Source organism: Arthrobacter sp. 05N425 (assembly GCF_056397125.1).
This window is the reverse complement of sequence record NZ_JBFTMU010000001.1, coordinates 111,291-168,961: the sequence shown is the minus strand read 5'-3', so window position 1 is coordinate 168,961 and position 57,671 is coordinate 111,291. Positions and strand designations below refer to the sequence as shown.

The 57,671-nt window shown below is 68.0% G+C and carries 47 protein-coding genes (1 of these 47 only partly in view); 14 read left to right on the top strand and 33 right to left on the bottom strand.

The features are described 5' to 3' along the window. The 5 genes in view from tal to pgl are tightly spaced (at most 15 nt apart) and all read left to right on the top strand, a layout consistent with a single transcriptional unit that may run on beyond the window. On the top strand, window positions 1-953 hold the 3' portion of the coding sequence (gene tal / locus AC1DGE_RS00815; RefSeq protein WP_441418691.1) for a transaldolase. The gene continues 178 nt to the left of window position 1, outside the view; only the last 953 of its 1,131 coding nucleotides appear in the window; its start codon lies off the left edge, out of view; the stop codon is at window positions 951-953. Between the two features lie 6 nt (window positions 954-959). Beyond that, a complete protein-coding gene (locus tag AC1DGE_RS00810; RefSeq protein ID WP_476916707.1) occupies window positions 960-2,609 on the top strand; it encodes a glucose-6-phosphate isomerase in 1,650 nt (549 codons plus the stop codon). Window positions 2,610-2,624: 15 nt separating this feature from the next. Continuing rightward, the gene (zwf, locus tag AC1DGE_RS00805; RefSeq protein ID WP_441418689.1) at window positions 2,625-4,187 is read left to right on the top strand and encodes a glucose-6-phosphate dehydrogenase; all 1,563 of its coding nucleotides are present in this window, start codon (window positions 2,625-2,627) and stop codon (window positions 4,185-4,187) included. Further along, the gene (locus tag AC1DGE_RS00800; RefSeq protein WP_476916706.1) at window positions 4,184-5,125 is read left to right on the top strand and encodes a glucose-6-phosphate dehydrogenase assembly protein OpcA; all 942 of its coding nucleotides are present in this window, start codon (window positions 4,184-4,186) and stop codon (window positions 5,123-5,125) included. The genes zwf and AC1DGE_RS00800 overlap by 4 nt, the downstream gene beginning before the upstream one ends. Beyond that, window positions 5,115-5,933: a 6-phosphogluconolactonase gene (pgl, locus tag AC1DGE_RS00795; RefSeq protein ID WP_476916705.1), complete on the top strand. Its 819-nt coding sequence runs from the start codon at window positions 5,115-5,117 to the stop codon at window positions 5,931-5,933. The genes AC1DGE_RS00800 and pgl overlap by 11 nt, the downstream gene beginning before the upstream one ends. Here the strand turns inward: pgl and AC1DGE_RS00790 are convergent. The 17 genes from AC1DGE_RS00790 to AC1DGE_RS00710 all read right to left on the bottom strand — a co-directional run bounded on the left by AC1DGE_RS00790 (window position 5,886) and on the right by AC1DGE_RS00710 (window position 25,345). After that, window positions 5,886-6,278, bottom strand: a complete 393-nt coding sequence (locus AC1DGE_RS00790; protein ID WP_476916704.1) for an RNA polymerase-binding protein RbpA — start codon at window positions 6,276-6,278, stop codon at window positions 5,886-5,888. The genes pgl and AC1DGE_RS00790 overlap by 48 nt on opposite strands. Before the next feature lie 114 nt (window positions 6,279-6,392). Further along, a complete protein-coding gene (gene secG / locus AC1DGE_RS00785) occupies window positions 6,393-6,650 on the bottom strand; it encodes a preprotein translocase subunit SecG (protein ID WP_175323316.1) in 258 nt (85 codons plus the stop codon). 49 nt (window positions 6,651-6,699) lie between these two features. Continuing rightward, entirely contained in the window at window positions 6,700-7,515 is an 816-nt protein-coding gene (gene tpiA / locus AC1DGE_RS00780; RefSeq protein WP_441418685.1) for a triose-phosphate isomerase, read from the bottom strand. A gap of 82 nt (window positions 7,516-7,597) precedes the next feature. Beyond that, on the bottom strand, window positions 7,598-8,824 hold the full coding sequence (locus tag AC1DGE_RS00775; RefSeq protein WP_476916703.1) for a phosphoglycerate kinase: 1,227 nt from the start codon (window positions 8,822-8,824) through the stop codon (window positions 7,598-7,600). A 10-nt stretch (window positions 8,825-8,834) separates the two neighbouring features. Further along, window positions 8,835-9,845 carry a type I glyceraldehyde-3-phosphate dehydrogenase gene (gene gap, locus AC1DGE_RS00770; protein ID WP_441418683.1) on the bottom strand — a complete coding sequence of 337 codons (1,011 nt, stop codon included), beginning with the start codon at window positions 9,843-9,845 and terminating at the stop codon, window positions 8,835-8,837. A gap of 276 nt (window positions 9,846-10,121) precedes the next feature. After that, the gene (locus AC1DGE_RS00765) at window positions 10,122-10,745 is read right to left on the bottom strand and encodes a superoxide dismutase (protein WP_175323312.1); all 624 of its coding nucleotides are present in this window, start codon (window positions 10,743-10,745) and stop codon (window positions 10,122-10,124) included. A gap of 175 nt (window positions 10,746-10,920) precedes the next feature. Continuing rightward, complete coding sequence (whiA, locus tag AC1DGE_RS00760; protein ID WP_066438143.1) at window positions 10,921-11,901, bottom strand: DNA-binding protein WhiA; 981 nt, start codon at window positions 11,899-11,901, stop codon at window positions 10,921-10,923. 10 nt (window positions 11,902-11,911) lie between these two features. After that, window positions 11,912-12,931 carry a gluconeogenesis factor YvcK family protein gene (locus AC1DGE_RS00755; RefSeq protein ID WP_476892588.1) on the bottom strand — a complete coding sequence of 340 codons (1,020 nt, stop codon included), beginning with the start codon at window positions 12,929-12,931 and terminating at the stop codon, window positions 11,912-11,914. After that, window positions 12,931-13,854: an RNase adapter RapZ gene (rapZ, locus tag AC1DGE_RS00750; protein ID WP_175323310.1), complete on the bottom strand. Its 924-nt coding sequence runs from the start codon at window positions 13,852-13,854 to the stop codon at window positions 12,931-12,933. Before rapZ ends, AC1DGE_RS00755 begins: the two co-directional genes overlap by 1 nt. 116 nt (window positions 13,855-13,970) lie before the next feature. Further along, window positions 13,971-15,974: an excinuclease ABC subunit UvrC gene (gene uvrC, locus AC1DGE_RS00745; RefSeq protein ID WP_441418681.1), complete on the bottom strand. Its 2,004-nt coding sequence runs from the start codon at window positions 15,972-15,974 to the stop codon at window positions 13,971-13,973. Window positions 15,975-16,075: 101 nt separating this feature from the next. Continuing rightward, the gene (locus AC1DGE_RS00740) at window positions 16,076-16,744 is read right to left on the bottom strand and encodes a lysophospholipid acyltransferase family protein (protein ID WP_175323308.1); all 669 of its coding nucleotides are present in this window, start codon (window positions 16,742-16,744) and stop codon (window positions 16,076-16,078) included. After that, window positions 16,731-17,135, bottom strand: a complete 405-nt coding sequence (locus tag AC1DGE_RS00735; RefSeq protein ID WP_476892589.1) for an HAD hydrolase-like protein — start codon at window positions 17,133-17,135, stop codon at window positions 16,731-16,733. The genes AC1DGE_RS00740 and AC1DGE_RS00735 overlap by 14 nt, the downstream gene beginning before the upstream one ends. A 178-nt stretch (window positions 17,136-17,313) precedes the next feature. After that, on the bottom strand, window positions 17,314-20,175 hold the full coding sequence (gene uvrA / locus AC1DGE_RS00730; protein ID WP_476916885.1) for an excinuclease ABC subunit UvrA: 2,862 nt from the start codon (window positions 20,173-20,175) through the stop codon (window positions 17,314-17,316). Window positions 20,176-20,340: 165 nt separating this feature from the next. Then, window positions 20,341-20,733, bottom strand: a complete 393-nt coding sequence (locus AC1DGE_RS00725) for a GntR family transcriptional regulator (RefSeq protein ID WP_476916702.1) — start codon at window positions 20,731-20,733, stop codon at window positions 20,341-20,343. Then, window positions 20,730-22,505 carry an ABC transporter ATP-binding protein gene (locus AC1DGE_RS00720; protein WP_476916884.1) on the bottom strand — a complete coding sequence of 592 codons (1,776 nt, stop codon included), beginning with the start codon at window positions 22,503-22,505 and terminating at the stop codon, window positions 20,730-20,732. The genes AC1DGE_RS00725 and AC1DGE_RS00720 overlap by 4 nt, the downstream gene beginning before the upstream one ends. Before the next feature lie 92 nt (window positions 22,506-22,597). After that, window positions 22,598-24,376, bottom strand: coding sequence for an ABC transporter ATP-binding protein (locus tag AC1DGE_RS00715; protein WP_476916701.1), 1,779 nt, complete (start codon window positions 24,374-24,376; stop codon window positions 22,598-22,600). Between the two features lie 189 nt (window positions 24,377-24,565). Continuing rightward, on the bottom strand, window positions 24,566-25,345 hold the full coding sequence (locus tag AC1DGE_RS00710) for a trans-aconitate 2-methyltransferase (RefSeq protein ID WP_476916700.1): 780 nt from the start codon (window positions 25,343-25,345) through the stop codon (window positions 24,566-24,568). A gap of 177 nt (window positions 25,346-25,522) precedes the next feature. Here AC1DGE_RS00710 and AC1DGE_RS00705 point away from each other — a divergent pair, with 177 nt between their 5' ends. The 3 genes from AC1DGE_RS00705 to AC1DGE_RS00695 all read left to right on the top strand — a co-directional run bounded on the left by AC1DGE_RS00705 (window position 25,523) and on the right by AC1DGE_RS00695 (window position 29,920). Further along, window positions 25,523-28,069, top strand: coding sequence for a DEAD/DEAH box helicase (locus AC1DGE_RS00705; RefSeq protein ID WP_476916699.1), 2,547 nt, complete (start codon window positions 25,523-25,525; stop codon window positions 28,067-28,069). 20 nt (window positions 28,070-28,089) lie between these two features. After that, window positions 28,090-28,590 carry an N-acetyltransferase family protein gene (locus AC1DGE_RS00700; protein WP_476916698.1) on the top strand — a complete coding sequence of 167 codons (501 nt, stop codon included), beginning with the start codon at window positions 28,090-28,092 and terminating at the stop codon, window positions 28,588-28,590. Between the two features lie 64 nt (window positions 28,591-28,654). Then, window positions 28,655-29,920: an alpha/beta fold hydrolase gene (locus AC1DGE_RS00695; RefSeq protein WP_476916883.1), complete on the top strand. Its 1,266-nt coding sequence runs from the start codon at window positions 28,655-28,657 to the stop codon at window positions 29,918-29,920. A gap of 28 nt (window positions 29,921-29,948) precedes the next feature. On the opposite strand, the gene AC1DGE_RS00690 is transcribed toward AC1DGE_RS00695, so the two are convergent. From AC1DGE_RS00690 to coaE, 4 genes are all read right to left on the bottom strand, one after another. After that, on the bottom strand, window positions 29,949-31,232 hold the full coding sequence (locus AC1DGE_RS00690) for an MFS transporter (RefSeq protein WP_476916882.1): 1,284 nt from the start codon (window positions 31,230-31,232) through the stop codon (window positions 29,949-29,951). 111 nt (window positions 31,233-31,343) lie between these two features. Then, entirely contained in the window at window positions 31,344-32,372 is a 1,029-nt protein-coding gene (locus AC1DGE_RS00685) for a TerC family protein (RefSeq protein WP_346958166.1), read from the bottom strand. Window positions 32,373-32,551: 179 nt separating this feature from the next. Then, window positions 32,552-34,633 (bottom strand): excinuclease ABC subunit UvrB, encoded by a 2,082-nt coding sequence (gene uvrB, locus AC1DGE_RS00680; RefSeq protein WP_441418675.1) that lies wholly within the window; start codon window positions 34,631-34,633, stop codon window positions 32,552-32,554. Window positions 34,634-34,697: 64 nt separating this feature from the next. Continuing rightward, window positions 34,698-35,915 carry a dephospho-CoA kinase gene (gene coaE / locus AC1DGE_RS00675; protein ID WP_476916697.1) on the bottom strand — a complete coding sequence of 406 codons (1,218 nt, stop codon included), beginning with the start codon at window positions 35,913-35,915 and terminating at the stop codon, window positions 34,698-34,700. Window positions 35,916-35,937: 22 nt separating this feature from the next. Here coaE and AC1DGE_RS00670 point away from each other — a divergent pair, with 22 nt between their 5' ends. From AC1DGE_RS00670 to AC1DGE_RS00660, 3 genes are all read left to right on the top strand, one after another. Further along, window positions 35,938-36,639, top strand: coding sequence for an IMPACT family protein (locus AC1DGE_RS00670; protein WP_476892591.1), 702 nt, complete (start codon window positions 35,938-35,940; stop codon window positions 36,637-36,639). Beyond that, window positions 36,623-37,159, top strand: a complete 537-nt coding sequence (locus AC1DGE_RS00665; RefSeq protein ID WP_441418672.1) for a GNAT family N-acetyltransferase — start codon at window positions 36,623-36,625, stop codon at window positions 37,157-37,159. The genes AC1DGE_RS00670 and AC1DGE_RS00665 overlap by 17 nt, the downstream gene beginning before the upstream one ends. A gap of 305 nt (window positions 37,160-37,464) precedes the next feature. Continuing rightward, the gene (locus tag AC1DGE_RS00660) at window positions 37,465-37,902 is read left to right on the top strand and encodes a DUF1810 domain-containing protein (RefSeq protein ID WP_476916696.1); all 438 of its coding nucleotides are present in this window, start codon (window positions 37,465-37,467) and stop codon (window positions 37,900-37,902) included. A 343-nt stretch (window positions 37,903-38,245) separates the two neighbouring features. Here AC1DGE_RS00660 and rpsA read toward each other — a convergent pair whose 3' ends face one another. The 3 genes from rpsA to polA all read right to left on the bottom strand — a co-directional run bounded on the left by rpsA (window position 38,246) and on the right by polA (window position 44,191). Beyond that, the gene (rpsA, locus tag AC1DGE_RS00655) at window positions 38,246-39,721 is read right to left on the bottom strand and encodes a 30S ribosomal protein S1 (RefSeq protein ID WP_175323298.1); all 1,476 of its coding nucleotides are present in this window, start codon (window positions 39,719-39,721) and stop codon (window positions 38,246-38,248) included. Between the two features lie 211 nt (window positions 39,722-39,932). Next, on the bottom strand, window positions 39,933-41,219 hold the full coding sequence (locus tag AC1DGE_RS00650) for a GNAT family N-acetyltransferase (RefSeq protein ID WP_476916695.1): 1,287 nt from the start codon (window positions 41,217-41,219) through the stop codon (window positions 39,933-39,935). A 65-nt stretch (window positions 41,220-41,284) separates the two neighbouring features. Further along, entirely contained in the window at window positions 41,285-44,191 is a 2,907-nt protein-coding gene (gene polA / locus AC1DGE_RS00645) for a DNA polymerase I (protein ID WP_476916694.1), read from the bottom strand. On the opposite strand from polA, the gene AC1DGE_RS00640 reads away from it, so the two are divergent. Continuing rightward, window positions 44,190-44,654 carry a hotdog fold thioesterase gene (locus AC1DGE_RS00640; protein WP_441418668.1) on the top strand — a complete coding sequence of 155 codons (465 nt, stop codon included), beginning with the start codon at window positions 44,190-44,192 and terminating at the stop codon, window positions 44,652-44,654. The genes polA and AC1DGE_RS00640 overlap by 2 nt on opposite strands. A gap of 33 nt (window positions 44,655-44,687) precedes the next feature. On the opposite strand, the gene AC1DGE_RS00635 is transcribed toward AC1DGE_RS00640, so the two are convergent. The 7 genes from AC1DGE_RS00635 to AC1DGE_RS00605 form a co-directional block, all read right to left on the bottom strand. Next, window positions 44,688-45,236 (bottom strand): dihydrofolate reductase family protein, encoded by a 549-nt coding sequence (locus AC1DGE_RS00635; protein ID WP_476916693.1) that lies wholly within the window; start codon window positions 45,234-45,236, stop codon window positions 44,688-44,690. Between the two features lie 99 nt (window positions 45,237-45,335). Continuing rightward, the gene (locus AC1DGE_RS00630) at window positions 45,336-45,557 is read right to left on the bottom strand and encodes a hypothetical protein (RefSeq protein WP_441418666.1); all 222 of its coding nucleotides are present in this window, start codon (window positions 45,555-45,557) and stop codon (window positions 45,336-45,338) included. After that, window positions 45,557-46,765, bottom strand: coding sequence for an inorganic phosphate transporter (locus tag AC1DGE_RS00625; RefSeq protein WP_476916692.1), 1,209 nt, complete (start codon window positions 46,763-46,765; stop codon window positions 45,557-45,559). Before AC1DGE_RS00625 ends, AC1DGE_RS00630 begins: the two co-directional genes overlap by 1 nt. Before the next feature lie 190 nt (window positions 46,766-46,955). Then, on the bottom strand, window positions 46,956-47,639 hold the full coding sequence (locus tag AC1DGE_RS00620) for a hypothetical protein (RefSeq protein ID WP_476892596.1): 684 nt from the start codon (window positions 47,637-47,639) through the stop codon (window positions 46,956-46,958). 84 nt (window positions 47,640-47,723) lie between these two features. Next, window positions 47,724-48,593, bottom strand: coding sequence for a universal stress protein (locus AC1DGE_RS00615; protein ID WP_441418663.1), 870 nt, complete (start codon window positions 48,591-48,593; stop codon window positions 47,724-47,726). Between the two features lie 220 nt (window positions 48,594-48,813). Further along, complete coding sequence (locus AC1DGE_RS00610; RefSeq protein WP_476892597.1) at window positions 48,814-50,130, bottom strand: erythromycin esterase family protein; 1,317 nt, start codon at window positions 50,128-50,130, stop codon at window positions 48,814-48,816. Further along, entirely contained in the window at window positions 50,127-51,509 is a 1,383-nt protein-coding gene (locus tag AC1DGE_RS00605) for an MBL fold metallo-hydrolase (protein WP_476892598.1), read from the bottom strand. Before AC1DGE_RS00605 ends, AC1DGE_RS00610 begins: the two co-directional genes overlap by 4 nt. A gap of 213 nt (window positions 51,510-51,722) precedes the next feature. Between AC1DGE_RS00605 and AC1DGE_RS00600 the strand changes: the two genes are divergently transcribed. Together AC1DGE_RS00600 and AC1DGE_RS00595 are read left to right on the top strand one after the other, a co-directional pair. Continuing rightward, the gene (locus tag AC1DGE_RS00600; RefSeq protein ID WP_476892599.1) at window positions 51,723-53,480 is read left to right on the top strand and encodes a long-chain-fatty-acid--CoA ligase; all 1,758 of its coding nucleotides are present in this window, start codon (window positions 51,723-51,725) and stop codon (window positions 53,478-53,480) included. 326 nt (window positions 53,481-53,806) lie between these two features. Then, complete coding sequence (locus AC1DGE_RS00595; RefSeq protein ID WP_476916691.1) at window positions 53,807-56,164, top strand: FdhF/YdeP family oxidoreductase; 2,358 nt, start codon at window positions 53,807-53,809, stop codon at window positions 56,162-56,164. A gap of 84 nt (window positions 56,165-56,248) precedes the next feature. Here AC1DGE_RS00595 and AC1DGE_RS00590 read toward each other — a convergent pair whose 3' ends face one another. Both AC1DGE_RS00590 and AC1DGE_RS00585 read right to left on the bottom strand, forming a co-directional pair. After that, a complete protein-coding gene (locus AC1DGE_RS00590; protein WP_441418658.1) occupies window positions 56,249-56,566 on the bottom strand; it encodes a DUF6457 domain-containing protein in 318 nt (105 codons plus the stop codon). 123 nt (window positions 56,567-56,689) lie between these two features. After that, window positions 56,690-57,670 (bottom strand): LysR family transcriptional regulator, encoded by a 981-nt coding sequence (locus tag AC1DGE_RS00585; RefSeq protein ID WP_441418749.1) that lies wholly within the window; start codon window positions 57,668-57,670, stop codon window positions 56,690-56,692. Window position 57,671 lies beyond the last annotated feature (1 nt).

The window sequence follows — 57,671 nt, the reverse complement described above, 5'->3', positions numbered from 1 at the left end:
CCGGCACCGACTACGACGCCAAAATCAAGGAAATGGCAGCCGCCGGCGCCAGCGTCGAGGAGACCGTCTTCGCGATCACCACCACCGACGTCGCCGACGCCTGCGATCTGTTCGCCCCCGTGGCCGCCGCGACGAACGGCGTCGACGGCCGCGTCTCGATCGAGGTGGACCCGCGCCTCGCCTGGGACACCGCCGGCACCATCACCGAGGCCAAGGAACTCTACGGCCAGGTCAACAAGGACAACGTCCTGATCAAGATCCCCGCCACGATTGAAGGCCTCGAGGCCATCACCGCCACCCTGGCAAGCGGCATCAGCGTCAACGTGACCCTGATCTTCTCGCTCGAGCGCTACCGCGCCGTGATCAACGCGTTCCAGAGCGGGCTCGAACAGGCCAAGGAAAACGGCCACGACCTGTCCAAGATTCACTCCGTCGCGTCGTTCTTCGTCTCCCGCGTGGACTCCGAAATCGACAAGCGCCTCGACGCGATCGGCACGGACGAAGCCAAAGCCCTCAAGGGCAAGGCCGGCCTGGCCAACGCCCGCCTGGCCTACCAGGTCTACGAGGAGCTCTTCTCCACCGAGCGCTGGGCCCTGCTCGCCGAAGCCGGCGCCCGTCCGCAGCGCCCGCTGTGGGCCTCGACCGGCGTCAAGGACCCGGCCTACCCGGACACCCTGTACGTGACCGAGCTCGTCGCCCCCGGCGTTGTTAACACCATGCCGGAAAAGACCCTCGACGCCACCTACGACCACGGCGCCATCACCGGCGACACGGTCACCCGCGGCTACGACGACGCGAACGCGACCCTCAACGCGCTCGACGCCCTGGGCATTTCCTACAACGAAGTCGTCGCCGTGCTCGAGTCCGAAGGCCTCGACAAGTTTGTGGCAAGCTGGAAGGAACTGCTGGCCGACGTCGAGGTCGCCCTCGCCGCTGCACGGAAGGACGCATAGTCCCCCATGACCACTCTCAGCTACGACGCCACGGGCGCCGCCCGCCAGGCGCATGAACAGCACCTGCCCGCCCTGCTGGAGGACCGGGTCGCCACCCGGATCTTCGCCAAGGACGCCACCCTGTGGGGTCCCGACGCCGAAGCCGAGGCCGCGGTCCGGCTCGGCTGGGTGGAGGCCGCCACCGTCTCCCAGCCGCTCGTGGCGGACATCCTGGCCCTCCGCGACGCGCTCCGCGCCGAAGGCGTGACCCGGATTGTCCTGTGCGGCATGGGCGGTTCCTCGCTGGCCCCCGAGGTCATCGCCGGAACCGCCGGCGTCGAGCTGACGGTGCTGGACAGCACCGATCCCGAGCAGGTTGGCGCCGCCCTGGCAGACCGGCTCGAGCAGACCGCCATCGTGGTCTCCTCGAAGTCCGGCTCCACGCTGGAGACCGACTCGCAGCGCCGCGTCTTCGAGCACGCCTTCACCGAGGCCGGGCTCGACGCGAAGAGCCGGATCGTCATCGTCACGGACCCGGGATCGCCGCTGGACAAGGCCTCACGCGAAGCCGGCTACCGCGCCGTCTTCAACGCCGACCCCAACGTCGGCGGCCGGTACTCGGCACTGACTGCCTTCGGGCTGGTGCCGTGCGGACTGGCCGGCGTGGACATCCAGGCCTTCCTGGACGAAGCCGAAGAGACCGCCGAGATCCTCAATGACGACAGCGAGGAGAACATCGGCCTCGCCCTCGGCGCCGCGCTGGGCGGCACTAACCCGCTGCGCGATAAGATCGTGATCGCCGAGGACGGCTCCGGGATCGTAGGGTTCGCCGACTGGGCCGAACAGCTCATCGCCGAGTCCACCGGCAAGCTCGGCACCGGCGTGTTGCCGGTCGTCGCCGGTCCGGACTCGCCGGAGGTCACGGGCGGCGCCGCGGACGTGCTGGTGATCCGGCTGGTGGCAGCCGACGCCGACGTCGAACTGGGCGACAACGAGTCGGCCATCGCCGGCGGCCTCGCCGCGCAGATGATGACGTGGGAGTTCGCCACCGCCGTCGCGGGACGGCTGCTGGGCATCAACCCCTTCGACCAGCCCGACGTCGAGGCCGCCAAGGTCGCAGCACGCGGCCTGCTGGATGCGCAGCCCGAACCGACGCCGGCCAACTTCACCGACGGCGCGATCGAGGTCCGCGGCGGCACCTGGCTGGGCGACGCCGGCACCGCGGCCGAAGCGGTCAGCGCGTTGTTGGGCCAGCTCGGTGCGGACGGCTACCTCAGCGTCCAGGCCTACTTCGACCGGCTCAACTACGCACCACTCGAAGGCATCCGGGACGAACTGGCCGCCCTCAGCGGCCGCCCCGTCACCTTCGGCTGGGGACCGAGGTTCCTGCACTCCACCGGGCAGTTCCACAAGGGCGGCCCGGCGATCGGCGTGTTCCTGCAGGTCACCGCGGCCTCCGCGACGGACCTGGCCATCCCGGAACGCCCGTTCAGCTTTGGAGAGCTGATCTCCGCCCAGGCCGCCGGCGATGCGCAGGTCCTCAGCGAACACGGCCGGCCCGTGCTCCGGCTCCACCTCACGGACCGTGCCTCCGGCGTCCGCCAGTTGCAGCAGCTTGTCTCCTCGCTGGCCGGCACTTCATTTGCTGGCCGCCCAGCGTCCTCCACCGAAAGCTAAGGCACCACAGCAACCATGCCACTCTCGCAAAACGGCAGCCCTAAGTCCGCGGGCCGGGGGCGCAATCCGCTCCGGGACCCGCGGGACCGCCGGCTGAACCGCATCGCCGGCCCCTCCTCCCTGGTTCTCTTCGGCGTTACCGGTGACCTCGCCCGCAAGAAACTCATGCCGGCCGTCTACGACCTCGCCAACCGCGGGCTCCTGCCCCCGAGCTTCGCCCTCGTCGGGTTTGCCCGGCGGCAGTGGGAGAACGAGGACTTCGCCGCCGAGGTGAAGGAATCGGTCAAAAACTACGCCCGCACACCCTTCGACGAAACGGTGTGGAAGCAGCTCTCCGAGGGCATCCGCTTCGTGCAGGGCGAGTTCGACGATGACGACGCCTTCGAGCGGCTTAGCGAAACCATCGACGAACTCGACGAGCAGCGTGGCACCCGCGGCAACCACGCCTTCTACCTCTCCATCCCGCCGAAGGCCTTCGAACTCGTTTGCCGGCAGCTCTCCAAGCACGGCCTCGCCCAGGCCGAGGGCGACAAGTGGCGCCGCGTCGTGATCGAGAAGCCGTTCGGGCACGACCTCGAGTCGGCCCGGCAGCTCAACGACATCGTGGAATCGGTGTTCCCGCCCGATGCGGTCTTCCGGATCGACCACTACCTCGGCAAAGAGACGGTCCAGAACATCCTGGCCCTGCGCTTCGCCAACCAGCTGTTCGAACCGTTGTGGAACGCCAACTACGTGGACCACGTCCAGATCACCATGGCGGAGGACATCGGCACGGGCGGCCGCGCCGGGTATTACGACGGCGTGGGCGCTGCCCGCGACGTTATCCAGAACCACCTGCTGCAGCTGCTTGCCCTGACCGCCATGGAGGAACCGATCTCCTTCAACGCGGACGACCTCCGCGCCGAGAAGGAAAAGGTCCTGGCCGCGGTCCGGCTGCCGGAGGACCTCTCCACGCACTCGGCGCGCGGACAGTTCGCCGGCGGCTGGCAGGGCGGTGAGCAGGTCCAGGGCTACTTGGAGGAGGAAGGCATCCCCGCCGACTCCACGACCGAGACGTTCGCCGCGATCCGGGTGGACATCAACACCCGGCGCTGGAGCGGCGTGCCGTTCTACCTGAGGGCCGGCAAGCGGCTGGGGCGGCGGGTGACGGAGATCGCCGTCGTGTTCAAGCGCGCGCCCAACCTGCTCTTCCGTGACCACGGCGAGGACGACTTCGGCCAGAACGCCGTCGTCATCCGGGTGCAGCCCGATGAGGGCGCCACTATCCGCTTTGGCTCCAAGGTCCCCGGCACCCAGATGGAAGTCCGCGATGTCACGATGGACTTCGGCTACGGCCATTCCTTCACCGAGTCCAGTCCCGAAGCCTACGAACGGCTCATCCTGGACGTGCTCCTTGGCGAGCCGCCGCTGTTCCCGCGGCACCAGGAGGTGGAGCTGTCCTGGAAGATCCTGGACCCGTTCGAGGACTACTGGGCCAGCCTGAACGAACAGCCGGAGCCCTACGCCCCCGGAAGCTGGGGTCCCGCCTCCGCCGATGAACTGCTCGCCCGCGACGGACGGACCTGGAGAAGGCCATGATCGTAGATCTTCCCGACACAACAACCTCCAAGATCTCCAAGAAGATCATGGCGCTGCGCGAACAGGGCGGCGTGATCGCCCTGGGCCGCGTGCTGACCCTCGTGGTGGTGACCAAGTCCGGCCTCGAAGAGGAAGCCATCGAGGCCGCCAACGAAGCCAGCCGGGAACACCCCTGCCGGATCATCGTCCTCGCCGACGCCGGCGCCTCGGCGCCCACCCGGCTGGACGCGCAGATCCGGGTGGGCGGCGACGCCGGCGCCTCCGAGGTCATCCTGCTCCGCGGCTACGGCGAACTCGCGGAGGAAAGCGAATCCCTCGTGGCCGCGCTGCTCCTTCCGGATGCCCCGATCGTGGCCTGGTGGCCGCACGGTGCGCCCCGGAATGCCTGCGAGACGTCGATCGGCCGGATCGCGCACCGCCGCATCACCGACTCCGCAAATGAGCCGGACCCGCTGGCGGCGCTGGACAATCTCCGCAGCACCTACAAGGCCGGCGACACCGACCTGGCCTGGACCCGCCTGACCAACTGGCGGATCCAGCTGGCGGCAGTCCTGGACCAAGTGGACTCCYCGCCGGTCACCGCCGTCGCTGTCGAAGGCGCCTCGGACTCCCCCAGCACCCTGCTGCTCGCGGCATGGCTCACGCTGGCGCTGGACGCCCCGGTGACCATCGTCGCCGATCCGGCCGGCACCGGGATCCGGCGCGTGCGGCTGACCCGCACCGGCGGCGACGTGCAGCTGTTCCGGCCCGGACTCACCGTGGCGGAATTGACCCAGCCGGGCCAGCCTGCCCAGCGCATCTCCTTGCCGCGCCGCAGCCTCAAGGACTGCCTGGCTGAGGAGCTCCGGCGCCTGGACCCGGACGAAGTCTTCGGTGAAGTGATTACTATTGGACTGCCACGTACCAACCTAAGGAGTGTCCGTCCCAGTGAGCGCTGACCCCAGAGTAAGCATCCATCCTGACTCGACCGTCCTGATGGCGGCGATCGCGGCACGCCTGATCACCAAGCTTGTGGACATCCAGGACAAGCACGGCGAGGCAACGGTGGTGCTTACCGGCGGCACGATGGGGATCGGCTCGCTCAAGGCGGTCGCCGAGTCGCCGGCCGCACCGGCGGTGGACTGGTCCAAGGTCAACTTCTGGTGGGGCGACGAACGCTTCGTCGGCTCGGACGACGCCGACCGCAACGCCCGCCAGGCGCACGAGGCACTGCTCTCGCACATCAACGTGGACCCCTCGCGCGTCCATGTCCCGGGCTCGACGGACGACTTCGGAACCCCCGAAGAAGCAGCGGCGGACTACGCGCGGCGGCTTGCCGAGGCGGCCGCGGCCGAGCACGCCGCCGATATGTCCGATGACCGTCCGGAGGAGCCCGGCGCCTTGCCGCGGCTGGACATCGTGCTGCTGGGCGTCGGCCCGGACGCGCACGTGGCGTCCTTGTTCCCGGAGCAGGCCGGCATCCGGGAGAAGGAGTTGACCGTCGTCGGGGTCCGCAACTCCCCCAAGCCGCCGCCGGCCCGGCTCTCCCTCACGCTGCCGACGATCAACACCGCGAACGAGGTGTGGATGGTGGTGGCCGGCGATGACAAGGCCGGCGCCGTGGGCTTGGCCCTGGCCGGAGCCAACCCGGTGCAGGTGCCGGCGGCAGGGCCCCGTGGCCGGTTCCAGACGCTGTGGCTGATCGACGAGGACGCAGCCTCACGCGTCCCCGAGCAGCTCGTCCGGAAGGGCGCGTCGGGCGCGTAGCCGTTCAAGCGCTCCAGCCAGCACGTCTTCGGCGTCCTGGCTGGAGCGCCTTTCTTTAACGTATTCGAGGTGGCTCTTGAAACCCTCGACGGGTTCGTCCTCCAGCGCGAAGCGGGACTCGTCCCGGGTGGCTGCTCCGCCGCAGCGGCGGCAGTCCCACACCCCGGGGATTTGCTCCTCAGGGAGCTTGGCGAACACGAGGGCTGTCTCGTGGCCTTTCGCGCACCGGTAGGTGACGCAGATCCGGGGTTGCGCCGCGCCCCCGTCGAGGGGCTCATGGCGGGCCGGGGCTCCGGCGATGGCACCTACGCGGATGCCCCTGAATCCGGAAGCAGAATGCAGCATCGGGAACTCCTGGCTACTCGGCTGGTGGATTGGCTTGCCAGCGACAGTGTAGTTCGGAGTTCCCGACGCGGGGAGGGCCGCAAGGCCCATATGAAGTTTTAGAAAACGGGGGTACTAGGAGTCGGCGCCGGTGCTGAAGCGCATCAGCAGGCCGAGGGCGATGATGACGACGCCCCAGGTGACTCCGAGGATGACCGTGAAGCGGTTGAGGTTCCGCTCGGCTACGCCCGAGGAGCTGAGCCCGGAACTCATGCCGCCGCCGAACATGTCGGACAGACCGCCGCCGCGCCCCTTGTGAAGCAGGATGAGCAAGGTCAGCAGGAGGCTGGTGATGCCCAGCAGCACCTGGAGAATGACATGAAGAACGTCCACGACGGCCTTTCAGAAGATGGGGATTGCGGGGGCCAAAGCTGTGTCCGGACTAATCCGTCAGCAGGTGACTCTCGAACCTGACAATATTAGCAAACTCGGCGGCGTCCAGGCTGGCACCGCCGACCAGCAATCCGTCCACGTCGCGTTCCTTGAGGATCGAGGCGGCGTTATTTGCCTTCACCGAGCCGCCGTAGAGCAGGCGCGTCTTGGCGGCGACCGAGGCGTCGAAGAGGGTGGCGAGTTCGGCGCGGATCGCGGCGCACATCTCCTGGGCATCCTGCGGCCCGGCGACTTCGCCGGTGCCGATGGCCCAGACGGGCTCGTACGCGACCACCAGTTCGGCCGCCTGCTCCGCGGTGAGGCCTTCGACGCCGGCCCGCAGCTGGGCAAGCGTGTGGTCCACGTGCGTGCCGGCCTGGCGGACTTCGAGCCCCTCGCCGACGCACAGCACGGGGGTCATGCCGTGGCGGAAGGCCGCCTTGGTCTTGGCGTTGAGGACCTCGTCGGACTCGTTGTGAATGGTGCGGCGTTCGCTGTGGCCCACCAGGACGTAGCGGCAGCCGAGCTTCGCGAGGAACTGTCCGGAAATGTCCCCGGTGTAGGCGCCGGAGTCGAACTGCGAGAGGTCCTGGCCGCCGTAGACGACGTCCAGCTCGTCGCCCTGGACGAGGGTCTGCACGCCGCGGAGATCGGTGAACGGCGGGAACACGGCGACCTCCACCCGGCTGTAGTCGTGTTTGGCGTCGGACAGGGTCCAGGCCAGCTTCTGCAGGAGGGTGATGCCCTGGACGTGGTCCATGTTCATCTTCCAGTTGCCCGCGATGAAGGGCTTGCGGTCGAACTTGCCGTGGGTTGACGTTGTCACGTGATCTCCAAAAGATTCGTAGCAGTGAAAGAGCCGGCAGGGTGCCCGCCTTGCGGGCCGGGCACCCTGCCGGCTGGAGGTTCTAGCGGTCCAGCACGCTCAGGCCGGGAAGTTCCTTGCCTTCAAGGTATTCCAGGCTCGCGCCGCCGCCGGTCGAGATGTGCCCGAACTGGTCATCGGCGAAGCCCAGGGTCCGCACCGCGGCGGYGGAGTCCCCGCCGCCCACGACTGTAAATGCCGCGGTTTCCGTGAGGGCCTTGGCAACGGCCCGCGTGCCGCCGGCGAAGGCCGGGAACTCGAAGACGCCCATGGGCCCGTTCCAGAAGACCGTCTTGGCTCCGTTGATCCGCTCTGCGAAGGCGGCTGCCGAATCCGGGCCGATGTCCAGGCCGATGCCGGAGGCGCCAAAGCTGCTGGACTCGATGGCGTCGGCTGACACCGTTTCGTGGTCGGCGTCGGCGGCGAACTTGCTGGCCACCACGACGTCGGTGGGGACAACGAACTCGGTGCCGGCGTCGGCGGCGCGCTTGAGGTAATCCTGGACGACCGGGATCTGGTCCTCTTCGAGCAGGCTGCCGGCGACCTTGTGGCCGGCGGCGGCAAGGAAGGTGAACAGCATGCCGCCGCCCACCAGGATGGTGTCCGCCTTGCCGATCAGGTTGGCAATCACGGCGAGCTTGTCCGAGACCTTCGAACCGCCCAGCACGACGACGTAGGGCCGCTGGGTGTCGGTGGTCAGCTTGCGCAGCACCTCCACCTCGGTGCGGACCAGGTCGCCCTGGTAGGACGGCAGCCGGGTGGCGACGTCGTACACGCTGGCGTGCTTGCGGTGCACGGCACCGAAGGCATCGTCAACGAAGGCGCCGTTGTCACCGGTGAGGGCGACCAGCTCGTCCGCGAAGGCGCCGCGTTCGGCGTCGTCCTTGGACGTCTCGCGGGCGTCGAAGCGGACGTTTTCGAGCACGAGGGCTTCGCCGTCCTGCAGTGCGGCGGCGGCCGCCTTGGCGGATTCACCGACCGTGTCGTCAGCGAGCGAGACCTTGAAGGACGCCAGCTCTGCCAGGCGCGCCACGGCGGGCTTGAGCGAGTACTTCTCCTCCGGGGCGCCCTTGGGGCGGCCGAGGTGTGCCGTGACCAGCACGCGGGCACCGGCGTCCGTTAGCTTCGACAGCACTGGCAGGGAGGCCTTGATCCGGCCGTCGTCAGTGACTGCAGAGCCGTCGAGCGGCACGTTCAGGTCACTTCTGACCAGAACGTACCGCCCGCGGACACCATCAGCGATCAGTTCGTCGAGGGTGTGGAATGTCATGGGTCTTACCCTAGCCCAGCTTCGACGCGACGAGCTCCGTAAGGTCGACGAGGCGGTTGGAGTAGCCCCACTCGTTGTCATACCAGGAAACAACCTTGACCTGGTTGCCGATCACCTTGGTCAGGCCGGAGTCGAAGATGGACGACGCCGGGTCCCCGACGATGTCCGAGGAGACGATCGGCTCATCGGTGTAGGTCAGCAGGCCCTTGAGCTCTTCGGTCTCGGACGCGGCCTTGAGTGCGGCGTTGACTTCCTCGACGGTGGTCTCGCGGGAGACGGTCACGGTGAGGTCGGTGGCGGAGCCGGTGGGGACCGGGACGCGGATGGCGTAGCCGTCCAGCTTGCCCTTGAGCTCCGGCAGCACCAGGCCGATCGCCTTGGCTGCGCCGGTGGAGGTGGGAACCATGTTGATGGCGGCGGCGCGGGCGCGGCGGAGGTCCTTGTGCGGGCCGTCCTGCAGGTTCTGGTCAGCGGTGTAGGCGTGGATGGTGGTCATCAGGCCGCGCTCGATGCCGAAGGAGTCGTTGATGACCTTGGCCAGCGGGCCGAGGCAGTTGGTGGTGCAGGAGGCGTTGGAGATGATGTTGTGCGCGGCGGGGTCGTAGAGGCCGTCGTTCACGCCCATCACGATCGTGATGTCCTCGTCCGAGGCGGGGGCGGAGATCAGGACCTTCTTGGCGCCGGCGTCGATGTGCTTCTGCGCATCGGCGGCCTTGGTGAAGAAGCCGGTGGACTCGATCACGATGTCCACGCCCAGCTCGCCCCAGGGGAGCTTGGCCGGGTCACGCTCGGCAAGGACCTTCACGGTCTTGCCGTCGACGACGATGTTGCCGTCCTTGACCTCGATGGTTTCGGCCAGGCGGCCGCCGACGGAGTCGTACTTGAAGAGGTGTGCGAGGGCTTCCGGGCTGGTGAGGTCGTTGACTGCAACGATCTCGAGGTCTGCTCCCTGGGCCAGGGCGGCGCGGAAGTAGTTGCGGCCGATGCGGCCGAAGCCGTTGATACCAATACGTGTCGTCACGTTTTCAGTCTCCTTGGTGCTCTATCAAGCACGATTAGTTGAGTAGGCGTTCAAGCCAACTAACAGATCCCGCACGCCATTGGGCAGAGATGATTACCAGATCGGAGGGCGACCAGCCACGTTGCTGAAGGCTAACCGCCTTCCGTGATCCATCTTACGTTTAAGTGGACCCGCCCCCGCAAGTGCGGGGGCGGGCAGTCCACGTTTCGGGCCGAACGGCTCGAAATGTGAGCTTTGTTACAGCCTGGTTTCGGCTAAGCGCCGGTTTGCACTGTCCTAGAGGGTGATCAGGCCGGTGGCGTTCTTCCGGGCGGCGTCGAAACGCTTGGCGACGTCGGCCCAGTTCACGATGTTCCAGAAGGCCTTGACGTAGTCGGCCTTGACGTTGACGTAGTCCAGGTAGAAGGCGTGCTCCCACATGTCCAGCATCAGCAGCGGCGTGGTGCCCAGCGCGACGTTGCCCTGCTGGTCGTAGAGCTGCTCGATGACAAGGTTGCCGCCGATCGGCTCGTAGGCGAGGAAGCCCCAGCCGGAGCCCTGCAGGCCCAGCGCCGCGGCGCTGAACTGGGCGCGGAAGGCGTCGAAGGAGCCGAAGGCGTCGTCAATCGCGGCCGCGAGCTCGCCCTCGGGCTTGTCGCCGCCGTCCGGGGAAAGGTTCTTCCAGAACACGGAGTGGTTGATGTGGCCGCCGGTGTGGAACGCGAGGTCCTTGGAGAGGCGGTTGATGTTGGCGAAGTCGCCCTTTTCGCGTGCCTCGGCCAGCTGGGCCAGCGCGTTGTTGGCGCCGGCCACGTAGGTGGCGTGGTGCTTGCTGTGGTGCAGCTCCATGATCTTCGCAGAGATGTGGGGCTCCAGCGCGGCGTAATCGTAGTCAAGTTCGGGCAGTACGTACTCGGTCACAAAATCCTCCAATGTCGTGGACGTGTTCGTCCGGTTTTGCTAACTCTCGGATTGTGCATCCGGATGGTTGGACACCCGGAAGTCTATGGATGTGGATCCAGTGGGCATAGCCTCCGGTCCTGCTGAGGTATTCCCGGCCGTCGGATCCGATTCTGTCGCTGAATCCCCGCAGTGGCTACTCGTCGAGCATTTCCGGCGTCACGTTCGCCTCGGTGCCGGGAATGCCCAGGTCCTGCGCCCGTTTGTCCGCCATCGCCAGGAGCCGTCGGATCCGGCCGGCGATGGCGTCCTTCGTCATCACCGGGTCGGCGAGCCGGCCCAGTTCGTCCAGGCTGGCCTGCTTGTGGGCCACACGCAGTTCGCCGGCGTATTTCAGGTGGTCCGGGACGTCGTCGCCGAGGATCTCCAGTGCCCGGTCCACGCGGGCCCCCGCGGCGACGGCCGCCTGCGCCGAGCGGCGCAGGTTGGCGTCGTCGAAGTTGGCCAGCCGGTTGGCGGTGGCGCGGACTTCCTTGCGCATCCGCCGCTCCTCCCAGACCATCAGCGCGTCGTGGGCGCCCATCCGGGTCAGCAGCGCCGCGATGGTGTCGCCGTCGCGGATCACGACGCGGTCCACTCCCCTGACCTCCCGTGCCTTGGCCTGGATGCCGAGCCGGCGGGCGGCGCCAACGAGGGCGAGGGCCGATTCCGGCCCGGGGCAGGTGACCTCCATGGCGGAGGAGCGGCCGGGCTCGGTGAGCGAGCCGTGGGCCAGGAACGCGCCGCGCCAGACCGCCTCGGCGTCGGCGGCGGAGCCGTTCACCACCACGGAGGGCAGGCCGCGGACGGGCCGGCCGCGGGCATCCAGCAGGCCGGTCTGGCGGGCGAGGGCCTCGCCGTCGCGCACCACCCGCACCACGTAGCGGCTGCCGCGGCGCAGGCCGCCGCCGGAGACGACGATGATTTCGCTCTGGTGCCCGTAAACCTCGGCAATCGCGGCACGGAGCCGGCGGGCGGTCGAGGCCAAGTCCACCTCGGCCTCAATCACAATCCGGCCGGAGATGATGTGCAGGCCCCCGGCGAAGCGGAGCATGGCGGACACTTCAGCCTTGCGGACCGAGGACTTCTTGATGTCCAGCCGGGAAAGTTCTTCCTTGACTGATGCTGTCAGTGCCATGGCACCTTTCCTACCTGTTCCCGAAAATGTCGTGGTACGCCGTTGCCAGGCGCAGCGGGTCGTGGATCGGCCGGCGGCTCGACGCCCCTACTTTACCCAAGACCACCTCTGCTCCGAGCATCCCGGCCGCCCGCTCGAACTCCGGGAGGTCCGGCACCGACGCGGGGTCCGCCAGCACGACGTCGACACTGAAGTCCGGTGCGTAGTCGCGCAGCACGCGCAGGTGGTCCGCTGCGGACATTCCGAGGGTCTCCTTGGTGTCCGTGGCGAGGTTCATCGTGAGGCAGCGCCGCGCCTCGGTCTTGCACAGCGCATCGCGCATCTCCGGCAGCAGCAGGTGCGGCAGCACCGAGGTGTACCAGGAGCCGGGGCCCAGGACCACCCAGTCGGCGAGTTCGATCGCGGTCAGCGCCTCGACGCAGGCCGGGGCCGACTCGGGCAGCAGCCGGACGGCTTCCAGCGAACCCGCGACGGCGCACTTGGCCTGTCCGCGGACGGTCTGCAGCCCCGACGTGCCGTCGGGCTTCCCCACCCGCACCTCGCCTTCGATGGTGAGCGGGGTGGTGGACATCGGCAGGACCTGGCCCCGGGCGCCGAGCAGCGCCCCGGCCCATTGCAGCCCGACGACGGCATCCCCGAGCAGTTCCCAGAGGGTGACGATCAGCAGGTTGCCCATCGCGTGTTCGTCGAGCGAACCGCCGCGGCCCTTGCCGGGTTTGAACCGGTGCTGCATGACATCGCGCCAGGTCCGGCCCCAGTCGGTGTCGTCGCAGAGTGCGGACAGGGCCATCCGCAGGTCACCGGGCGGCAGGACGCCGTACTCGTCACGCAACCGGCCGGAGGAACCGCCGTCGTCGGCGACCGTTACGATCGCGGTCAGTTCCGAGGTGAGCAACCGCAGGGCGGAAAGTGAAGCGGAAAGGCCGTGGCCGCCGCCGAGGGCGACCACGGAGGGGCCTTTGTCCTGCTGGCCGGCGGAGGCCGCACTGGCGGCCGGCACCAGGGGCAGCGGCCCGGTCAGGAGCGCCATTACTCGCGGCCCAGATCCCGGTGCGTAGTGGTGACCGTGACACGCGGGTACTGGGCAAGCCGCCGCGAGAGTTCAACCGCCACGGCGACGGAACGGTGCTTGCCGCCGGTGCAGCCGACGGCGATGGTCGCGTAGTGCTTGTTTTCGCGCCGGTAGCCGTCCAGGACTGGTTCGAGGGCCAGCACGTAGCGCTCCACGAAGTTGTTGACGCCCTCCGCCTCGAGCACGTAGTCGCTGACGTCCTTGTCGAGCCCGGTGTGCGGGCGCAGTTGCGGAACCCAGTGCGGGTTGGGGATGAAGCGGGCGTCGGCGACGAAGTTGGCGTCCACCGGCAGCCCGTACTTGAAGCCGAAGCTCATGACGTTCAGGCGCAGCGCCACCGGACCGGTTTCGCTGAACAGTTCGGTGATGGCGGTCGCGAGGCCGTGGACGTTGAGTGTCGAGGTGTCCAGCACAATGTCCGAGGATTCGCGCAGCTCATGCAGCAGCTCGCGTTCCGCGGCGATGCCGTCGAGGATCCGGCCGCCGCCCTGCAGCGGGTGCGGCCGCCGGCCCTGTTCGAAGCGCCGGACCAGGACGTCGTCGCTGGCGTCGAGGAACAGCACCCGGAAGGTGACGCCGCTGGCTTCGAGGTTGCGCAGCGCGGCGCGGATGTCCGCGAAGAGGTCCTTGCTGCGGACGTCGACGACGACGGCGAGTTTGGAGATGGAGCCCGGGGCGTGGGAGACCAGCTCGGCGAGCGTGCCGAGCATCTGGGGCGGCAGGTTGTCCACCACGTACCAGCCGTGGTCCTCGAGGGCGTCCGAGGCGGTGCTCCGACCGGCCCCTGACATCCCGGTCACCACGAGCAGTTCCGCCTCGATCGGCTTGACGGGGGTCAACCCGTCCGCCTCCATGCCGGATCCTGCCGTTGACTCTGTCATCAGTCGTGCCCCATCTCTGCTGTCTGCTCTGCCGTGAGGCCGGCGCACGCGGCAGTTGCCTGCCCGCCGTGCGCCGTACCTCAGCTCCTTACCCTAGCTAAGATTGCCGGAGCTAGCTAAGTTTCGAGGATTTCGCCGGTTGTCATGTTGACGGCCGGCGCGGCGGGCCCTTCCGTGTCCTCCGCCGCGTTGAAATGCCGCACGATTGCCCCGGCGAGGGCTGGTCCGACCCCCTTGGCGGCCGTCAGCTCCTCGACCGTGGCGGCCTTGATGCTTTTCACCGAGCCGAACTGGTTCAGGAGCGCCTTGCGCTTGGAGTCGCCGAGGCCGGGCACGCCGTCCAGCGCGGAGACTGTCATGGCCTTGCCGCGCTTTTGCCGGTGGAAGGAGATGGCGAAGCGGTGCGCCTCGTCCCGGATCCGCTGCAACAGATAGAGACCGGCCGAGGCGCGCGGCAGGATGACCGGGAAGTCGCTGTCCGGCAGCCAGACCTCCTCGAGCCGCTTGGCGAGTCCGACCACATAGACATCCTCGATGCCGAGCTCTTCGAGGGCCTTCGCTGCCGCGTTCACCTGCGGCTTGCCGCCGTCGACGACGACGAGGTTGGGCGGGTAGGCGAATTTCGTCTTCGGCGCCGGCGTCGTGGTGTCCGCGACCGGGGCCACGGCGGCGGCCTGGGCGACGGCCAGCGGCCCGGAACCGTCGGCCGTTTTATCGGCTTGTTCCTGCAGGTAGTTCCGGAAGCGGCGGGTCAGGACGTCATGCATGGCCGCCGTGTCGTCGTTGGCCGCGGCACCGGTGACCGAGAATTTCCGGTAGTCGGATTTCTTCGGCAGGCCGTCCTCGACCACCACCATGGAGCCGACCACGTTGGTGCCCTGGATGTGCGAGATATCGAAGCATTCAATCCGCATCAACGCGACCGGCAGATCCAGGGCTTCCTGCAGTTCCTGGAGCGCCTGGGAACGCATCGTCAGGTCGCCGGCGCGCCGGGACTTGTGCAGCTTGAGGGCGTGTTCGGCGTTGTCCCGGACGGTGGAGAGCAGCGTGGCCTTGTCGCCGCGCTGCGGGACACGAATGTCCACCCGGGCCCCCCGCAGCCCGCTGAGCCATTGGGCGAGTTCGGCGGCGTTGCTGGGCTCGGCCGGCACCAGAACCTCGCGGGGCATCCGGCCTTGGCTTTCGCCTTCCTCGCCGTAGACCTGTTGGAGCAAGTGCTCGACGAGGTCGGGCGTGGTGGTGTCCTCGACCTTTTCCACCACCCAGCCGCGCTGGCCGCGGATCCGGCCGCCCCGGACGTGGAAGACCTGGACTGCGGCCTCAAGCTCGTCCTCGTGCAGCGCGAACACGTCGGCGTCGGTATCCTCGGCCAGGACCACGGCATTGCGTTCAAAGACCTTTTTCAGCGCGATGATGTCATCGCGCACCCGGGCCGCGCGTTCGTAGTCGAGCTCCGCGACGGCGGCGGCCATGTCCTTCTCGAGCCGGGACACGAAGCGCTTGGCTTCGCCGCCCATGAAGGCGCAGAAATCCTCGGCCAGGGCCCGGTGGTCCTCCGCCGAGATCCGGCCGACGCAGGGCGCCGCGCACTTGTCGATGTAGCCGAGCAGGCAGGGACGGCCGCTGGCTTCTGCGCGTTTCAGGACGCCGGGGCTGCAGCTGCGGACCGGGAAGACCCGCAGCAGGGTGTCCATGGTGTCGCGGATGGCGCCGGCCGTGTAGGGCCCGAAATACCGGGTCCCCTTGCGCCGTTCGCCGCGGAGGACCTGCACCCGGGGGTACTTCTCCCCCATCGTGACGGCGAGGTAGGGGTAGCTCTTGTCATCGCGGAACATGACGTTGAACCGCGGCTTGAATTCTTTGATCCAGGTGTATTCGAGCTGCAGGGATTCCAGTTCGCTGCCGACGACGGTCCATTCCACGCTGCTGGCGGTGTGCACCATGGCATACGTCTTGGGCAGCAGGCCCGCGGGGTTGGCGAAGTAGGAGTTCAGCCGGGACCGGAGGTTCTTGGCCTTGCCGACGTAAATGACCCGGCCATGCGGATCGCGAAAGCGGTACACGCCCGGGTTGGTCGGTATCTCCCCCGTCTGGGGACGGTAACTAGCTGGATTTGCCACTAGTCCATTCTACTAAGCCGGGCGGGACCGCCCCGACCGTCGGCTCCCGTGCGGGTGTGGCGGACGGGTGACCGGACGGGTGTCCGCGGCAGGGAGCAGCGCTAATCGACGCTTTTGCTCTGGTTGTAGGTGGTGGCCCGCTGCTGGCCGCTCAGTTCGGCGATGGCGTCCATGATCCGGTCCGTGACCTGTCGGCGCGCCGGCAGGGAGTGGTCCGGGCCGGTTTTGTCGAAGTACAGGGGCTCGCCCACCTTCATGGTGAAGTGCTGCGGTGTCACCTTGTTGCTGTCCGCCGGCTGCAGGTTTTCGGTGCCGATCAGGCCCACCGGGATGACCGGGGCGCCGGTGGTGAGGGCAAGCCAACCGACGCCGGTGCGTCCGCGGTAGAGAATGCCGTCACGGGAGCGGGTGCCCTCCGGGTAGATTCCAACGCCCTTGCCGGCGTCGAGGATGTCCAACAGCGTCTTCAGCGCCTGGACGCTGGCGGCCTGTTCACCGCGTTCGACCGGAATGGAACCGACGGCTTCGAAGAAGGACTTCATCAGCTTGCCCTTGGCGCCGCCCGTGGTGAAATATTCCGCTTTGGCGAAAAAAGCCACGGGGCGCGGCATGAGGGCCTGGACGATCACACTGTCGAGGAAGGACAGGTGGTTCGGCGCCACGATGAAGGGACCCTCCTTGGGCACGTTCTCGAGGCCGATCACGGTGGGACGGCAGGTCGAGGAAATGAGCCCGCGGGTCGTCCAGCGGATCGCGTCAAACATTGCCAATGGTGTGCACCTCATTCAGGGCTGTGGTCCCCGGGCATTCGGAGAGTCTGGTGATCGTAGCGTGAAGCGCCGCAGTGGTGTGCACGATCTCGACGGCGCCGGCCGCGTGGAGTTCGCCGTCGGGCGCAAAACCCCAGCCTACGCCGACACAGTCCGATCCGTTCGCAGCCGCCCCGGCCACGTCCTGCGCCCGGTCCCCCACCATGACGGCCTGGCCTGCGGGGACGGGACCCGCCCCCGGCCCGGCGCCGGCCTCGTCAGCGACGGACTTCCCCGGATGCGGGAGGCGAAGTTCGGTGAGGGGCGCTGCGATTCCGTCCGCTGTCCCCCCGGCAGGATCGACAAGAGTGCCGTCGAGGTCGAAGATCACGGGCACGGTTGTGGGCGTCACGGGCCTAGTTTCTCACGAGTGCGCGGCTGCCAGAAATTCACATACTCCTTCGGGAATACATCGTGGGTACTTCGCTTCGCGACGACGCGCAAATGCCCTGCCGCCGCCGGAAGTCCGGTAGCGGCAGGGCATTTGCGCGTCATGGGGCGGGTGTCGCCTCGCAGTCAGCGAACCCCGGTCAGCCCAGGATGTCGGCCAGGAAGGCCGCTGTGTGGCTTTCCTTGGACTTGGCCACCTGCTCCGGTGTTCCAGAGGCAACGATCCGGCCGCCGCCGGAACCGCCGTCGGGTCCCAGGTCCACGATCCAGTCGGCGCTCTTGATGACGTCCAGGTTGTGCTCGATCGTAATCACGGTGTTGCCCTTTTCGACCAGGCCCTGCAGCACCATCAGCAGCTTGCGGATGTCCTCGAAGTGCAGCCCGGTGGTGGGCTCGTCCAGGACGTAGACGCTGCGGCCGTTGGAGCGCTTCTGCAGCTCCGCGGCCAGCTTCACGCGCTGCGCCTCGCCGCCGGAAAGGGTGGTTGCAGGCTGGCCGAGCCGCACGTAGCCGAGGCCGACGTCGACCAGGGTCTTGAGGTGCCGGGCGATCGGCGAGAACGCGGCGAAGAACTCGGCGCCCTCCTCGATCGGCATGTTCAGGACGTCCGCGATGGTCTTGCCCTTGTAGTGCACCTCGAGCGTTTCGCGGTTGTAGCGGGCGCCGTGGCAGACCTCGCAGGGCACATACACGTCCGGCAGGAAGTTCATCTCGATCTTCAGCGTGCCGTCGCCGGAGCAGGCCTCGCAGCGTCCGCCCTTGACGTTGAAGGAGAACCGGCCGGGCTGGTAACCGCGGACCTTGGCCTCGGTGGTCTCGGCAAAGAGCTTCCGGATGTGGTCGAAGACGCCCGTGTAGGTGGCCGGGTTGGACCGCGGGGTGCGGCCGATGGGGCTCTGGTCGACGTGCACCACCTTGTCCAGGTGCTCGAGGCCCTGGACCGTCTTGTGCCGTCCGGCGACCTGCTTGGCGCCGTTGAGCTTGTTGGCGAGCACCTTGTAGAGGATCTCGTTGACAAGGGTGGACTTGCCGGATCCGCTGACGCCGGTGACGGCGGTGAACAGGCCCAGCGGGAAGGCTGCGTCCACGTTCAGCAGGTTGTTTTCCTTGGCGCCGACGACTTTCAGCTCGCGCTTCTTGTCGTACTTGCGCCGCTTCTTCGGCACCTCGATGGACTTACGTCCGGAGAGGTAATCGCCGGTCAGGGACTCGGTGTTCTTCAGCAGGTCCTGGTAGGACCCGGAGTGGACCACCATGCCGCCGTGCTCGCCGGCGCCCGGTCCGATGTCGACCACCCAGTCCGCCTCCTGGATGGTGTCTTCGTCGTGCTCGACCACGATCAGGGTGTTGCCGAGGTCCCGGAGCCGGGTGAGGGTTTCGATCAGACGCCGGTTGTCGCGCTGGTGCAGGCCGATCGAGGGCTCGTCGAGGACGTACAGCACGCCGACCAGGCCGGAACCGATCTGGGTGGCCAGGCGGATGCGCTGGGCCTCGCCGCCGGACAGGGTGCCGGAGGGCCGCTCCAGGTTCAGGTACTCCAGGCCGACGTCGAGCAGGAAGGTCAGGCGGGCCTGGATCTCCTTGAGGACCTGGTGGGCGATCTGGGCCTCCCGGCCGCTGAGGACCAGGGTGTCCAGGAAGTGCGCGCATTCGCGCATCGGCAGCGCGGCGACCTCGGCAATCGACTTGCCGTTGATCAGCACGGAGAGCGACGCCGGGTTCAGCCGGGCGCCGTTGCAGGCCGGGCACGGGACCTGGCGCATGTACTCCTCGTAGCGGTCCCGCGCCGAGTCGGAATCCGTTTCCGTGTGCTTGCGGTGCACGTACTGGACAACGCCCTCGAAGCCGGTGCTGTACTTGCGTTCCCGGCCGAAGCGGTTGCGGTACTGCACGACGACCTTGTGGTCCTTGCCGTGCAGCACGGTCTGCCGCGCCTCAGTGGAGAGCTTCTCCCAAGGCGTGGTCATCTTGAAGCCAATTTCCTTGGCCAGGCCGCCGAGGAGCCGGTTCCAGTACTCGGTGGTGGCGGTGCCGAGCGACCAGGGCGCGATGGCGCCTTCGGCGAGGGAGAGCTCCGGGTTGGGGATGAGGAGTTCCTCATCGACCTCGAGCTTGGTGCCGATGCCGCTGCAGGCGGAGCAGGCGCCAAAGGGATTGTTGAAGGAGAACGAGCGGGGTTCGATTTCGTCGATCGCGAGGGGGTGCTCGTTGGGGCAGGCGAGGTGCTCGGAGAAGGCACGGATCCGTTCCGGGTCATCCGCCTCGAGGTCGACGAATTCGGCCAGCACGCGGCCCTCGGCAAGGCCCAGGGCGGTTTCCACCGAGTCGGTGAGGCGCTGGCTGATGCCTTCCTTGACGACGAGGCGGTCCACCACCACCTCAATGGTGTGCTTGAACTGCTTGCCCAGCTTGGGCGGATCGCTGAGCTGGATCAGCTTGTCGTCCACCCGGGCCCTTGAGTAGCCCTTCGCCGTGAGCTCCTTGAACAGCTCGACGAATTCGCCCTTGCGGCCGCGGACCACCGGTGCCAGCACCTGGAACCGGGTGCCCTCGGGCAGTTCCAGGAGCTGGTCGACGATCTGCTGCGGGGTCTGCTTGGTCACCGGCTCGCCGCAGACGGGGCAGTGCGGGCGTCCCACCCGGGCCCAGAGCAGGCGCATGTAGTCGTAGATCTCGGTGATCGTGCCCACGGTGGAACGGGGGTTCTTGCTCGTGGACTTCTGGTCGATCGACACCGCGGGCGACAGGCCTTCGATGAAGTCGACGTCGGGCTTGTCCACCTGGCCCAGGAACTGGCGGGCGTAGGCGGAGAGCGACTCCACGTAGCGCCGCTGTCCCTCGGCGAAGATGGTGTCGAAGGCCAGGGAGGACTTACCGGAGCCGGAAAGGCCGGTGAAGACGATCATCGCGTCGCGCGGCAGGTCGAGGTCGACGTTGCGCAGGTTGTGTTCGCGCGCGCCCTTCACGACGAGTCGGGACAGGTCCGGGCGGGCCAGCTCTATGCCCGACGAGGCCGGGCTGGACGGCTTGGGGCCTGCCGATTTTCCGGACTTCACCGGTACGGCGGCGGGCTGGACATCAACGGCGGGTTCTTCAGCTACGGCTTTAGGCACGCCTCTAATGCTAATCGAAAACTTCTTCGAATATCCATTCGGAGGGCCGGTGTGCTATTGGCGGTCGTACGCCGCCGCCAGTAGTTGAACGGCCTCGGCGAAGCTGGCGCCCTGGGCTTTGGCTGCCGCCGCGAACTCCGAGGCGGCAGCGGTAAGCGAGCCCCAGGCCTCGTCCCGGGCACAGACGACGGTGCCGTTCCGGCCGCGGGTCGCGACCACGCCGGCGGCCTCGAGTTCCTTGTAGGCGCGCGCCACGGTGTGCGGCGCCACCCCCAACTCCCCTGCCAGGCTGCGGACGGCCGGCAGGCGGGTGCCCGGCGCCAGGGTGCCGTTGTCCGCCTGCTCGATGATGTTCAGCCGGAGCTGCTCAAACAGCGGCACCGAGCTGCCCGTGTTTGGCTTCCAGCTGCCTGGAAATTGTGTGGCGGCACGTTCCGCGGAACTCACAGCTCAGGCTCCAGAACGCTCTCGGGCTGTTCGCGGCCGGCGAACTGGGCCCGGTAGAGGGCGGCGTAGAAACCGCCCCCCGCCATCAGTTCCTGGTGGTTTCCCTGTTCAACAATCCGTCCGTGGTCCATGACCAGAATTAGATCAGCGTCCCGGACCGTGGACAAGCGGTGGGCGATCACGAAGCTGGTCCGGCCCTGGCGCAGCCGGGCCATTGCCTGCCGGATCTGGGCTTCGGTGCGGCTGTCCACCGAGCTGGTGGCCTCGTCGAGGATCAGGACGCCGCGGCCGGCCAGCTGCGCCCGGGCGATCGAGATGAGCTGGCGCTGGCCCCGGCTGAGGGAGTCGCCGTCGTTGCCGAGCATGGTGGCATAGCCGGCCGGGAGGGCGCGGACGAACTGGTCCACGTGGCTGGCCTGCGCCGCGGCGATGATCTCGCCGTCGCTGGCGCCGGGCCTGCCGTATTCGATGTTCTCCCGGATGCTGCCGGTGAAGAGCCAGGCGTCCTGCATCACGGTGCCGAAGGCGGACCGCAACGCGTCGCGCGGTATTTCGGCGATGTCGATGCCGTCCACGGTGATCCGCCCGCCGTCCAGCTCGTAGAACCGCATCAGCAGGTTGACCACCGTGGTCTTCCCGGCTCCGGTCGGCCCGACGATAGCGACGGTCTGGCCCGGCTCGACTGCGAAGGAGAGGTCCTCCACGACGGGGGCACCGGGACCGTAGCCGAAGGTGACGCTTTCGAAGCTGACCCGCCCCGGAGGTGCGGGCTCCGCGGCGGCGGCTCCGGCGGCGCCGGCACGGGCGGCGGCGGCACGGGCGGCGCCAGCGGCAGAGGGCGCAGCATCCGCGGGGATTTCCGGTGCGTCCAGCAGCGCGAAGACGCGTTCCGCGGAGGCCACGCAGGACTGCATCAGGTTGAGCATTCCGCCGATCTGGCCCATTGGCTGGCTGAAGAGCCGGCTGAACTGAATGAAGGCCTGGACGCCCCCGATCGTCATGGTGCCTGCGGCCACCTGAAGCGCGCCGATGACGGCGACGGCGATGTAGTTGAGGTTGGAGACGAAAATCATCAGGGGCTGCACGACCCCGGACACGTACTGAGCGCTCGAAGCTGCCCGGAACAGCCGCGTATTGCTTTCCCCGAAGGTGGCCGCGGCCGCCCCCTGCCGGCCAAATGCCTTGACCACTTCGTGCCCGGTGAAGAACTCCTCCAAGTGGGCATTAAGTTCACCGGTGCTGGCCCACTGCTCGGTGAAGTGCGCCTGCGACCGCCGCGCCACGAGCACCGTGATCAAGGTGGAGACCGGGACCGAGGCCAGCGCAATCACGGCCAGCAGCGGCGAGAGCCATAACATCATGGCCAGGGCGCCGGAGAGCATCAACACCGACATGATGAGCTGGTTGAGCAACTGGTTGAGCGCCTGCGAGACGTTGTCGACGTCGTTGGTGGCCCGGCTGAGTACGTCGCCCCGGTGCTGGTCGTCGAAATGGCTGGAAGGCAGCAGATGGAGCTTTTGTTCGACGGCGGCGCGGAGCCCGTAGCCGAGCCGCTGCACCGCCGTCGCGGTCAGGGCGCCCTGGATCCAGCTGAACAGCGAGGCGCCCAGGTACATCAAGGCGACCGCTAGCAGCAGCCGGCCGAGCCTGCGCTCGTCGAAGGTGCCGCCGACGACGCTTTGGACCACGACGTCGGTGGCGTCGCCAAGGTATTTGGGGGCCGCCACGTTCAGCGCCGCGAAGGCGCAGGTGGCGGCGATGGCACCGGCCATGCGGCGGCGTACCGGCGTCAGGAGTCCCAGCAGCCTTCCGGCCGTCCGCCATTTGCTTGCAGCCGTTCCGCCCCGCGCGGCGACATCCGCGCTCACGGAGTTTCCTCCAGCACCAGTTGGGAGGCGGCGATCTCCTGGTAGGCCCGCGACGACTCCATCAGTTCCTGGTGGGTGCCTTTGGCCACCAGCCGGCCGTCCTCGAGCACGAGGATCAGGCCCGCCTTCTCGATCGTGGACACGCGTTCCGCCACCACCAGGACGGTGGCCGCCCGCAGCGCCGGTTCCAGGGCGGCGCGGAGCCTCTCGTCGGTGCCGTAATCAAGGGCGGAGAAACTGTCGTCGAAGAGGTAGACGGGCGCGGGCCGGAGGAGTGCCCGGGCGATGCACAGGCGCTGGCGCTGCCCGCCGGAAAAGTTTGTGCCGCCCTGGCTGACCGGCGCCTCGAGCCCGCCCGGGAGGTCGCGGACAAAGTCGCCCGCCTGGGCGGTCGCCAGGGCCTGCCACAGTTCCGCATCAGTCGCGTCCGGGCCGCCCACGCGCAGGTTCTCCGCGAGGGTCCCGGAGAAGAGGTAGGAATGCTGCGGCACCACGGAGATCAGTCCGCGCAGCTCAGCAAGCGGCAGCGATCGGGTCCCGCGGCCGCCGATGCTGATGCTGCCCGCCGTCGGGTCAAGGAAGCGCGGCAGCAGATTCAGCAGCGTGGTCTTGCCGCTTCCCGTGGCACCGATGACCGCCGTCGTGGTTCCGGGAGCGGCCGTGAACGTGACCCCGGTGAGGACCGGGGCTTCGGCGCCGGGATAGGCGAATTCGACGTCGTGGAACTCCACGGTGCCTGCGGGGACGGGGCCCCGACCCGAACGGGGCACCCGTTCCGGGGGCAGCAGCTTCGCCGGCGCCGGGTCCGGCTCCGGACCGCCGATGGACGGTTCGGTGTCCAGGACTTCCTGGATGCGCTCCGCGCAGGCAGCGGCCCGCGGGGCCGTCGTGAAGACGTACATGGCCATCATGATGGCGATCAGGATCTGCAGGATGTAGGCGATAAACGCGGTCAGCGCGCCGAGGCGCATCTGTCCGGACTGGATCCGGTGGCCGCCGAACCAGACCACCGCGACGGAGGACAGGTTAACCACCACCATGATCATTGGATTCATGCCGGCAACCAGCAGCGCAGAGTCGAGGTTGTTCCTGGTGAGGTCCCTGTTGGCCGCATCGAAGCGCCGGATTTCATGCTCCTGCCGGACAAAGCCGCGGATAACGTTGGCGCCAATGATCTGTTCGCGCAGGACCCGGCTGATCCGGTCGATGAGTCCCTGGCCGCGCCGGTACAGCGGAATCAGCCGGCGCACAATCAGCAGCATGAGTCCCGCGAGAACCGGGATCACGGCCACCACAATCCCGGACAGCGGCAGGTCCTGGCGCACCGCGAGGACGATGCCGCCGATGAAGCTGGCGGGCGCGGCGACGAGCATGGTGAAGACCAGGACGGTGAGGTTCTGGATCTGCGTGACGTCATTGGTGGCCCTGGTGACCAGGCTGGGCGCCCCGAACACGCCGACCTCCTGCGAGGAAAAGGTCTGCACCTTGGCAAAAAGCTCCTCGCGCAACTCCCGCCCCACGCGCATGGCGACGACGGCGCCGAGGTAGCCTGCGGCGATGGCGGCACCGACCTGGAGGGCAGCAACTACCGCCATCCAGGCTCCCAGGCGCAGGATCACGGGCGTGTCGCCGGCGACAATGCCGTCGTCGATAATGGCAGCGTTGAGGGTCGGAAGCATCAGGTTGGCGGTGGTCTGCACGAGCTGCAGGCAAATGATGGCCAGAACGGTCATCCTGTGGGCGACGAGCAGGCGCCCCATCAGGCTAAATAGCACCGAACCTCCATCACTAGAACAGGGCTCGGAATCGGACCAGACCGCGGCCGCCCCCAGACCGCCTTGTCATTGTAAGCCCCATCACATGCCGCTTGTTGTCACACGGCGTGTCACATTCGTCAAAGAGCCCGGCCGGCGGAAGGGTTCGCACCGTGCACCCCCGGGCGGCGGCATGGGTCCGGCACCCTCTCAGCTCCGCTTGCGGCCCACGGCGAACACCCTCCGGAAGGGGAAAACCGTTCCGTGGCCGCCCGGCGGGTAAGCCTCGTTCAGCAGCCGCGCGTAGTCCCGCTCGAACCGGGCGGCCTCTTCCGGCGTGAGCTCGGCCAGCACCGGGCGCAGGCCAGTCCCCCGCACCCACTCAAGCACCGGATCGGCGCCCGGCAGGAGCTGGAGGTACGTGGTCTCCCAGGCGTCGGCATCGCAGCCGGCGTCGAGCATCAGTTCGAGGTAATCCGCAGGCTCGCCCACCACGTCGTCATGCCGCAGCACTCCGGCCAGTCGGGCGGACCACTCATCCGAATCGGCGAGGGTCCGCATGAGGGTGTGCGAGGGGGCGTTGAAATTGCCCGGCACCTGGAGCGCAAACCATGCTCCCGGACGCAGCGCCCCGAGCCAGCGGGGCAGCAGCTCCCGATGCCCGGGCACCCACTGCAGTGCGGCATTCGTGACGACGACGTCGGTATCCGGCGCGGGCATCCACGCGGCGATGTCCGCCAGGCCAAAGGAAAGATTGTCCGCCGCGGCTGCGAAGGGTGCCGACTTCGCGAGCATTTCGGCGGAGGAGTCCAGCCCCTGCACCGCGGCGCCGGGCCAGCGCGCCGACAGCGTGGCGGTCAGGTTTCCCGGTCCGCAGCCAAGGTCGACGACATGCCGCGGAGCCTCAGCGTGGATGCGGGCGGTCAAGTCGAAGAACGGCCGGTCCCGATAGTCGCCGAACTGCACGTACTTGGCTGGATCCCACTTCATGCATTCCTCGCTTCACCGCTCAGGCCGTCAGCCGAAGCCTAACCCGGCAGCGGCCCCGGGACGTCGCCGCCGCACCGCGGGATGCCGGCCCGGGTTTCCGGCCCGGGTGTCTGACCGCGGGATGCCGCCCCGGAGGCAGGCAGCCGGCCGCGCCGCGGGCCACTAAGCTGGAAAGCAATGAAACTTGTTGATCAGCTCCCCGCCCCGGCCGCCCGAGTTCCCGGCAGGAGCGGGCTCGATCCGGATGAGCTCTACACCCGGTTCGTCGAATGGACGGAGAGCCGCGGCCTGGCCCTGTACACCGCCCAGGACGAGGCCATCATGGAGCTGGCCGCAGGCGCCAACGTCATCCTGGCGACCCCCACGGGTTCGGGCAAGTCGCTGGTGGCGATCGCGGCGCACTTCCAGGCCATGGCCCGCGGGGCGCGCAGCTATTACACCGCACCGATCAAGGCCCTCGTCTCGGAGAAATTCTTCGCCCTGTGCGAGATCTTCGGCGCCGAAAACGTCGGCATGATCACCGGCGATTCCGGCGTCAACCAGGACGCGCCCATCATCTGCTGCACCGCGGAAATCCTGGCGAACATCGCCCTGCGCGAGGGATCCGCCGCGGAGCTTGGCGCGGTGATCATGGACGAGTTCCACTTCTACTCCGATCCGCAGCGCGGCTGGGCCTGGCAGGTGCCGCTGCTGGAACTCCCGCAGGCCCAGTTCCTGCTGATGTCCGCCACGCTCGGCGACGTGAGCCGTTTCGAGGAGGGCATCACCGAGCTGACCGGACGCCAGACGACGACCGTCAGCTCCGCGGAACGGCCCATTCCGCTGCACTTCTACTACCAGCAGACCCCCGTGCACGAGACCTTGGAGGAACTCCTCTCCACCAAGCAGGTGCCGGTTTACGTGGTGCACTTCAGCCAGCTCGAGGCGATCGACCGGGCCCAGAACCTGATGAGCATCAACGTCTGCACCCGCGAGGAAAAGGACAAGATCGCCGAGCTGATCGCCGGCTTCCGCTTCGCCGCGGGCTTCGGCAAGACCCTCAACCGGCTGGTCCGGCACGGCATCGGCGTGCACCACGCCGGCATGCTGCCCAAGTACCGCCGGCTCGTCGAACAGCTGGCCCAGGCCGGTCTGCTCAAGGTCATCTGCGGCACGGACACTCTGGGCGTCGGCATCAACGTTCCCATCCGCACCGTGCTCCTGACCGCGCTGAGCAAGTACGACGGCGTCCGCACCCGCCTGCTGAATTCGCGTGAGTTCCACCAGATCGCGGGCCGGGCGGGCCGGGCCGGCTATGACACCGCCGGGACGGTGGTGGTCCAAGCGCCCGAGCATGTGATCGAGAACGTCAAGGCGATGGCCAAGGCCACGGCGAAGTTCGGCGACGACCAGAAGAAGCTGCGCCAGGTCGTCAAGAAGAAGCCGCCGGAGGGGTTTGTGTCCTGGGGCGAACCCACCTACAAGCGGCTGGTGGATTCCGTGCCGGACCCGCTGGGCTCCAGCTTCACCGTCACCCACGCGATGCTGATGAACCTGATGGAACGCCCCGGCGATCCGTTCAAGGCCGCGCGCCGCCTGTTGACCGAAAACCACGAGACGCGCGCCGCGCAGCTGCAGCTGATGAAAAGGGCGCTGGGCATCTACCGCGAGCTGCTGGCCGCCGGCGTCGTCGAACGCATCCCGCCCGCGGAACAAGGCCCGGACGGCCGCAGCGTCCGGCTCACGGTCCACCTGCAGGCGAACTTCGCCCTGAACCAGCCGCTCTCCCCCTTCGCCCTGGCGGCCCTCGAGCTGCTGGATCCGGAGTCGCCGTCGTATGCCCTCGACGTCGTCTCGGTGATCGAGTCGACGCTGGAGAAGCCGCGGCAGATCCTGTCCGCGCAGCAGAAGAAGGCCCGCGGGGAGGCGATTGCCGCGATGAAGGCCGACGGGATCGAGTACGACCAGCGCATGGCCATGCTCGAGGAGGTTACCTACCCGCAGCCGCTCGCGGAGATCCTCGGCGAGGCGTTCGACGTGTACCGCAAGGCGGCGCCGTGGATCGGCGACTTCGAACTCGCCCCCAAGTCCGTGATCCGGGACATGTACGAACGGGCAATGAACTTCGGCGAATTCGTCCAGTTCTACGGCCTGGCCCGTTCCGAGGGCATTGTGCTGCGCTACCTGGCTGACGGCTTCAAGGCACTCCGGCAGACGGTGCCGCAGGACGCGCTGCGCGAGGACCTTGAGGACCTGATCGCGTGGCTCGGCGAGCTGGTCCGCCAGGTGGACTCAAGCCTGCTGGACGAATGGGAGGAACTCACCTCCGGCGCCGCCCCGACCCGGCACGATGCCCCGCCGCCCCCGCCGCCGTCGCTGACCTCCAATATCCGCGCCTTCCGGGTGATGGTCCGCAACGAAATGTTCCGCCGGGTGGAACTGTTCGCGGACGAGGCCGCCACCGCGCTGGGCGAGCTCGACGCTGGCTCCGGCTGGGATGCGGAGCGCTGGGAGGACGCGCTGGACGACTACTTCGAGGAGCACGAGGACATCGGCACCGGCCCGGACGCACGCGGTCCGGGCCTGCTGATCATCACCGAGGAGCCGGGCGTCTGGAAGGTCCGGCAGATCTTCGACGACCCGGCCCGCAACCATGACTGGGGCATCTCCGCCGAGGTGGACCTGGCCGCCTCGGACGAGACCGGCACCGCCGTCGTGCGCGTGATCGACGTGAACCGCCTGTAGCCGCTAGTAAACTGGCGACCATGAGTGTAATCCGCCCGGCCACCGCCCCCGACGTTCCCGCCATCCTGCAGATGATCCATGACCTGGCCATCTACGAAAAGGAGCCGGACGCCGTCCGGAACACCCCCGAGATGCTCACGCAGGTACTGTTCGGCGAGAACCCACGCGTGTACGCGACCATGGCCGAGAATGAGGCCGGCGACGTCCAGGGCTTCGCTTTGTGGTTCCTGAACTACTCCACCTGGGAAGGCGTGCACGGGATCTACCTCGAGGATCTCTACGTCATGCCGGAAGCCCGCGGCGCCGGCCACGGCAAGGCACTGCTGCAGCACCTGGCCGCCACCGCCGTGGAGCGCGGCTACGCCCGGGTGGAGTGGAGCGTGCTGGACTGGAACGAGCCCTCGATCGCCTTCTACAAGAACCTCGGCGCGGCCCCGATGGACGAATGGTCCACCTTCCGGCTCACCGGCGACGCCTTGGAGGCATTCGCCGGCGCCCGGACGGCTAACGCCCGTGGCTGACACAACGTCGACTCGGACGGCCTCCGTCCCGCACATCGTCAAGGCCAGGCACGACTACCGCGGCATGCGCACCGCGGAGCATTACTTTGAAGTACCGCTGGACCACTTCGGCGCCGACGGCGAAACGATCACCGTCTTCGCCCGGGAATACGTCTCCGCGGACCACAGCGAGGAGGCCGCCGCGGAACTGCCGTGGCTGCTGTACCTGCAGGGCGGTCCCGGCGGCCGCGGCAACCGCTTCCCCGCGCTGGGCGGCTGGAGCAAGGCCGCGGCGAAGGACTTCCGCATCCTGATGCTGGACCAGCGCGGCACCGGGCTCTCCTCCCCCATCGACCGCAAGACCCTGCCGCTGCGCGGGAGCGACCGGGACCAGGCGCAGTACCTCGAGCACTTCCGCGCCGACTCGATTGTGGCGGACGCGGAGGCGATCCGGCGGACCCTCGGCGCCGCGCCCTGGACTATCTACGGGCAGAGCTACGGCGGCTTCTGCGCGCTGAGCTACCTGTCCTTCGCCCCCGAGGGGCTGCGCGAGGCGCTGATCACCGGCGGCCTCGCGCCCCTGACCGGCCCCGCGGACCGGGTCTACCAGGCAACCTTCCGCCGCGTGGCAGCGCGCAACGCCGAATACTTCGGCTGGTACCCGCAGGACCGGGAGTTGGTCAGCCGCATCGCCGGGCACCTCCGCGACTTCGAGGAGTACCTGCCCGACGGCAGCAGGCTCACCGTGGAGCGCTTCCAGATGGTGGGTTCCTACCTGGGCGGCAACACCCGGGTGGACGGGCTGCACCACCTGCTGGAGGATGCCTTCGTCAGCACCCCCGACGGCGACCGGCTCTCCGACGGCTTCCTGGAGCAGGTCCGCGGGCTTGTCTCCCGCGCGTCGAACCCGCTGTACGCCCTCATGCACGAATCCATCTACGGCCAGGGCGAGGCCACCGACTGGGCGGCACTGCGGGTGCTCCAGGACTTCCCGGAGTTCCGCCCGGACGCTGCCGCCCCGCTGCTAACCGGCGAGATGGTCTATCCCTGGTACTTCGAACAGGATCCGGCCCTCCGTCCGCTCCGCACCGTGGCGCAGCTGCTCGCCGAGAAGGACGACTGGAAACCGCTCTACGACCCCGAGCGGCTGGCCCTGAACAACATTCCGGTGGCCGCCGCCGTGTACACCGACGACATCTACGTGGACCGGGACCTGTCGCTGGATACTGCAGCAGCCGTGCGCGGCCTGCAGGTGTGGGAGTCCGCTGAGTTCCACCACGACGGCATCGCCGACGACGGCGAGGCGATCTTCGGCCGGCTGCTCGGCATGGCCCGCGCGACGCGCGCCTGACGGCGTCCGCGGCTACCCGGCCGGGGGTTCAGGCCCCGGCAGGCTCCGGGTTGCGGCGTGACCGCGCCGCCGCCTGGAAGACCACGGCCAGGACCGCGGCAGCCACGACGGCCGCCACGAGGTTCAATCCCTGGTAGCCGATTCCGCTCATCACGAGACCGGCGAAGCCCGAGCCAACAGCGCCCGCGACGCCCATCAGGGTGTCCGACACGCCCTGCACGAGGACCCGCTCGCCGACCGCGACACTCTCCGCGAGCAGGGTGGAACCGGCGATGGTGGCCGCCGACCAGCCCAGCCCCAGCAGCACCAGTCCGACGGTGACCAGGGCCGGCTGCGCCTGGCCGAAGCCCGCGACGCAGACGGCGAGCAGGATCAGCCCGTGGCCCAGCAGGATCACCGGGAGCCGGCCGACCCGGTCGGTGAGCCAGCCCATGACCGGTGAAAGGGCGTACATGCCGGCGATGTGCAGCGAGATCGTGAAGCCGATCAGCACGAAGACGTCCGTGCCGGCGGTGTGGGCGTGCTCCGCGGCGCGACCGGCCATCGGGCCCTCGGTGAGCAGTTGCAGATGCAGCGGCGTCATGGACATCACGGCGGCCATGCAGCCGTGCGCCGCGACGACGGCGAGCAGCGCCAGCCGGGCGCGCGGGGAGGACCGGACCGCGCGCAGTCCGTTGCGCAGGGCATGCTTGCCCCGGGTTCCCGCTGTCCCTTTCGCCGGCTCCTCGTCCGCTGCGCGGATCCGGGCAGCCAGCAGCAGCGGATCCGGGCGCAGCCCGATGAACAGCAACAAGGCGGCGAGGGCCAGTCCGGCCGTCGAGAACACGAACGGCCCGGAAATCGGCGGCAGGCCGAGGGCCTGCCCCACCAGCGCGCCGGGCTGGATGAGGTTCGGCCCGGCCACGGCGCCGACGGTCACGGCCCACACCACGATCGCGAGGGACCGTCCGCGGTGTTCCGGCTCTGCGAGGTCGACGGCGGCGAAGCGGGCCTGCAGGTTGGCCGCCGTGCCGAGGCCCAGCATGGCGGCGCCCAGCAGCAGCAACGGGAAGAAGGCGGTGACGGTCGCCAGGATCACCAGCACAGCGCCGCTCATGGCGGACAGGAGCCCGGTCACGAGGGCTGCCCGGCGTCCCCGCCGGCCCGCCAGCCCGGCAAGCGGCAGCGCGGTCAGCGCAGCGGCGAGCGTCATGGTGGTGGTGACCGAGCCCGCCCAGGCGTTCGAGCCGGAGAGCTGGACGGCCAGCAGCGAGCCGACGGAAAGGCTGGCGCCGCCGCCGACGCCGCTGAGCAACTGGGCGGCACTGAGCATCACAACGGTACGGCGCTGCACCCGTTGCGGGTGCAGCGCCGTACCGGCCGCCGTCGCGGCGTCAAAGCTTTTCACGCTCCGAGCTTAGCCCGTGCAGGGCCGCCGGGGGCGCTACTCGGCGTCGGTGAGGCTCTTGCGCGAGTCCTCTTCGAGCCGGGCATCCAGCTTGGCCTTCGACGCCTTGGAGCTGACCAGGCTGGCGACGACCGCGATGATGATGGTGCCGATGATCACCCCGAGCGAAACGTAGGTCGGGATTTCCGGGGCCCATTCGATGTGCTTGCCGCCGTTGATGAAGGGAAGTTCGTTGACGTGCATGGCGTGCAGCACCAGTTTGACGCCGATGAAGGCGAGGATGACCGAGAGCGCGTGCTTGAGGTAGATGAGCCGGTTCATCAAGCCGCCGAGCAGGAAGTAGAGCTGGCGCAGACCCATCAGGGCGAAGATGTTGGCGGTGAAGACGATGAACGCGCTCTGGGTGAGGCCGAAGATGGCCGGGATGGAGTCCACCGCGAAGAGCAGGTCGGTCATGCCGATGGTCACGAAGACGATCAGCATCGGAGTGAAGACCTTCTTGCCGTCGACTTCGGTGCGCAGCTTGCCGCCGTCGAACTTCTCCGACATCGGCAGGATCCGGCGGATCCGGGCGATCAGCGGGTTTTCCTTATCTTCCTCGTCCTCGCCTTCGTCCTGGGCCTGCTTCCAGGCGGTCCACAGCAGGAAGGCGCCGAAGATGTAGAAGACCCAGCTGAACTGCTCGATCACGATCGCGCCGAGCAGGATGAAGATGCCGCGCAGGATCAGGGCGATGATGATGCCGACCATGAGCACTTCCTGCTGGTACTTACGGGGTACCGAGAAGCGCGCCATGATGATGATGAAGACAAACAGGTTGTCGATGCTGAGGCTGTACTCCGTCACCCAGCCGGCGATGAACTGGCCGCCATACTCCGGGCCGGTGAAGAGGAACATGGCTCCGGCGAAGACCAGGGCCAGCGCAATGTAGAAGGAGACCCACAGGCCGGCTTCCTTCATGGAGGGTTCATGCGGCCGCTTCAGCACCAGGAGCAGATCGATGGCGAGGATGATTCCGAGAACGACGAAGGAGCCGATCTCGAACCAGACGGGAAGTTCGGGCACGAAGATACCTTTCGCAGGGTACAACTAAATGGTGTAAGTCTCTCCGGCTAAGCTGCCGCACCGTGGCTGTCGCCATCAGGTGCCGATTCGCTGCCCGCTACGCCCGGCAGGGCATCTGTGCCGTGCGTGTTGACGATCGTAGCGCTTGGGATACTCCCCTACGTCTGATCCACTTTACCCTAGGCGTGCCCGGCCGACTGCATCTGGCGCAGCTCCTTCTTGAGATCCCCGACCTCGTCACGCAGCCTGGCGGCGAGCTCAAACTGCAGCTCGCCGGCGGCGGCGTGCATCTGCTCGGTCAGCTGTTCGATCAGGCCCACCAGGTCCTCGGCCGGGGCGGCCGCGAGGCCGTCGGCGCGGACCTTGGAGCCGCCCTTGCCCTTGCCGCGCGCCTTGCCCGCGCTGGCCAGCAGTTCGCGGGTGTCCGCGTCCTCCTTGGCCAGCTGGTCGGTGATATCGGCGATCTTCTTGCGCAGCGGCTGCGGGTCGATGCCCTTTTCCGTGTTGTAGGCCACCTGGATGGCGCGGCGGCGGTTGGTCTCGTCGATGGCCTGCGCCATCGAATCGGTGATCCGGTCCGCGTACATGTGGACCTGGCCGGACACGTTACGGGCGGCCCGGCCGATGGTCTGGATCAGCGAGGTCGCCGAGCGCAGGAAGCCTTCCTTATCCGCGTCCAGGATGCTCACCAGCGACACTTCGGGCAGGTCCAGGCCCTCCCGGAGCAGGTTGATGCCGACCAGGACGTCGAAGACGCCCATCCGCAGTTCACGGAGCAGCTCCACGCGGCGCAGCGTGTCGACGTCGGAGTGCAGGTACTCGACCTTCACGCCGTGGCCCAGCAGGTAGTCGGTGAGGTCCTCGGCCATCCGTTTGGTCAGCGTGGTGACGAGGACGCGTTCGTTCTTCGCGGTGCGGGTGCGGATTTCGCCCAGCAAGTCATCGATCTGGCCCTTGGTGGGCTTGACGATGACCTCGGGGTCGATCAGGCCGGTGGGTCGGATGATTTGCTGCACGAAGCCGTCTGCCTTGCCGAGCTCGTACTTGCCCGGGGTTGCGGACAGGTAGACGGTCTGGCCCACGCGGTCCTGGAACTCGTCCCACTTGAGCGGGCGGTTGTCCATCGCCGAGGGCAGCCGGAAGCCGTGGTCCACAAGGTTCCGCTTGCGGGACATGTCGCCCTCGTACATGGCGCCGATCTGCGGCACGGTGACGTGGGATTCGTCGATGACCAGCAGGAAGTCGTCCGGGAAGTAGTCGATAAGGCAGTGTGGCGCGGTTCCGCGGGCGCGGCCGTCGATGTGCGAGGAATAGTTCTCGATGCCGTTGCAGAATCCCATCTGCTGCATCATTTCCAGGTCATAGGTGGTGCGCATCCGCAACCGCTGGGCCTCGACCAGCTTGTTCTGGCTCTCCAGGACTTTGAGGCGGTCGGCGAGTTCGTCCTCGATCCGCTTGATCGCCCGGGCCATCCGTTCCGGTCCCGCGACGTAGTGCGAGGCGGGGAAGACGTACATTTCGGTCTCGTCCCGGAGCACTTCTCCGGTCAGCGGGTGCAGGGTATAGATGTTCTCGATCTCGTCGCCGAAGAACTCGATCCGGATCGCGAGTTCCTCGTACATCGGGATGATTTCCACGGTGTCGCCCCGGACCCGGAACGTGCCGCGGTGGAAGTCCATGTCATTGCGGGTGTACTGCATGGAGACGAATTTCCGGAGCAGGTCGTCGCGGTTCATCTGGGCGCCCTTGCGCAGGGTCACCATGCCGGCAATGTATTCTTCCGGGGTGCCGAGGCCGTAGATGCAGGAAACGGTGGCAACCACAATCACGTCGCGCCGGGTCAGCAGCGCATTCGTGGCGGAGTGCCGGAGCCGTTCGACTTCCTCGTTGACGGAGGAGTCCTTCTCGATGAAGGTGTCCGTCTGGGCCACGTAGGCTTCCGGCTGGTAGTAGTCGTAGTAGGAAACGAAGTACTCCACCGCGTTGTTCGGCAGCAGTTCGCGGAATTCGTTCGCCAGCTGGGCGGCGAGGGTCTTGTTCTGCACCATCACCAGGGTGGGCCGCTGCACCTGTTCGATCAGCCACGCCGTCGTCGCGCTTTTACCGGTACCGGTGGCGCCGAGGAGCACCACATCCTTCTCGCCGTTCTGGATGCGCTCGGTCAGTTCGGCGATCGCGGCGGGCTGGTCCCCGGCGGGCTTGAACTCGCTGATGACCTCGAAGGGCGCCACGACACGGTTGATTTCCTGGGCAAGGCTCATGTTACTAATCTACCGCCGCCCTCCGACAGGAAGCCCTGATTCAGCTTTGGGCTGTACCCGCCGGTCAGGGGGCGTCGTACGACGGCGGCAGCCAGCCGGTGCGCCGGGCCCACTCTTCCATCCGCGGGGCGGCGTAGGCGGTGAACCACTCCTCCTTGTCCGCGGCGTAGGCCGCGGTGGACTTGTCCACGCCGTGCCGCCGGGCCGCGCGGCGCTTCTCCGCAAGGTAGTCGGCGCGCGCCCCGGCGTCGTCGCGCAGCCAATCGCGGAAGCATAGAGCGTACCGCCAGCCGGGCGATCCCGCGGCCCGGATGTGCAGGTTCACGGGCCGGCCGGGGTCCGCGCTGCCGTGCACGCGCTTGTCCCAGTCGGCCGGGTCGGGGTGGGCGGGCTTGGGGTTGTCCGGGCCGATGCCCGGCCAGCGCGGGTAGCCCGCCGCGGCCAGCAGCGGCTCCAGTCGGTCCGCCGTCGCCAGGTCCCGGACGGTGAGCTGCAGGTCCAGCACGTCCTTGGCCTCGAGGCCCGGGACCGCGGTGGAACCGATGTGGTCCACGGCGAAGATGTCCTGTGGGGCAACGGCGCGCAGACGGGCGGCGATCCGGGAGGCCTGGGCCGGCCAGTCCGGATTGGCGGGGCTGAGCACCGGGCCGCCGGAGCGCGGGGCCATCCGGTGCTTGGTCAGGTTCTCCGCGAACGGGAGCAGCCGGCGCTCCCAGAGCCGGTCCACCGCGTCCCGGAGTTCCTCCTTGGAGCCTGAGTTGTCCAGGACGACGTCGGCAGCCGCCAACCGGGCCTCCCGCGTGGCCTGGGCGGCCATTCGGGAGCGGGCCTCTTCGACCGTCATCTTCCGGTGTTCAACCATGCGCCGCACCCGGACGTCCTCCGGGGCGTCCACGACCACCACGAGACGGAAGTTGGCGCCCTGGCCGGTCTCGACCAGGAGCGGGATGTCCTGGACCACGACTGCGCCTTTCGGGGCGCCGGCGGCGAGGGCGGCGGCGCGCTCCCTGACGAGGGGGTGGATGATGCCGTTGAGCACTGCCAGGCGTTCGGGGTTGCCGAAGACGAGGGCGCCCAGGCGGGCACGGTCGAGGGCGCCGTCGGGGGCCAGGATGGAGGAACTGAAGGCTTCCACCACCCGCGCCAGCCCGGGCGTCCCCGGCTCGACCACCTCGCGGGCCAGCGCGTCGGCGTCGACCAGCACGGCACCCAGCTCGCGCAGCCGCGACGCGACCACTGACTTCCCTGAGGCGATGCCGCCCGTCAAACCGATCTTCAGCACTCCACCAGACTAAACTGAAGCAGTGCCAGTCGACGCGGTTTCTCCGGAAAGCAGAGCCACCGTTTACACCACACCGGCGGCCGGCGGCGGCTTCCGCCACGAGCTGGAGATCAAACGGTCCCGCTTCATCACCGTGCTCCAGCGCACCGCCGACGAGGAAAGCGCCCGCGCCCTGGTCACTGGCCTGCGCCGGGAATTCCACGACGCCCGGCACCACTGCTCGGCCTTCATCCTCGGCCCGGACCGCGCGGTGCAGCGCTCCAACGACGACGGCGAACCCTCCGGCACGGCCGGCATCCCGATGCTGGAGGCACTGCTGAAACGCGAAACCGGGCCCGGCATGACGGACCTCAGCGACGTGACCGCCGTCGTCGTCCGCTATTTCGGCGGGATCCTGCTCGGCGCGGGCGGACTGGTCCGGGCCTACTCCGAATCGGTGTCCGCCGCACTGGAGCTCGCGCCGCTGGTGCGGCGCCAGCGGCTGCGGATCTGTGCCGTGCCGGTGCCACACGCCTCCGCCGGCCGGCTCGAGAATGAGTTGCGCGCGGCCGGGTATGTGATGGCCGGCACCAGCTATGATGCGCAGACGACGGTTCTTCGGCTGGCCCTGCCGGACGAACCCGTTGCGCTGGCGCAGGCCGCTGATCGCCTCGCGGCCCTCTCGGCCGGAAGCGCCGTGCTGCTGCCCGGAGAAACGGAGTGGATCGATGTTGCCATCAACTGAACCGGTGCCCGTGGTGGCGCTCGTGGACGTGACGGACCCGGTGCTGGAGCGGCTATTGGCGGTGGCGCTGCACGACGCCGACGCCGACGAGGTCACCCCGCCGCTGGGGACCGCCGAGGGTTGGAACACCGAACGGATCAGCTGGTTCCGCGACTACCACCACGCCGCCGCGGCAGGGCTCGACGGCCCGGCGCGGCAGAAAACCTGGGCAATCACGGCCGACGGCGAGCTGGCCGGTTCCATCCGGCTGCTGCGGGTTCCGGCTGCCCGGCCCGGGACGTTCCCGCAGGACGGCGGCGCACTGGAGACCGGGATCTGGCTAGGCCGGAGCTTCCGCGGGCGCGGCATCGGCCGGGAGGCATTGCGCCTGGTCAAGGCCGAGGCCGCGGCGGCCGGGGCGGACCTGCTGGAGGCGGAAACGACCCCCGGGAATGTCGCGGCCCAGGCCTTGCTGCGCTCCGCGGGTGCCGAGCTCGCAGCCGACGGCCGGCGGGTCAGCGCGCGTTTCAAGCTGGGGTAGCCGCGGGTGTGGACATGCCCAGCGCCCGGCCCCAAGAATGGACATGCTCCCCCAGAAACCTTGCTCCGCCACGCGGAGGGGACGTGCCCGGGTTCTGCCCCCGCCGAGGGACATGCCCAGCGCCCACACCGGGCAATGGGCATAATGCCGCTGTGCCCACCGCCCGTGCCCAGGAACGGACATGCCCTCCCCCGGGACGCCGGAACAGTGGTTGGATGAGGGAAAGGCCATGTTCCGGCGCGAAAGACCGTTCCGGTTCCGGCGCAGCTACCGGGCTGTGGCAACAGCGAATTAGGAGCATCTACGTGAACGACCCCTTCGACCTCTCACGCTTCGTGGAAGCCCAAGACTCTGCGGGAACCTATGAGGGTGCGCTGTCGGAACTCCGGGCCGGATCCAAGCACGGCCACTGGATGTGGTTCATCTTTCCGCAATTAGCCGGGCTGGGACAAAGCCCGACCGCACGCAAATATGCCGTCTCATCCTTGGACGAAGCACGTGCTTTCCTGGACCACCCGGTCCTGGGTGGCCGCCTGCTGGATTGCGCGCGGGCAATCCTCGCCGTCGACGGCCGAAGCGCGCAGCAGATTTTGGGAGGCATCGACGCCCGGAAACTGCACTCGTCGTCGACCCTGTTCCTCCGGGCCGCGCCCGACGAAGCAGTGTTCCAGCAGATCCTGGACAAGTACTTCGGCGGAGTCCCCGACGAGCCCACGGACCGGATCCTCAGCTCCGCGCCCTGAACAGTCGCGGCCACCCCGACTCCCCGCGTGGCCCGCAAGGTTCAAGGAACATGCCCGGCGCCCGCCCGGGCCACTGGACATATTCGTACTATGTCCACTCCCCGGGCCGAGGACTGGGCATGCCCCCCGCGGCATCCCGTGCCCCCCTCAGTGCAAGGAACATGCCCGGCGCCCGCCCGGGCCACTGGACATATTCGTACTATGTCCATTCCCCGGGCCGAGGACTGGGCATGTCCCCAAGCCCGCGCGGCCCCGCGGGAACCCGCCGCTTAACCCAAAGCGGGCCCCTGCACGTGGCAGGAACCCGCTTTGCTTGGCCCGGGGCAACCCGGGCCGGTGGCAATTAGTTGCCGGTCAGCTTCTCGCGCAGAGCGGCGAGGGCTTCGTCCGATGCAAGCGTGCCTGCACCGGTCTCGGCTGCGGCCGGCTCGGAGGAGTAGCTGGTGGTGCCGGAGTCGCTCTCGCCGGACGTTGCAGCGGCAGCGTCGTCGGCAGCGTGCTGGGCAACCTGCTTCTTGTGGGCTTCCCAGCGGGTCTGGGCGTCAGCGTACTGCTGCTCCCAGGCGGCGCGCTGCGTCTCGTAGCCTTCAAGCCACTCGTTGGACTCCGGATCGAAGCCCTCCGGGTACTTGTAGTTGCCCTCTTCGTCGTACTCAGCGGCCATGCCGTAGAGAGCCGGATCGAATTCGGTGGACTCGGCGTCGACGCCCTCGTTGGCCTGCTTGAGGGACAGCGAGATGCGGCGGCGTTCGAGGTCGATGTCGATGACCTTGACGAAGAGCTCGTCGCCAACGGAGACAACCTGCTCGGCCAGCTCAACGTGGCGCACGGCGAGCTCGGAGATGTGGACCAGGCCTTCGATGCCGTCTTCAACGCGAACGAACGCGCCGAACGGAACCAGCTTGGTGACCTTACCCGGAACAACCTGGCCGAGGGCGTGGGTGCGGGCGAAGGTCTGCCACGGATCTTCCTGCGTAGCCTTGAGCGACAGGGAGACGCGCTCGCGGTCCAGGTCGACCTCGAGAACCTCGACGGTGACTTCCTGGCCAACTTCGACAACCTCGGACGGGTGGTCGATGTGCTTCCAGGACAGCTCGGAAACGTGAACCAGGCCGTCTACGCCGCCCAGGTCCACGAAGGCACCGAAGTTGACGATGGAGGAAACGACGCCGGGACGAACCTGGCCCTTTTCCAGCTTGTTGAGGAACGTGGAGCGGACCTCGGACTGGGTCTGCTCGAGCCAGGCACGGCGGGACAGCACAACGTTGTTGCGGTTCTTGTCCAGCTCGATGATCTTGGCTTCGATCTGCTGACCGATGTACGGAGCAAGGTCGCGCACACGGCGCATCTCGACCAGGGATGCGGGCAGGAAGCCGCGCAGGCCGATGTCGAGGATAAGACCACCCTTGACAACCTCGATGACGGTACCGGTGACGACGCCGTCTTCTTCCTTGACCTTCTCGATGTCGCCCCAGGCACGCTCGTACTGAGCGCGCTTCTTGGAGAGGATCAGACGGCCTTCTTTGTCTTCCTTGGTGAGCACCAGGGCTTCGACCTGATCGCCAACGGAGACGACGTCTCCGGGGTCAACGTCGTGCTTGATGGAAAGCTCGCGGGAGGGAATGACACCTTCGGTCTTGTAACCGATGTCGAGCAGGACTTCGTCGCGGTCGACCTTGACGACGGTACCTTCGACGAGGTCTCCGTCGTTGAAGTACTTGATGGTGGCGTCGACTGCTGCGAGGAAGTCCTCGGCGGTACCGATGTCGTTAATCGCGACTACGGGGGTACCGGACTTCTCGGTTGAGGTGATGGTCATGTAGTAGGGGCTCCGTTGTGGATAGTTAGTCGGTCAGGCAAACCGTCCCACCCTCGTCGGCGACGCGGGTGAAGAACACGGCAAATCAAAGGCGATCCGCCGGGTCATCCTGATTTTGTGGATTAGATTGCGCACACGTAGTACACGCCCGTTTAGTCTAGTCGTATACGTCAACGCCGGTCAAAGCGCAACGGAGCCCGCCGGCGCCCTCCTAGAAATGCGTGAGGCAGTGCGGTGCGCGTTCGACGGCGAACATCAGCCGCGCAGTCAGCGCGGCCCCCGGGGTGTGTTCGGTAAGCCGGCCGGCCGCCTGCAGGGTCACCGGGCAGACGGCGCCCAGGTAGATGGAGCCGAGGTCCGCGACACCCAGCGTCAGCTCCGGTTCGGCGTCGGGGGCCGGCGTAACCGTCGCCTCTCCCCCGTCGACCTGCAGGGCGAACGTCCCGGCCGCGAAGCCGAGGCTGTCGGTGACGCGCAGCACGAGGGCTCCGTCGGCGGAATAGCGCCGGGCGGCCAGCGCCTTCTCCACGTCCAGTATCCGCAGCCAGAGCATGTCCCGGGCGTCCGAGGCATCAACACAGCGCGGGTCCGTGAGCGCCCACGGCAGCGGATCGTCAACGGGCGCCTCGTCCCAGGTCACGCGTTCGACGAGGTCGATGGCGCCGAGGTATTGCCACAGCTCCAGGTAGGCGGTGCGGGTGGCGGCCACCAGATCGACGACGTCCATCGTGTACGGGGTGCTGGACCAGCCGCCGAACTTGTAGGACACGTAGCCGTCCACGGCGCCGTCGGCGTCGTAGTGCAGCGCGACCTTGACTTTCGGGTCCTCACCGTCTTCCCGGCTGATGGAACCGGAAGCGAATTGCCGGTAAAACTCGTGCCGGTCCACCGAACCCGGCGTCTGGCGGTGCAAGCGTTCGAAGATCACCGGCGCCAACTCAAGGAGCACCTTGGGATCAGCCACCTCAACGCTCCCAACGGGCGTGTGGTTCAGGACGAAGCGGGCACTCGTGTCGACCTTGATCGACTGTTCCGAGGTCGCAACGCCGAAGCCGAACCGGCCGTAAATGGACGCTTCGGAGGCCGTCAGTGCCGCCATCGCCAGCCCCTCCTGCCGTGCCAGCCCCAGCTCCTCCGCCATCATGCGGCGCAACAGGCCGCGGCGGCGGTGCGAGGTCCGCACGGTGACGGCAGTCACGAGCCGCGTGTCCAGGAGCCGGCCGTAGCCAATGTTCAGCGTCTTGGTCATCGTGCCGAACGTTGCCACCGGTACATCGGTGCCGAGGGCATGCTCGGCCACCGGACCGGTCTGGTAGGCACCGGTCAATACCCGCCCGTCCGCGCGCTGCATCTCAAGGCCTCTGTCGACCCGTTCGTCGCTTCGGCGGGCGTCGTTGAAGCCGAAGGCTACGGCCCGCATCCAGGCGACCGACTCCGGGTATGCCGCGTCGTCCTTGGCCGCCGGTTGGAAACGCCTGATGTCATACTGCTCTGCCACGTGCTTCTCCCCCTGGAAATTCCTGCAACTTTGAAAGAACTGAACGCCCGGCTCCGGGGCCGGGCCTAGTGCCCTGCCTCGAACCAGCTGGAGCCGATGCCGATCTGGACTTCCAGCGGAACCGAGAGCTGCGCCGCGGCCCCCATCTGTTCCGTCACGAGCTTCTCGACGGCCTCGCGTTCGCCCTCGGCGACTTCGAGGACCAGTTCATCATGGACCTGCAGCAGCATCCGTGATTTCAGCCCCTGCTCGGCCAGCGCGCCGGACACGCCCAGCATCGCCCGCTTGATGATGTCGGCCGCGGAGCCCTGGATCGGCGAGTTGAGCGCGATCCGTTCGGCGTTTTCGCGCAGCTGCCGGTCGGTGCTGGTCAGGTCCGGGAGGTACCGGCGGCGGCCCTCGATGGTGGCGGTGTACCCGTCGATCCTGGCCTGGTCGACGACGCCGCGCAGGTAGTCGCGGACGGCGCCGAACCGGTCGAAGTAGTCCTTCATCAACGTCCGGGCCTCGTCAACGGAAATCTCCAGCTGCTTGGACAGGCCGAACGAGGTCAGGCCGTAGGCCAGCCCATAGGACATCGCCTTGACCTTGGAACGCATCGCACTGGTTACCTGGTCAGTGGGCACATGGAAGATGTTGGACCCCACGAACCGGTGCAGGTCCTCGCCGTCCTTGTACGCCTGGATCAGTCCGGCGTCGCCCGAGAGGTGGGCCATGATGCGCATTTCGATCTGCGAATAGTCCGCGGAGAGCAGGCACTCGTAGCCGTCGCTGACCACAAAGATGCCGCGCACACGGCGACCTTCCTCGCTGCGGATCGGGATGTTCTGCAGGTTCGGATTGTTGGACGAGATCCGTCCCGTGGCTGCGACGTTCTGCGCGTAGGTGGTGTGGATCCGGCCGTCTTCCGCGACGGACTTCTTCAGCGACTCCAGCATCTGGCGCAGCTTCGAGGATTCGCGGTGCGCCATCAGCTGGACCAGGAATTCGTGCCCGGTCTTTTCCAGCAGGTTCTTGAGCGAGGCGGCGTCGGTGGTGTAGCCGGACTTGATCTTCTTGGTTTTGGGCAGGCCCAACTCGTCGAACAGGACGGTCTGGAGCTGCTTGGGCGAGCCGAGGTTCACCTCATGGCCGATGGCCGCGAAGGCCTGCTCCTGCGCGTTGTCGATCACCTTGGCGAGGTCCGCCAGCTGCTCATCCATGCGCGGCATGTCGATGGCGATTCCTGCCAGTTCCATGTCGGCGAGGACCCGGCTGACGGGCAGTTCAAGGGTGGTCAGCAGGTCCTGCGCTTTGCGCTCTTTGAGCTCTGATTCGAAGTAGCGGCTCAGGGCCTGGACGACGGCGGCGACGTGCACCAGCGCACCGGCGGCGGCAGCGTCGTCGCCGTCGAACGCCAGCTCAAGCTGGCCTTCCTTCGCGGCTTCCTGCGAAACCGCAACGTTGAGGTGGTGCTGCGCCAGCTCGGCTAGCTCGTAGCTGCGGCGGTCGGGCTGGATGAGGTAGCCGGAGATGGACGTGTCATCCACCACGCCCTCAAGTTCCAGGCCGCGGGCAGTCAGGGCCTTCAGTGCGGCCTTGAACCCGTGCATCACCTTGGCTGCCTGGGGGTCACGCAGCCAGGCGGCCAGGACGTTTTCGGCGTCGGCGTCCTGCCGGGCCAGGTCGATGTACACGGCGGCGTCGTCACGCACGATCGCCAGCGCGGCGGCGTCCTCGCCGATCCGGCCCGGCACGAGGTCGACCGCCATGGCGGACCGCTTCCCGGCGCCGCCCGCGAGGAAGGCGCCCAGCTCGGCGGCGTCCGAGGGGACCGTGAAGTCCGGGGTTGCGATGCTTTCCCGCTCGGCTTCCGTCACTTCACTGCCGTACAGGGCAAAGAGCCGCGTCCGGATGGTCTTGAATTCGAGGGCGTCGAACAGCTCCTCAAGGGCGGCCTGGTCCGGCCGCGGGTCGGCGAGCTCGTCCAGGGTGACGGGCAGCTCCAGATCGGTGCGGAGCCGGTTGAGCCGCCGGTTCCGTTTGACCTCCTCGACGTTTTCGCGGAGGGCGTCCCCCACCTTTCCGCCGATCGCGTCAAGGTTCTCCAGGACGCCCTCAAGGCCGCCGTAGAGGTTGATCCATTTGGCCGCCGTTTTGGGCCCGACGCCGGGAACGCCGGGGAGGTTGTCCGCGCTCTCGCCCACCAGGGCGGCGAGGTCCGAGTACTGGGCCGGGCTGACGAAGTACTTCTCCTGGATGGCGTCCGCGTCCATCCGGGGAATGTCGCTGACACCCTTCTTGGGGTAGAGCACGAACACGTTGTCCGTAATGAGCTGGAAGGCATCCCGGTCGCCCGAGACCAGCAGCACCTCGTAGCCCGCCTTCTCCCCCATCGCGGCGAGCGTGGCCAGGATGTCGTCTGCCTCCCAGCCGGGCATCTTGATGGTCTTGATGCCCCACGCGCCCATGACCTTATCGATCAGGTCGATCTGGCCGCTCATTTCCCGCGGGGTCTCATTGCGTCCGCCCTTGTAGCCGTCGTACTCGGCCTTGCGGTGGGTGGTGTCATCGGAGACGTCGAAAGCCACGGCCACGTGGGTAGGCTTTTGCGCCTTGATCAGGTTGATCAGCATCGACGTAAAGCCATGCACGGCGTTGGTGTGCTGCCCGGTCGAGGTGGAGAACTTGTCCGCGGGCAGGGCGAAGAATGCCCGGAACGCCATGGAGTGTCCGTCCAGTACCAGGAGGCGGGGCTGGTCCGTGATGGGAATGACCGGCGCTTCGGTGGCGGAAACCTCGGGCCTGCTGCGCCGGGGCTTCTTCGCCGCCTCAGCCACGAGCAGGGAACCGCCGGACGCCGCAACGGCATCCGCCAGCGCGTCGGTGGCGGCGGATGTTGTGCTGCCTGCGGCAGCCGTTGCAGTGCCTGCGGCAGAAGGGGAAGGGGCCGGTTTGGTAGTTTCGCTCACAGGTGCCAGCCTAGTTGCCATGATCGACAATTTCACGCCCGCCCCGTTCGCCGCCGAACTGGAAGCCGCCGGCGTTCCCGCGGAACTGCACGACTGGCTGGGCCGGATGGGGGTGGGCGCCCTCGTGGTGAAGATGGGAATCCACTTCCTCGAGTTAAGCCCTGAACGCACCGTCGCCACCATGCCCGTGGAGGGCAACACCCAGGTGGCTGGAATCCTGCACGGCGGCGCGCACGTGGTGCTGGCCGAAACGCTGGGGTCCTTCGCCGCAGGCATGCACGCCGGTCCGGGGCGCCAGGCCCTGGGGATCGACGTCGGCGCGACGCACCACCGCGCGATCTCCTCCGGCACCGTGACCGGGACCTGCACCGCCATCCACCTGGGCCGCACGCTCACGACGCATGAAATCGTGATGACCGACGAGCAGGGCCGCCGGCTGTCCACTGCGCGGATCACCAACCTGCTGCGGGATGTGACCGAGTAGCGTTCCCGCGGTAAGCCGGGTTTCAGTCCCGCGTCAGGAGCCGCCCGGGAGGCGGTAGCGGAGCTCGACGATGCCGCGGCCCATGGTCTGCGACGAGAGCAGATCCAGCGGCGCCGTGGGGCGGGCCAGCGGAAGCAGCGGCTTCCCGCCGCCCAGGACGAGCGGGATGATCGAGATGATCAGTTCCGCCAGCAGTCCGGCGTCGGCGAATTGCGCGGCGAGGACACCCCCGCCCACCACCCAGACGTTCTTGCCCGCGGCGGCGTCCATCAGGTCCTCGGCGAATTCGGCCACGGGTCCGCGGACAAAGGTGATGTCCGTGCCTTTCGGGGCCGCCAGTTCGTGGTGCGTGAAGATCCAGCACGGGGTTCCCGGGTAGGGCCAGTTGCCGGGCTCGTGCTCGGTAAGCCAGGCGTAGGTTTCCCCGCCCATCACGATGCAGCCGACGTCAGCCATGAAGGTCTCGTAGCTCTCCTTGCCGCCGGCGAAGCCGTCGAACTGGAGCAGCCAGTCGAGGTCGTCGTCCGCGGTGGCGATGAAGCCGTCCAGGGAGGCCGCTACGAAGTACTGGAAGCCGGGCATGTGCATAGCGTAGCCACCGCCGGGGCCTTTTCCCAGAGCACGAGCTCCCGGGCGCACCGCTTCCGGAGCGGGGTGCCCGGCCGGCGCCGCCGCCGTCGGCTACTTGCTGAAGTACGGAATGATCAGGTACAGCCCGAAGAGCACCGCGATGCCGCAGAGGCCGAAGCAGACGTAGGAAAGCGGCCGGATCCAGCCCGGCTGGCTGGTCCGGACGTCCCCGGCGATGGCGGTGAGACGCACGCCCAGGGCGTAGAGGACGACGACGGTCACTGCGGAAACGAGGGTGGCCCCCGCTACCAGGACGAGTTCAAGCCACTTCATTACCGGCCACCCTTGGAGTTGTTGTTGCGGCTGACCGCAGCCGCCTTCTTCTTGGCGAACCGGATGGCCTGGCCGGCCTCTTCGACCTCGACGGCGTTGTGGTGGCCGACGTGGGACTTCCGGGACGCAACGAACATGTAGACCACGGCTGCCGTGCCGGCGACTGCGGCGATGACGAATCCGACCGTGCCGGTGTGCACCAGCATGGCGGTGAGGGCACCGACGATCCCGGCGGCCGGGAGGGTGAAGAGCCAGCCGACGACGATCTTCCCCGCGGTCCCCCAGCGCACGGTGGTGCCGCGGCGGCCCATCCCAGAGCCGATCACCGAGCCCGAGGCCACGTGCGTGGTGGAGAGGGCGAAGCCGAGGTGGGAGGAGGCGAGGATGGCGGCCGCGGTGCTGGTCTCCGCGGCGAAGCCCTGGGCGGGTTTGACGTCGGTGAGGCCCGAACCCATGGTCCGGATGATCCGCCAGCCGCCGGAGTACGTGCCGATCGCGATGGCCAGGGCGCAGGCCGCAATGACCCAAAGCTGCGGTCCCGAGCCGGGAGCCTGGCTTCCGGCCGAGATGAGCACCAGGGTGATGATGCCCATGGTCTTCTGCGCGTCATTGGTGCCGTGCGCGAGGGCCACCAGGCTGGAGGTGAAGATCTGTCCGGTGCGGAACCCGCCGCGCTTCTGCGTCAGCTTGCTGCCGGTCTCGGGGTCATGGCGGGCCGTCAGCGCGTWTGCCAGCCGGGTGCACACGTAGGCCACGGCGGCGGCGATGACGGGGGCGAAAACTGCGGGCAGGAGGACCTTCTGGAGCACCGAGGTGAAGTTCACCGAGTGCAGGCCGATGCCGGCGATGGCCGCACCGATCAGGCCACCGAAGAGGGCGTGCGAGGAGCTGGAGGGCAGACCCTTCAGCCAGGTGATCATGTTCCACAGAATGGCGCCCATCAGGCCGGCGAAGATGATGTCCGGGGTGATCTGGACGCCGTCGGAACCTTCCCGGATGATGCCGCCGGACACCGTCTTGGCCACCTCGGTGGAAAGAAACGCCCCCACCAGGTTCAGCACTGCCGCGAGGGCGACGGCGGTCTTGGGCTTGATGGCACCGGTCGCGATGGGTGTCGCCATCGCGTTCGCGGTGTCGTGAAATCCATTCGTGAAGTCAAAGAAAAGCGCCAGCGCAATAACCAGCGCCACCATTACGGTGATTTCCACCTGTTGCCCAATCTGCAGAGTCGACGGTCAGCAGTTTCATTCCCCGTGGCGGCCTTGCTTCTCACTGTTCACCCGCTGTCAAGCGGCGTGCACCCGCGCAGTTCACCAAAGCTGTCCTGAAACCCTATAGATCGTACGTGCCAATGGGTGCAGGGCAAAACAACGTGCCCGGCCGCGGAGCCGGCGGCGGTCAGCCCTGCGGTGTCCCCAGCGCCGGACCTGCGTCGAGCATGCCGGCAATCTTCTCCTCCAGGGAGGCCACCGTTGCCTCCGGCAGCACGATCAGGCCGTCCAGCTCCCGCCGTGCCCGCTTGTACGCCGTCTGCCGCTCGGCCGGGGTGGCGGCGCCGTCGGAAGCGATCCGCAGCAGTTTCCGGGCCGTGGCGAGCCGCTCGCGTTCCGGTCCGGTGAAGTTGCTGTCCTTGAGCCGGCGGGCTTCGCGCTCGGCGACGTCGAAGGCCAGTTCATAGCCGCGCACGGCGGCGCGGTATTCCGTCAGCCGGGCCGACGTCGTGAGCTGTCCGGGGTCCGCCGGGCGCAGGCCGTCGGCTTCGCGTTTGGCGCGCAGGAAGGCCACGGTGAGGGGCTCCCGCACATCGGTCATCACGGGGAAGTCAATCAGTTTGCCGACGTCCAGTTCGTAGTCCAGCCAGCGCCGGTTGACGGCGTCGTGGGCGTCGATGAGGGCCTGTACCTCGTCGCGGCCGGCCTGTTCCACCTCGGCCTGGTGGTTCTTCAGCCGGTACAGCTCCACCTTCCGGCGGTGCCGGCGTTCGGCGGCCTTGCCCCAGGAACGGGCCCAGTTGGCGAGCAGCGCGCTCAAGGGGAACACCAGCCACCAGTTGTGGCCGATAAAATTGAACAGGGAATCCACGGCAACATCCTCCCACCGGACCCGGGCAGCGGAAAGCCCCCTCCGCGAAGGGGGCCTTCGTGGCAAAACCCGCCAGCTACCGGGTCAGTCTTCGTGCTTGACCTTGTGCAGCCGGGTCACCACCGTGGGGCACGGTACGTTCAGCAACACGGCATGGGCCGTGGACCCGAGCACCAGCCTGGAGAAGCCGCCGCGGCCGCGGCTGCCGACCACCAGCAGCCGCGCCTCCCGGGCAAGGTCAACAAGGGCCTTCGCCGGCTCCGTGTCCGTTTCGAGGCGCTGGTGGACTACCAGGTCCGGGTACTTGTCCCCGAGGCCGGCCACCGATTCGGCCAGCACAATCCGGTCCTCCTCAACGATCGTCTCCGCGAGCCCGCTTTCGGGCAGCTGGTGTTCCACCCAGCGGGCCGGGCTGCGGAAAGCCAGGACCACGGTCAGTTCGTCGCCGCCGCGGTCGGCTTCGGCGGCCGCGAAAGCCACGGCCTGGAGCGACTCCTCCGATCCGTCCACGCCGACCACCACGCCGTGGTTGCCCGTGCCGCGCTGGACCGGGACGACCGTGACCGGGCTGTCCGAGGCGCTCACGATCTGGAGGGCGCGGTCCGTCATTGGGCCGCCGTCCATCCAATGTTTGTCGTGGCCGCCGACGACGACCATGGACGCATCCTTGGACGCTTCCCGGAGCGCCGAACCCGGGCTTCCGTGCCGCAACTGGACGTCTACGTCCACGTCGGGGGCCTGGTTCTTCGCGTTGGCCTTGGCCTTCTCCAGCAGTTCCATCCCGGATTCGCGGATCAGCTCGTGGTACTGGAAGTCCGGCGACATCCAGCGGTCGTCCACGGCGTGGACGCATATGACCGGAAGTTTCTGCCGGGCAGCGCGGTCGAGTGCCCACGCCAGCGCGGCTTCGCTGCCCGCCGAACCGTTGATGCCGACGACGATTGGTTTACTCATGCTGAATCCTGCTCTTTTCCATAGCGTGAAGGTGTACGTGACCTCGACGGGATCCCGGCAGCGCACCGTTCTGTGACCACTGCTAAGACCGCGGCGGAGACCGTTGCTGGCGGCCGCTGCACTCCGGCATGACTCTCCGGCAGCTCCGAGGCTCTGCCGACACTTCAGTGTGCCCCGGCCCCCGGTGGCGGGTTAGGGCCTTAAGCCCCGCACAACCGGCTCAGAAGCCGGTCGGTTCGGTCTCGAATTCGGGCTCCCGGGGCGGGCCCTCATGGTGCACCGGGCGGAGCGCGGCCGTGTCCTCGAGCCAGATCAGGGCGTCGTAACGCTCCCCCATCCGGGTCGGGACGTAGTTCCCCTGCTCCCGCTCCGGGTGGTAGACCACCCCGATCGCCCGGTGGCCGAGCCAGGTCGAGAGCCACGGCCCGGTCCGGTCGTCGCCGAACTCCAGCACCGCCGGGACGCCCAGGGCTTCGTGCAGGAAATCCTCGTGGCTGCCGGGCCGCGCCGCGGGCACGGGCAGGATCCGCTCCGGTGTCCCCCAGGAGTCGGCGGCGATGACCGCGCCGCGGTGTGCGGCGAAGCCGACCAGCATGACGCCGTCGAGCGCGTGCCGCTCCCGCAGCAGCTGGCCGACGTTGACCAGGCCGTCCCGCGCCATGTCGGTGGCACGCGCGTCCCCTACGTGGGTGTTGTGCTCCCAGATGATGCCCTTGGATGCCGCGCCCAGGTGGCGGCTCAGCCGGTCGATCGTGTCCGCCATGTGATGGTCCCGGACGTTCCAGGACTGCCTGTCGCCGCGGACCATGATCCGGTAGTAGTGCTCGGCGTTGGCCGCGACCTCGGCGTTCTGGACGGCGTCGAACGCTTCCTCGTCGTGGTCGCCCGGGGTGAACACACGGCTCCGCACTTCGCTGAGCAGGGCCACGACGTCGGCCTCGCAGGAGTTCGGGACCAGCCGCGTGCTCCAGGCGTACTGGTGCGGGTCCTCGTGGTGCGGCAGGAAGCACTGCCAGGCGCGCATCGCGGCGGGCACGGCGTCGGGCACGTGTTCCTGGAGCCAGGCGATGATCTCGCGCAGCGAGTCCCAGAGCGAATAGACGTCCAGGCCGTAGAAGCCGACCCGTTCCGGCAGCGGCCGGCGGGAGTTCCAAGTGCGCAGCCAGTCCAGGAAGCCGGCCACTTCCTCGTTCGCCCACATCCAGGTGGGCCAGCGCTGGAACCCGGCGAGGAGCGCATGGACGCCCTGGTCCTGCCCGGTTTGGCCCCGGACCCACTGGTTGAGCCGCCAGCAGTCGGGCCAGTCCCCCTCCACGCCGATCCAGGTGTAGCCCTGTTCCTCGATCAGCCGGCGGCTGAGCGTGGCCCGCCAGGTGTAGAACTCGTGGGTGCCGTGCGAGGCCTCCCCGATCGCCGTGAAGCGGCAGTCCGCGGCGCGCCGGACCAGTCCGTCCAGATCGCGTTCGGTGCGGAGCGGCCGCGCGAGGGAATGGATCTCGCCCAGGACGGATGCCTTGGTGACGTTGCCCGGGTTCACCGCGGGTCCCCGATGTCGATCCGCTCCAGGTGCTCCGGGACCCTGGCCCGCCAGCCCAGTTCACGCTTTATCCTCACCCGTAGCGCGTCCGAGGATTCCGGCTCGCCGTGCGTGATGTAGGTCATCCGCGGCGCCGCCGGTGCGGCCTGCATCCAGTTGATCAGGCCGTCCGTGTCCGCGTGCGCGGACAGGTTTTCCATCTGGATGACCTCGGCCCGGATCTTGACGTCTTCGCCGTAGATCCGGACCTCACGCTCACCCGCGGCGAGTGAAGCGCCGCGGGTGCCGCCGGCCTGGTAGCCGCTGAGGATGAGGGCGTTTTTGGGGTCGGGGCCGTAGGCGGCGAGGTGGTGCAGGATCCTGCCGCCGGTGAGCATGCCGCTGGCGGAAATGATGATCATTGGCCCGCCGCGCAGGTTCAGCAGCTTGGAGTCGTCCACGCTGCGGGTGAGCTTGGCGAGGCTGTACATGTGCTCGTATTCGTCCCGTTTGAGCCGGTGCTCCTCCGGATGACGCTGGTACATGTCCGAGGCGTCGATGGCCATCGGGCTGTTGAGGTACACCGGAATGTCCGGGATGGCGTTCTTGCGGCGGAGCCGGGAGAGGTAGAGCATGAGCGTCTCGGCCCGTCCGACGGCGAAGGCGGCGAACATCACCACCCCGCCGCGCTTGGCGACCCGTGTGATGATTTCCCCGAGCTGCTGTTCGGGATCCAGGGTGGAGTGCTTGCGGTTGCCGTAGGTGGACTCCGTGACAAGCACGTCCACGGCGCCCAGCGGCCGGGGCGGGAACATGAACGGATCGTCGGAGCGGCCAAGGTCGCCGGTGAAGTGCACCGACTGGGAGCCGAACCGGACGTGCACCTGCGCGGCCCCCAGGATGTGGCCGGCCGGAACGAAAGTCATTTCCATTCCGCCGCCAAGATCCAACGGGTCGTCGAAGTCGCGGATCTTGAAGCTGTTCAGCGACTTGACGGCGTCCGCGGCGGTGTAGAGCGGCAGCGCCGGGCTGTGCCGGGTGGATCCGCGGTGCGTGGCGTAGCGGGCCTCTTCTTCCTGCAGGTAGCCGCTGTCCGGCAGGATCAGCTTGCACAGCTCGGTGGTCCCGTCGGTGGCGTAGACCGGCCCGGCGAAGCCGTCCCGGACCAGCGCCGGGACGTAGCCGGTGTGGTCCAGGTGCGCATGGGTGAGGACGACGGCGTCGAGCGAGCGGGGCGGCACGGGGAAGGGCATACGGTTGCGCTCGCGGCTGCGTTTGTAGCCCTGGAACAGGCCGCAGTCGACCAGCACCCGGCGTCCGCCGGCTTCGAGCAAGTAGCGGGAGCCGGTCACGGTGTCCGTTGCGCCGAAGAACCGGAGGGTCGGCTGCTCGTGTTTCATGGTGCTTCCGTTCCCGAGTCCGTCAACCCCACCTTCCGCGCAATCCGGGCCCCCACCTAGGGCCAAAAGTCACGGGCGGCGGCCGGCAGCAGGCAGGGTACGGGCAGAGCGGCGGGGCCCGCACCGGTAGGCTTTTTCCGGCAGGCTCTCCGGGCAGGCCTTCGGGCGGGAAGGGAAACCGGACGCCGCCATTCCCAGTGGCAAGGACTACGCATGAACAAGAAATCACGCCCAGGCGCCCCGGTTCCCGGCCTCCCCTGGGCGGACCGTCCGTGGACGAGGCATTACAGCCAGGGCGTCCCTGCCGACCTCAAGCTGCCCACGGGTTCCCTCGTGGACCTGGTGGATTCCTCCGTCCGGCGCTTCGGAAGTAAGACGGCACTCGAGTTCTTCGGGGCTACGACCAGCTACCGGGAACTCGGGACGCTGATCAGCCGGGCGGCCGCCGGCCTGAAGAAACTGGGCGTGAAAGCCGGTGACCGGGTCGCCCTGGTGCTGCCGAACTGCCCCCAGCATGTGATCGCCTTCTACGCGGCGCTGCGGCTCGGTGCGGTCGTGGTGGAGCACAACCCGCTGTACACGGACCGGGAACTGCGCCATCAGTTCGAGGACCACGGGGCCGCCGTCGCGATCGTCTGGGACAAGGCGGTGGACCGGGTGCTGCAGCTGCCGGCCGACGTCGGGCTCCGGAGTATCGTCTCGGTCGGGCTGATCCCCTCGATGCCGCTGGCCAAGCGGCTCGCACTGCGGCTGCCGCTGCCGGCGGCCCGGAAGGCGCGGGCCGCGCTGGCCGCCGGGAAGCCCGCCCCCCGCGCCCACACGGGGGGTGCATCTCGCACGGTCCTGCCGTGGCACGACCTTCTTAAGGCGGGCGAACTGAAGAAACGGCACCCGCGCCCGGCGCCGGAGGACCTGGCGGTGCTGCAGTACACCAGCGGCACCACCGGGGCGCCGAAGGGGGCCATGCTCACGCACGCGAACCTGCAGGCCAACGCCGCCCAGGGGCGGGCCTGGGTTCCGGGGCTCAAGGACGGCCGCGAAACCGTGTACGCGGTGCTGCCCATGTTCCACGCCTACGGCCTGACGCTCTGCATGACCTTCGCCCTCAGCATTGGTGCGCGGCTGGTGCTTTTCCCCAAGTTCGACGTCGACCTGGTGCTCAAGGCGTACCGGAAGTCTCCGGCGACGTTCCTGCCGGCGGTCCCTCCGATCTACGACCGGATCGCCGCCGCGGCGGCACTGCGGGGCATCAGCCTCAAGGGCATCCGGTTCTCCATTTCCGGGGCCATGAACCTGCCGGCCGCGACCGTGGAAACCTGGGAGAAAGCAACCGGCGGGTACCTGATCGAAGGCTACGGGCTCACCGAGACCTCACCCATCTCGGTCGGCAACCCGTTCGGCCCGAGCCGCAAACCGGGCACGGTGGGTGTCCCGTTCCCGCTCACCGACGTCCGCGTCGTGGACCCGCAGAACGTGAAAATCGATCGCGCCCCGGGCGAGGCGGGCGAGCTGCTGATCCGCGGACCCCAGGTCTTCGCCGGCTACTGGAACCGCCCGGAGGAAACCGAGGAGGCCCTGCTGGAGGGCGGCTGGTTCCGCACCGGCGACATCGTCTCGGTGGACAAGGACTACTTCGTCACCATCCGGGACCGGATCAAGGAACTGATCATCACCGGAGGTTTTAACATCTCACCGACCGAGGTGGAGGACGTCCTCGCCGAATACCCCGGCGTCGCCGAGGTCTCCGTGGTAGGCCTGCCCCGGCCCGGCGGCGGCGAAGATGTCGTGGCCGCCGTCGTACCCGCCCCGGGGGGCACCCTCGACACCGGCGCCCTGCTGGATTACGCGCGCGGGCAGCTGGCGGCTTATAAGGTTCCCCGCCGCGTCGCGGTCCTGGACGTGCTGCCGCGCTCGCTGATCGGCAAGGTCCTGCGCCGCGAGATCCGGGACATGCTGGTGGCCGGCCGCTGACGGAGGCGGGCCGGCTGCCGGGTCGCTGGGAACCCGGCAGCCGGCGGTCCCATCTCAAGCGTCCCGGACCCGGCCCCTGGCAGTTCTGCCGCGGCTGGACGTCCGCGGTCGGATGCCGCGCTTCTGTCTGCGGACGCTGATGGTGGTGCCAGCATCGGGGACGGACCTTGGGAAAATCTGGAGTCCGGCCGCCGTCGGCGCCTGCCCATTTCCTGACGGCGCTCCGGGCAAGCTGATAGGCCTGTCACAAGAGGGCAGGTAGGGTGCCTAGAGGTAGTTGTGCCGGCCGCCGGACTACCGGCGGCGTCTGCAGAAGGGAAGTTGTCGTGACTCGTAAGACTCCGCGCGTTGAAGAAGAGAACGAAAAGGACCTGGAGGTCGGCGACGGGCCGAAGCACTGGGCCGCCGGCGTCCCGGGCGTCTACCACTCCATGAAGCCTGCCATTGAGCAGATGGGGCTGAACCGCACGCGCAAGACGGTCATGAAGATGAACCAGAAGGACGGCTTCGACTGCCCGAGCTGCGCCTGGCCGGACCCGCATCACCGGAAGGCCTTCGAATTCTGCGAGAACGGCGCGAAGGCTGTCACCTGGGAAGCCACTCCGGTGGTCATCCCGACGTCGTTCTGGGCGGAGCACTCGGTGAGTGAACTCCGCGACCGCTCGGACTACTGGCTGGGCATGCAGGGCCGGCTGACCGAGCCGGTCTATAAGCCCAGCGGCGAGGACCACTACAAGCCGATCAGCTGGGACGACGCCATCCGGATCATCACGGAGAAGCTCAAGGGCCTGGACTCCCCGGATGAGGCCTCCTTCTACACCAGCGGCCGCACCTCCAACGAAGCTGCCTTCCTGTACCAGCTGCTGGTCCGTGGCTACGGCACCAACAACCTGCCGGACTGCTCCAACATGTGCCACGAGTCCTCGGGCTGGGCGATGGGCCAGACCATCGGCATCGGCAAGGCCACGGTCAACTTCGACGATTACGCCGACGCGGACCTGATCATCATCATGGGCCAGAACCCGGGCACCAACCATCCGCGCATGCTCACCGAGCTGGAGAACTGCAAGGAGAACGGCGGCGAAATTGTCGCTGTCAACCCGCTCCCCGAGGCCGGGCTGCACCGCTACAAGAACCCGCAGAAGGTCAAGGGCATCATCGGCCGCGGCACGTCCATCGCCGACCAGTTCCTGCACATCCGGATCGGCGGGGACATGGCCCTGCTGCAGGCCGTCTCCAAGCGGGTGCTCGACGCCGAAGCGAAGAACCCCGGCACGGTCCTGGACCACGCTTTCCTCGACGAGCACTGCGAAGGGCTCGCGGAGCTCAAGGAACACCTGGCCCTGCTGGACGAGCAGGCGGTGCTGGAAGCGACCGGGCTGCGCACCGAGGAGATCGACGAGCTTGCCGCCCGCTACCTGAAGGCCGAGAAGGTCATCATCACCTGGGCCATGGGGATCACGCAGCAGAAGAAGGGCGTGGCCACGATCAAGGAGATCATCAACCTGCTCCTGCTGCGCGGCAACATGGGCAAGCCCGGTGCGGGCGCCTCACCCATCCGCGGCCACAGCAACGTGCAGGGCGACCGCACGATGGGCATCTGGGAACAGATGCCGCAGTCCTTCATGGAAGCCCTCGGCGAGGAATTCGACTTCGAACCGCCCCGCGAGCACGGCGTGGACGCGGTCGAGACCATCAACAAGATGCAGGACGGCGAGATCAAGGTCTTCATGGCCGTCGGCGGCAACTTCGTCGGCGCCATTTCCGACACCAACGCGGCCGAGGCCGCGATGGCCGGGACGGAAATGTCCATCCAGGTCTCCACCAAGCTCAACCGCTCGCATGTGGTGACGGGCGCCGAGGCCCTGATCCTGCCCACCATGGGCCGGAGCGAGATCGACATCCAGGAATCCGGCGAGCAGTTCGTCTCGGTCGAGGACACGGTCTGCGCGGTCCACCCCTCATGGGGCAGCGTGGAGCCCGTTTCACACCACCTGCTCTCCGAACCGGCCATCCTCAGCCGGCTCGGCAAAGCCCTCGTCGGCGACAAGATCAAGGCGGACTGGGATGGTTACGAGAAGAACTACGACCTGATCCGCGACCACATTTCGCGGGTCGTAGGCGGCTGCGAGGACTACAACACCAGGATCCGCCAGGAAGGCGGCTTCATCCTTGAGAACGGACCCCGGGACTCGCGCACCTTCCCGACGCCGACCGGCAAGGCCGTGCTCACGGTGAACGAACTCGAACACGTGGAGCGGCCGGAGGGCACCCTGATCCTGCAGAGCATGCGCTCGCACGACCAGTTCAACACCACCATCTACGGCCACAACGACCGCTACCGGGGCATCAAGAAGGGCCGCCACGTGGTGTTCGTGAATCCGGAGGACCTGACCGAGCTGGGCCTGGCCGACGGGCTGTTTGTGGACATCCACGGCCAGTACCAGGACGGCGTCGAGCGTGTGCTGCGCAAGTTCCGCGTGGTCTCCTACCCGACGGCCCGGGGCTGCGCCGCCGCGTACTACCCCGAAGCCAACGTGCTGGTGCCACTGAACCACACGGCAGAGGGCAGCAACACGCCGATCTCGAAGGCCGTCATCGTGCGCCTTGAGCCGAGCCTGGACCAGTCGCCGGACAGCCCGGCCCGGCTTCATGCAGCCCCGGGAGTCACCGTGCCGGCCTAGGCCCGCCGGCACCTCCGCCAAACGCAGGCAGGCCGCGCCCCCGGTGGGGACGCGGCCTGCTCTCTTTGCGCTACTGCTCCGGTGTTACTGGGCCCGCTTGGCCCAGCCCTCCTCGTCCGGGCCGCCGGCCTCACCGTTTTCGCACAGCTCGATGACCTTGTTGGACGCGGCGTGTACCGCCTCCTGGGTGCTCTTGCGGCCGTTGGTGGACGCCGTCCCGGCGGCGTAACCGACGATGAAAGCGCTGATGGCGTCCGCGTGCGGCCCGACCGCCTTCAGTGACTCGTCCGCGACTTCGACGATCTTGTCGTGGTCGACTTCCAGATCCAGGATCTGCAGGGCCTGGATCAGTCGGGCGCTCCAGTGCCGCAGCGAGCTGTCTTCATCTCGGGGCAAAGTCATGTGCTACTCCTCATCGTGGGGTGCTTGGGGTCAAGCGGGTGTCCCTCAAGGGGTAGCACCGATTCCGGCCAATGTGCAACGCGACACAGCCGCTCACCGCCAAGTCGCCGGCTCCCCCGGCCGTCAACTCCACAGGGCGACATGAAATTTCGAGCCGCGGCGCTCCAGCCCGCGCGAGCCGCCATGGGCGACCATCGCCGCGGTGGCGTCGGCCGTGCCGACGAAGCGCTGCAGGGTCTGGGCCATGGTGGTGGTCCTGTGCTGGTCCAGCGTGCTGGCCCACCACAGGCCGGCCACCGGGGTTCCGACGACGGGCAGCCGCACCAGCGTCCCGTTGGCGACTTCGGCGTGGACGATGTGCCCCAGGGCCAGCATGGTTCCCTCCCCCGCGCGCACGGCCGCAAGGGCCTCGGTCTCGCTGCTGAGCCTGATGATCTCCGGGGCGATGCCCAGCGACGCGAGCCAGCGGCCTTCCTCCGAACTTTCCAGGATTCCCGCGGGACCGGCGAACCAGGGCCTGCCCAGCAACCGTTCCACCGCGAGCGGGCCGTGCACCCGCCCCAGCGGATCGGCCGGGGCCGCCACGAAGGCCCGCTGGTAGCGGAGGAACGGGACGGACACCAGGCCCGGGACGGACGCGGGGCTGCCGGCGGGCGCGGGCGGCCTGGCGCCCAGGGCGATGTCGTAGGCGCGCTCCAGCAGCAGCCCGGCCAGGTCCTCGGCGGCTTCGGCGACGACGTCCACCGAGGCACCCGGTACCCGCTTGGTGAACAGGTCCAGCAGCCGGCCGGCAGCGTGCTCGGCAAACGGCGCGGTGGCGGCGATCTTCAGCCGGCCGGCGTCGTTCTTGGCATTGCCGACCTCCCAGCGGGCCTGGTCCGCGAGCCCGACGATGTCCTGGGCATAGTCCGCCAGGGCCCGCCCGCCGGGCGTCAGGGTGATCCCGCCCGAGGCCCGGACAAACAAGGGGTCGCCCAGGTCCTGCCGAAGCGCCGCGAGGGCCGCGGACACGGCCGGCTCGCTGACCCCGAGGGCGGCTGCGGCGGCGTGGAGGGAGCCCAGGCGTGCGACCAGCGCGAACGTCCGCAGCTGGCTCAACGTCATC

What these genes read in the sequence shown, in the direction of transcription:
- rapZ (WP_175323310.1), bottom strand. Translation starts at nt 13,854, where the DNA reads ATGACAGAGTCAACGGCAGGATCCGGCATGGAGGCGGACGGGTTGACC.
- AC1DGE_RS00635 (WP_476916693.1), bottom strand. Translation starts at nt 45,236, where the DNA reads ATGCCCGGCTTCCAGTACTTCGTAGCGGCCTCCCTGGACGGCTTCATC.
- AC1DGE_RS00630 (WP_441418666.1), bottom strand. Translation starts at nt 45,557, where the DNA reads ATGAAGTGGCTTGAACTCGTCCTGGTAGCGGGGGCCACCCTCGTTTCC.
- AC1DGE_RS00720 (WP_476916884.1), bottom strand. Translation starts at nt 22,505, where the DNA reads ATGGCCGGTGCCATCGCCGCCACCTGCGCCTTCGCGGCGCTGAACGTG.
- zwf (WP_441418689.1), top strand. Translation starts at nt 2,625, where the DNA reads ATGCCACTCTCGCAAAACGGCAGCCCTAAGTCCGCGGGCCGGGGGCGC.
- AC1DGE_RS00585 (WP_441418749.1), bottom strand. Translation starts at nt 57,670, where the DNA reads ATGACGTTGAGCCAGCTGCGGACGTTCGCGCTGGTCGCACGCCTGGGC.
- AC1DGE_RS00590 (WP_441418658.1), bottom strand. Translation starts at nt 56,566, where the DNA reads ATGACTTTGCCCCGAGATGAAGACAGCTCGCTGCGGCACTGGAGCGCC.
- AC1DGE_RS00600 (WP_476892599.1), top strand. Translation starts at nt 51,723, where the DNA reads ATGAACAAGAAATCACGCCCAGGCGCCCCGGTTCCCGGCCTCCCCTGG.
- AC1DGE_RS00695 (WP_476916883.1), top strand. Translation starts at nt 28,655, where the DNA reads ATGCGCACCGCGGAGCATTACTTTGAAGTACCGCTGGACCACTTCGGC.
- whiA (WP_066438143.1), bottom strand. Translation starts at nt 11,901, where the DNA reads ATGGCACTGACAGCATCAGTCAAGGAAGAACTTTCCCGGCTGGACATC.
- AC1DGE_RS00790 (WP_476916704.1), bottom strand. Translation starts at nt 6,278, where the DNA reads ATGCTGCATTCTGCTTCCGGATTCAGGGGCATCCGCGTAGGTGCCATC.
- AC1DGE_RS00615 (WP_441418663.1), bottom strand. Translation starts at nt 48,593, where the DNA reads ATGAGTAAACCAATCGTCGTCGGCATCAACGGTTCGGCGGGCAGCGAA.
- AC1DGE_RS00665 (WP_441418672.1), top strand. Translation starts at nt 36,623, where the DNA reads ATGTTGCCATCAACTGAACCGGTGCCCGTGGTGGCGCTCGTGGACGTG.
- polA (WP_476916694.1), bottom strand. Translation starts at nt 44,191, where the DNA reads ATGGCAACTAGGCTGGCACCTGTGAGCGAAACTACCAAACCGGCCCCT.
- AC1DGE_RS00810 (WP_476916707.1), top strand. Translation starts at nt 960, where the DNA reads ATGACCACTCTCAGCTACGACGCCACGGGCGCCGCCCGCCAGGCGCAT.
- AC1DGE_RS00605 (WP_476892598.1), bottom strand. Translation starts at nt 51,509, where the DNA reads ATGAAACACGAGCAGCCGACCCTCCGGTTCTTCGGCGCAACGGACACC.
- AC1DGE_RS00640 (WP_441418668.1), top strand. Translation starts at nt 44,190, where the DNA reads ATGATCGACAATTTCACGCCCGCCCCGTTCGCCGCCGAACTGGAAGCC.
- uvrB (WP_441418675.1), bottom strand. Translation starts at nt 34,633, where the DNA reads ATGAGCCTTGCCCAGGAAATCAACCGTGTCGTGGCGCCCTTCGAGGTC.
- AC1DGE_RS00705 (WP_476916699.1), top strand. Translation starts at nt 25,523, where the DNA reads ATGAAACTTGTTGATCAGCTCCCCGCCCCGGCCGCCCGAGTTCCCGGC.
- AC1DGE_RS00700 (WP_476916698.1), top strand. Translation starts at nt 28,090, where the DNA reads ATGAGTGTAATCCGCCCGGCCACCGCCCCCGACGTTCCCGCCATCCTG.
- rpsA (WP_175323298.1), bottom strand. Translation starts at nt 39,721, where the DNA reads ATGACCATCACCTCAACCGAGAAGTCCGGTACCCCCGTAGTCGCGATT.
- AC1DGE_RS00690 (WP_476916882.1), bottom strand. Translation starts at nt 31,232, where the DNA reads ATGCTCAGTGCCGCCCAGTTGCTCAGCGGCGTCGGCGGCGGCGCCAGC.
- AC1DGE_RS00755 (WP_476892588.1), bottom strand. Translation starts at nt 12,931, where the DNA reads ATGGCGCTCCTGACCGGGCCGCTGCCCCTGGTGCCGGCCGCCAGTGCG.
- AC1DGE_RS00710 (WP_476916700.1), bottom strand. Translation starts at nt 25,345, where the DNA reads ATGAAGTGGGATCCAGCCAAGTACGTGCAGTTCGGCGACTATCGGGAC.